The 45,561-nt window shown below is 55.4% G+C and carries 39 protein-coding genes; 20 read left to right on the top strand and 19 right to left on the bottom strand.

From position 1 onward, the window contains the following. Positions 1–129: 129 nt before the first annotated feature. Together LQZ21_RS09150 and LQZ21_RS09155 are read right to left on the bottom strand one after the other, a co-directional pair. Complete coding sequence (locus LQZ21_RS09150) at positions 130–1,065, bottom strand: M23 family metallopeptidase (protein ID WP_411044023.1); 936 nt, start codon at positions 1,063–1,065, stop codon at positions 130–132. Between the two features lie 200 nt (positions 1,066–1,265). Further along, entirely contained in the window at positions 1,266–1,436 is a 171-nt protein-coding gene (locus LQZ21_RS09155) for a DUF362 domain-containing protein (protein WP_411044024.1), read from the bottom strand. Positions 1,437–1,719: 283 nt separating this feature from the next. Between LQZ21_RS09155 and LQZ21_RS09160 the strand changes: the two genes are divergently transcribed. From LQZ21_RS09160 to LQZ21_RS09200, 9 genes are all read left to right on the top strand, one after another. Continuing rightward, positions 1,720–2,085 carry a hypothetical protein gene (locus tag LQZ21_RS09160; protein WP_411044025.1) on the top strand — a complete coding sequence of 122 codons (366 nt, stop codon included), beginning with the start codon at positions 1,720–1,722 and terminating at the stop codon, positions 2,083–2,085. A 350-nt stretch (positions 2,086–2,435) separates the two neighbouring features. After that, a complete protein-coding gene (locus LQZ21_RS09165; RefSeq protein WP_411044026.1) occupies positions 2,436–3,131 on the top strand; it encodes a hypothetical protein in 696 nt (231 codons plus the stop codon). A 4-nt stretch (positions 3,132–3,135) separates the two neighbouring features. Next, positions 3,136–4,674, top strand: coding sequence for a beta-N-acetylhexosaminidase (locus LQZ21_RS09170; protein ID WP_411044027.1), 1,539 nt, complete (start codon positions 3,136–3,138; stop codon positions 4,672–4,674). 23 nt (positions 4,675–4,697) lie between these two features. Then, positions 4,698–5,318, top strand: coding sequence for a GNAT family N-acetyltransferase (locus LQZ21_RS09175; RefSeq protein WP_411044028.1), 621 nt, complete (start codon positions 4,698–4,700; stop codon positions 5,316–5,318). Then, positions 5,308–5,823, top strand: coding sequence for a nitroreductase family protein (locus LQZ21_RS09180; RefSeq protein WP_411044029.1), 516 nt, complete (start codon positions 5,308–5,310; stop codon positions 5,821–5,823). Before LQZ21_RS09175 ends, LQZ21_RS09180 begins: the two co-directional genes overlap by 11 nt. Before the next feature lie 37 nt (positions 5,824–5,860). After that, positions 5,861–7,780, top strand: coding sequence for a DNA topoisomerase IV subunit A (locus LQZ21_RS09185; protein ID WP_411044030.1), 1,920 nt, complete (start codon positions 5,861–5,863; stop codon positions 7,778–7,780). Between the two features lie 10 nt (positions 7,781–7,790). Beyond that, positions 7,791–9,419, top strand: a complete 1,629-nt coding sequence (locus tag LQZ21_RS09190) for a coiled-coil domain-containing protein (RefSeq protein WP_411044031.1) — start codon at positions 7,791–7,793, stop codon at positions 9,417–9,419. Positions 9,420–9,585: 166 nt separating this feature from the next. Continuing rightward, positions 9,586–10,236 carry a hypothetical protein gene (locus LQZ21_RS09195; protein WP_411044032.1) on the top strand — a complete coding sequence of 217 codons (651 nt, stop codon included), beginning with the start codon at positions 9,586–9,588 and terminating at the stop codon, positions 10,234–10,236. 295 nt (positions 10,237–10,531) lie between these two features. Continuing rightward, positions 10,532–11,167, top strand: a complete 636-nt coding sequence (locus LQZ21_RS09200) for a hypothetical protein (protein ID WP_411044033.1) — start codon at positions 10,532–10,534, stop codon at positions 11,165–11,167. A 40-nt stretch (positions 11,168–11,207) separates the two neighbouring features. Here LQZ21_RS09200 and LQZ21_RS09205 read toward each other — a convergent pair whose 3' ends face one another. The 8 genes from LQZ21_RS09205 to groL all read right to left on the bottom strand — a co-directional run bounded on the left by LQZ21_RS09205 (position 11,208) and on the right by groL (position 20,960). Continuing rightward, complete coding sequence (locus tag LQZ21_RS09205; protein WP_411044034.1) at positions 11,208–12,866, bottom strand: adenylate/guanylate cyclase domain-containing protein; 1,659 nt, start codon at positions 12,864–12,866, stop codon at positions 11,208–11,210. A gap of 267 nt (positions 12,867–13,133) precedes the next feature. After that, on the bottom strand, positions 13,134–14,495 hold the full coding sequence (gene aspS, locus LQZ21_RS09210; RefSeq protein WP_411044035.1) for an aspartate--tRNA(Asn) ligase: 1,362 nt from the start codon (positions 14,493–14,495) through the stop codon (positions 13,134–13,136). Positions 14,496–14,514: 19 nt separating this feature from the next. Beyond that, complete coding sequence (gene gatB / locus LQZ21_RS09215; protein ID WP_411044036.1) at positions 14,515–15,996, bottom strand: Asp-tRNA(Asn)/Glu-tRNA(Gln) amidotransferase subunit GatB; 1,482 nt, start codon at positions 15,994–15,996, stop codon at positions 14,515–14,517. Between the two features lie 2 nt (positions 15,997–15,998). Next, positions 15,999–17,507 (bottom strand): amidase family protein, encoded by a 1,509-nt coding sequence (locus tag LQZ21_RS09220; protein WP_411044037.1) that lies wholly within the window; start codon positions 17,505–17,507, stop codon positions 15,999–16,001. A gap of 103 nt (positions 17,508–17,610) precedes the next feature. Next, positions 17,611–17,940, bottom strand: a complete 330-nt coding sequence (locus LQZ21_RS09225; protein WP_411044038.1) for an aspartyl/glutamyl-tRNA amidotransferase subunit C — start codon at positions 17,938–17,940, stop codon at positions 17,611–17,613. Between the two features lie 130 nt (positions 17,941–18,070). Beyond that, entirely contained in the window at positions 18,071–18,409 is a 339-nt protein-coding gene (locus tag LQZ21_RS09230) for a branched-chain amino acid transporter permease (RefSeq protein WP_411044039.1), read from the bottom strand. A gap of 2 nt (positions 18,410–18,411) precedes the next feature. Next, positions 18,412–19,194, bottom strand: a complete 783-nt coding sequence (locus tag LQZ21_RS09235) for an AzlC family ABC transporter permease (protein WP_411044040.1) — start codon at positions 19,192–19,194, stop codon at positions 18,412–18,414. A 122-nt stretch (positions 19,195–19,316) separates the two neighbouring features. Continuing rightward, positions 19,317–20,960 carry a chaperonin GroEL gene (groL, locus tag LQZ21_RS09240; protein ID WP_411044041.1) on the bottom strand — a complete coding sequence of 548 codons (1,644 nt, stop codon included), beginning with the start codon at positions 20,958–20,960 and terminating at the stop codon, positions 19,317–19,319. A gap of 413 nt (positions 20,961–21,373) precedes the next feature. Here groL and LQZ21_RS09245 point away from each other — a divergent pair, with 413 nt between their 5' ends. Together LQZ21_RS09245 and LQZ21_RS09250 are read left to right on the top strand one after the other, a co-directional pair. Next, positions 21,374–22,372: a Gfo/Idh/MocA family protein gene (locus tag LQZ21_RS09245; RefSeq protein WP_411044042.1), complete on the top strand. Its 999-nt coding sequence runs from the start codon at positions 21,374–21,376 to the stop codon at positions 22,370–22,372. A gap of 32 nt (positions 22,373–22,404) precedes the next feature. After that, positions 22,405–22,983, top strand: coding sequence for a ribonuclease H family protein (locus LQZ21_RS09250; protein WP_411044043.1), 579 nt, complete (start codon positions 22,405–22,407; stop codon positions 22,981–22,983). A gap of 26 nt (positions 22,984–23,009) precedes the next feature. Here LQZ21_RS09250 and LQZ21_RS09255 read toward each other — a convergent pair whose 3' ends face one another. Beyond that, a complete protein-coding gene (locus tag LQZ21_RS09255) occupies positions 23,010–23,243 on the bottom strand; it encodes a YdbC family protein (protein ID WP_411044044.1) in 234 nt (77 codons plus the stop codon). 337 nt (positions 23,244–23,580) lie between these two features. Between LQZ21_RS09255 and LQZ21_RS09260 the strand changes: the two genes are divergently transcribed. Continuing rightward, positions 23,581–24,708, top strand: a complete 1,128-nt coding sequence (locus LQZ21_RS09260; protein WP_411044045.1) for a hypothetical protein — start codon at positions 23,581–23,583, stop codon at positions 24,706–24,708. Further along, complete coding sequence (locus LQZ21_RS09265; protein WP_411044046.1) at positions 24,705–25,613, top strand: LysM peptidoglycan-binding domain-containing protein; 909 nt, start codon at positions 24,705–24,707, stop codon at positions 25,611–25,613. Before LQZ21_RS09260 ends, LQZ21_RS09265 begins: the two co-directional genes overlap by 4 nt. A 69-nt stretch (positions 25,614–25,682) precedes the next feature. Here the strand turns inward: LQZ21_RS09265 and LQZ21_RS09270 are convergent, their stop codons facing one another. The 6 genes from LQZ21_RS09270 to LQZ21_RS09295 all read right to left on the bottom strand — a co-directional run bounded on the left by LQZ21_RS09270 (position 25,683) and on the right by LQZ21_RS09295 (position 31,957). Further along, the gene (locus LQZ21_RS09270; RefSeq protein ID WP_411044047.1) at positions 25,683–27,056 is read right to left on the bottom strand and encodes a glycine--tRNA ligase; all 1,374 of its coding nucleotides are present in this window, start codon (positions 27,054–27,056) and stop codon (positions 25,683–25,685) included. 112 nt (positions 27,057–27,168) lie between these two features. Then, positions 27,169–28,098 carry a DMT family transporter gene (locus tag LQZ21_RS09275; protein ID WP_411044048.1) on the bottom strand — a complete coding sequence of 310 codons (930 nt, stop codon included), beginning with the start codon at positions 28,096–28,098 and terminating at the stop codon, positions 27,169–27,171. Beyond that, a complete protein-coding gene (locus LQZ21_RS09280; RefSeq protein WP_411044049.1) occupies positions 28,095–29,075 on the bottom strand; it encodes a P1 family peptidase in 981 nt (326 codons plus the stop codon). The genes LQZ21_RS09275 and LQZ21_RS09280 overlap by 4 nt, the downstream gene beginning before the upstream one ends. A 2-nt stretch (positions 29,076–29,077) precedes the next feature. Next, complete coding sequence (locus LQZ21_RS09285) at positions 29,078–29,620, bottom strand: flavoprotein (protein ID WP_411044050.1); 543 nt, start codon at positions 29,618–29,620, stop codon at positions 29,078–29,080. Beyond that, positions 29,617–30,387 (bottom strand): phosphopantothenoylcysteine decarboxylase domain-containing protein, encoded by a 771-nt coding sequence (locus tag LQZ21_RS09290; protein ID WP_411044051.1) that lies wholly within the window; start codon positions 30,385–30,387, stop codon positions 29,617–29,619. Before LQZ21_RS09290 ends, LQZ21_RS09285 begins: the two co-directional genes overlap by 4 nt. 334 nt (positions 30,388–30,721) lie before the next feature. Then, a complete protein-coding gene (locus LQZ21_RS09295) occupies positions 30,722–31,957 on the bottom strand; it encodes an ROK family transcriptional regulator (protein ID WP_411044052.1) in 1,236 nt (411 codons plus the stop codon). 239 nt (positions 31,958–32,196) lie between these two features. On the opposite strand from LQZ21_RS09295, the gene LQZ21_RS09300 reads away from it, so the two are divergent. From LQZ21_RS09300 to LQZ21_RS09330, 7 genes are all read left to right on the top strand, one after another. Continuing rightward, entirely contained in the window at positions 32,197–34,491 is a 2,295-nt protein-coding gene (locus tag LQZ21_RS09300; protein WP_411044053.1) for a family 78 glycoside hydrolase catalytic domain, read from the top strand. Then, the gene (locus LQZ21_RS09305; protein ID WP_411044054.1) at positions 34,484–35,704 is read left to right on the top strand and encodes an MBL fold metallo-hydrolase; all 1,221 of its coding nucleotides are present in this window, start codon (positions 34,484–34,486) and stop codon (positions 35,702–35,704) included. The genes LQZ21_RS09300 and LQZ21_RS09305 overlap by 8 nt, the downstream gene beginning before the upstream one ends. A gap of 356 nt (positions 35,705–36,060) precedes the next feature. Continuing rightward, entirely contained in the window at positions 36,061–37,365 is a 1,305-nt protein-coding gene (locus LQZ21_RS09310; protein ID WP_411044055.1) for an ABC transporter substrate-binding protein, read from the top strand. A 111-nt stretch (positions 37,366–37,476) separates the two neighbouring features. After that, on the top strand, positions 37,477–38,322 hold the full coding sequence (locus LQZ21_RS09315; RefSeq protein ID WP_411044056.1) for a carbohydrate ABC transporter permease: 846 nt from the start codon (positions 37,477–37,479) through the stop codon (positions 38,320–38,322). Positions 38,323–38,383: 61 nt separating this feature from the next. After that, a complete protein-coding gene (locus LQZ21_RS09320) occupies positions 38,384–39,247 on the top strand; it encodes a carbohydrate ABC transporter permease (protein ID WP_411044057.1) in 864 nt (287 codons plus the stop codon). 60 nt (positions 39,248–39,307) lie between these two features. Further along, entirely contained in the window at positions 39,308–40,150 is an 843-nt protein-coding gene (locus LQZ21_RS09325) for a hypothetical protein (protein WP_411044058.1), read from the top strand. A 56-nt stretch (positions 40,151–40,206) separates the two neighbouring features. Then, on the top strand, positions 40,207–41,325 hold the full coding sequence (locus tag LQZ21_RS09330; RefSeq protein ID WP_411044059.1) for an amidohydrolase family protein: 1,119 nt from the start codon (positions 40,207–40,209) through the stop codon (positions 41,323–41,325). An 82-nt stretch (positions 41,326–41,407) separates the two neighbouring features. Here the strand turns inward: LQZ21_RS09330 and LQZ21_RS09335 are convergent, their stop codons facing one another. Further along, the gene (locus tag LQZ21_RS09335; RefSeq protein ID WP_411044060.1) at positions 41,408–43,330 is read right to left on the bottom strand and encodes a hypothetical protein; all 1,923 of its coding nucleotides are present in this window, start codon (positions 43,328–43,330) and stop codon (positions 41,408–41,410) included. A gap of 288 nt (positions 43,331–43,618) precedes the next feature. Next, a complete protein-coding gene (locus LQZ21_RS09340) occupies positions 43,619–45,427 on the bottom strand; it encodes a hypothetical protein (protein ID WP_411044061.1) in 1,809 nt (602 codons plus the stop codon). Positions 45,428–45,561: the final 134 nt, after the last annotated feature.

The following is a 45,561-nucleotide window of genomic DNA, read 5'->3' on the forward strand; positions in this document are numbered from 1 at the left end:
CAAGAATAAAATGCGATGCATTTTATTCTAATTGCTTACGCAATAACGAAATAACTTGCCCTTTTGGGCAAGTTATTTTTGAACAGTTCCTTATGCGCCTTCGTGGTCGAATTCCTCTTCATTCTTCCTTCAGCGTGAATTATTCCGGAAAAGCAGCTTCCCCGGGTCCTGGGCCCGTCCGTTTTGCCGTAACTCAAAATGCAGGTGGGGGCCGGTGGATTGTCCGGTACTTCCCACCTTGCCTATCAGATCGCCGGTACGGACCGGGCTTCGCAGGGTGGTGTGGATCGCCGAAAGGTGACCGTACAGGCTGACCCAGTTCTCCCCGTGCCGGATCACAATGTATTTTCCATAAATAGGGTCTTCCCCCAGGTCCGTTACCACCCCGTCCCGGGCGGCGAATACGTCGGTCCCTGCGGGGGCCGCCAGGTCCAGACCTTCGTGGATCTTCACCGTCCCGGTAACGGGGTTTCTCCTCAGGCCGAAGGGGCTGGTAATCCTATAGGTACGCAGGGGAAAGCTGAAGTTAAAGTTGAGGAAGAAAACCCGTTCCGTGGGGGAAAAATCCGCGCCGGGAATAAAGAGAAATCCCGCCTTTTTTCCCCCATGGCTTATGGTGATAGGGACCCCGGTATTTTCTTCCCGGGCCGACGAAAGGAGCCGCTCCAGGTCCGATTCGGGGCTTTCGGGGATAAAGATCCCCGGTACCGAGGGGAGCAGCAGGGTCCCGGTCAAAGCCCCGGGATGGGCCATACGGTTCAGGGTGGTCAAGGCCGCATAGGGGATATTACACCGGGCGGCGAGGCTGAAAATATCGTCGGTTTCGTTAGGGGTATAGGCATAAACCGTCAACCCTTCGGCCAGACTGGACGCGCTCTCCCCGGTCCGAGCCCGGTTAGCCACCCGGCGCCGGCCATTTTCCACATCCGCCATATACTGGTTAAAGGCCAAATCCCGGACATCCAGCCGGGTTATGACGGGAAAATTCGATTCGACATTTTCCGCCCCCAGGAGGAACGACCCCGCGAGAAAGACCCAGACCCAAAGGATCCCATTTTTTTTCATTCCTGTTACCCGTCCGCAGCATTATAGTAACAGGAATAGGCCTAAGAGAGAAGGCGGTGGTTCTCTCTCAGTTTTTTACGTTTTTCCGGCCCCCACGGCATACCTTCTCCCTCCCTTCACGAAGTATTTCATTCGAAGGATCTTTTGCCTGAGCCGGTTTCAAAACGTAGGTTAAAACCCCGCCTTTCGGCGGGGCAGGGTCATTCCGCCGCGATAGCTTCTACCGGGCAAACCGAGGAACAAGAGCCGCAGTCCTGACATTTATCAGGGTCAATCCAGCGGGCGTTTTCCTTTTCACTAATCGCATCCACCGGACATTCACTGTCGCAGGACCCACAATTAATACACGCATCTCCAACCTTATAGGCCATACAATACCTCTCTATATTTTATGGTAATAATAAGATACTATATGGAGCGATATTTTTCAACTCCAGGCTCCAGAGAAAAATTGTCCCGAACTATATCGACTTTTCCGGCAATATTCGGAGAGAAGATGCCGATAAAAAAATAAGAGCCGGGGGCCGCCCTAAAAACTCAAAAGGGCTTGGGGTTCGGTTCCGGCAGGCCGGTTTCCTACCCGCTGGCTTTGCATCCGGCCCCGTTGTTTAAAAATAGATCGGATTTCTCCGGAAATCCTGAAAGGGGTTCATCATGAATATTTTTGTGTTGCTTTTACCCGCGGCTGTTTTTTTGCTGATCCTTTATTTTGCCCTCTCAAAAAAATCCGATCCCCTGGTAAAAAAGGCGGCCCTGATTACCCTCATCCTCCTTACCCTGTCGGTGATTATCAGCCTGGTCCTCATATTCAGCAAGCCCGCCGAAGAGACCATAAGCATAGCGGTCGAATCCACCCCCGGTACTCCGGTCAAGGCCAATAATACCAACCTACCGGCCTTGATAATCTTTATCCTCCTGTTTTTGCTTTTCCTGGGGGTTATTATCTTTATCCTCCTGCGGGAGCGCCGGGAACTGCCCCCCCTCTCCACCCCGGAGCAGCCGCATATTCTTGGCCGCTAGTATCTTGTAAACACTAATATGCTTGATACATGGGCGAAAGAGAATTCGACCACGAAGGCGAATAAGGCGAATAAGAAAGAAATGAAGAGGGAAGAATAACCCATTCTTCGCTTTTCATTCTTAATTCTCCTTTTCTCCTTCTTCGCCTTCTGCGCCTTTGTGGTGAATTTTTTTAAATTCTGTATATGTATGGCCGTTTAGTGTTTACAAAATACTAGCGTAATGAACCGGCAAAATCCTCCCTACTGGGGGAAGACCGACGGTATCCCGTAAAAGGTACATCCGTGCCCGGATACCGCCTTAATTGTTATTTTTGCCGGTATGAAGTATATTCAACATGGAGGTATATCATGGGAGATATGTCAACATCGCCGAGGGAACCGGTCCGGGGTTTGACTTTTGAGGACGTTTGGGCCCTGTTTCAGGAAACGGACCGCAAATTTCAGGAAACGGACCGCAAATTTCAGGAAAACGAACGGTTGATGCATGAACGGTCCGCAGAAATCGAGCGGTTGATGCATGAACGGTCTGCGGAAACCGACCGGAGGATGGATGAACGGTTTGCGAAAACCGAACGCTTGATTCAAACGCTGACCGAAAAGACCGATAGGCAGTTGGGGGAATTGGGGAACCGTTTTGGCGAGCTGGCAGAGCATCTGGTAACCCCCAACATAACGGAAAAATTCAGGGCCCTCAATTATACCTTTACCAAGGCGGCAGCCGATGTCAAATTTACCGATCCCCAGGGGAAAACCCTCACGGAAGTGGATGTATGGCTGGAAAACGGGGAGTTTGCCCTGGCGGTGGAGGTCAAGTCATACCTGCGCATCCAGGATGTAAAGGATCATATTAAACGGATGGAAATACTCAGAAAATATGCGGATGAACGGCGGGATACCCGGAAATTGCTGGGGGCGGTGGCCGGGGCGATAGTGAAAACCCCGGTACGGAACTATGCCCTGGAGAAGGGGTTTTACGTAATACAACAATCGGGGGATACGGTAAAGATCGAAGCCCCCGAAGGTTTTACCCCCCGGATATGGTGAGCCCATGGTTATGAACGGAGCGCCCCCTATGCGGATAGATCTGATCCCCCGGCCGGTTCACCTGGAATACGGGGAGGGTTTTTTTCAAAGTACCGGCCTCCCCGGCATAGGGGGGGACCGGGTTTTTCAGGGGGAAATGGCCCTGGCCGCGGAGCAGATCCACCGGGACTTAGGGCTTCCCCTCGGAGAGGAGCCGGTAAAAGTGGTGTGCCGGGAGGTTCCCGCCCTGCGGGAGGGCGAACCCGGGCAAGAAGCCTACCGTCTGACCGTTACCCCCGGTGGGATCACCCTGGAAGCCTCCACCGGGGCGGGGATATACCACGGGCTGCAAACCCTCAGGCAGCTTATCCTTTCAGGGTACGAACCCAATACCCTGACCATCCCCGCCCTCACCATAAACGATTACCCCCGCTTTCCCTGGCGGGGCTGTATGCTGGACGTATCCCGCCATTTTTATACTCCCGCCTTTATCAAAAAGCTCCTGGATGTCCTTTCCCTCCACCATATCAATGTTTTTCATTGGCATTTAACCGATGATCAGGGCTGGCGTTTTCCCATACCGGCATATCCGGCGCTTATCGAAATCGGCTCCAAATGTCGAAATACCCGGAATTCCCATGCCCCGGAGCTAAAGCAGTTCTACACCCCCGGGGAAATCCGGGATCTGGTTGCCTATGCCGGGGCCCGGCATATCACGGTGGTCCCCGAAGTGGACCTTCCGGGGCATACCAGGGCGGCGCTGGCCGCCTACCCCGAGATGGGCTGTACCGGCGGGCCCTATTCCGTGGATGACCGTCACGGGATATTTTCCGATGTACTCTGCGCAGGGAATGATCGGATCTTCGACCTGGTGGAGGCGGTTTTCGATACTTTGGCGGATTTTTTTCCCGCCCCCTATGTGCATATCGGGGGGGATGAGGTTCCGGTTTCCCGGTGGGAAGCCTGTCCAAAATGCCGCCGCCGCCTGGGGGAACTGGGGTTTGAACGGCCCCGGCAGCTCCAGGGGTGGCTCACCGTCCGGTTTGCCCAGATGCTTAAAAGCCGCGGTAAGATCCCCCTGGGCTGGGACGAGGTTTTGGAGGATACGGAAACCTTGGGGCTTCCCCCGGAACTGGTGGTCATGTCCTGGCGGGGCCAGGAAGGGGGCATCAAGGCCAGCGCCGCGGGGCACCGGGTGGTGATGTCCCCCAGTAGTGACGGTTGTTATCTTGACTACCGGAACTACGACCTTCCGGAAGAACCCGGGGCAGGTTCCCGGATAATCCGGGTATACGATGCATACATGAACGATCCCATTACGCCGGAGATGACCCGGGACCAGGCGGCCCTGGTTTTGGGAGGCCAGGGGAACCTCTGGTCCGAATTGCTCTACGCCGACCGGTGGGCCGAATACATGCTTTTCCCCCGGATATGCGCCCTGGCGGAGGCTTTCTGGATCCCCCGGGAATTGAAGGATTTTGCTTCTTTTTCCGGGCGGCTTCCGGTTCATCAGAAACGGCTGGATATCCTCAATATTTTGTCCTATCGGGGACCCCTGCAATAGGTTCGGCAAAGGAGCAGGTGCCCATGTGGATAAGACCTTCGGTGGATTCGGATGTTCCCTATTTGTATGATATCTGCCGTAAAACCGGGGATGCCGGTAAAGACGCTTCCCCCCTGTTTCATGATCCCCATCTCTTAGGGCACTATTATGCGGCGCCCTACCATTTTTTTGACCGATCCCTGTGTTTTGTGGTCGAGGAGGATTACACCCCCCAGGGGTATCTGGTCGCCGCCGGGGACAGCGCCGCCTTTTATCAATGGTTTGCGGAGACCTGGCTGCCCCCCCTGCGGCGCCGGTATTCGCTTCCTTTGCCCCGGGGCTGGGCGCAATCGGCGCAGGAACAAAGTCTGATAGACCAGCTGCAACCATCCGCCCGGCCCAAGGCGGTCTATCCCTGGCTTTCCCGGTATCCCGCCCATCTTCACATAGACCTCCTCCCCCCAATTCAGGGGAAAGGGCAGGGGAGGGCCCTGATGGATACCCTGTTTGCCGAACTGGGGCGGAGAAAAATTCCCGGGGTTCACCTGGGGGTGGCGGCAACTAATACCGCCGCCAGGGGCTTTTATAAAAAAATCGGATTTTCGGTCTTGCAGGAAGAAGCCGGGGGGATTACCATGGGGAAGGAGTTAAATCATGGATTTTGATAAATTAACCGTCCACCGGTATTCGGTGCGAAAATTTAAGGATCTCCCCGTGGAGAAGGAAAAACTCGATATCCTCCTGGAAGCCGCCCGGATCGCCCCCACCGCGTCGAACCGGCAGCCCCAGCGTATATTTCTGGTCACCCAGCCTGAGGGGCTTGAAAAAATAGACCGGTGTACCTCCTGCCGTTTCGGCGCCCCCGGGGTATTTCTCATCTGTTATGACCGTACCCAATGCTGGGTGCGGTCCTTTGACGGCCAGGACAGCGGCCTGGTGGATGCCAGTATCGTCACCACCCAGATTATGTACCAGGCGGAGGATCTGGGGCTGGGCAGCACCTGGGTGATGTACTTCGATCCCGCGGCCGTGGTTAAGGAGTTTGCCCTTCCCCCGGCCATAGTTCCCGCGGCGATGCTGGTCTTCGGTTACCCCGCGGAGGACGCCGCCCCGGCGGACCGGCACTACCAGCGTCACCCCCTGGAAAAAATTCTTTGCCGGACCCTCTAGCGTCCCGGGTAGTTTGCTTGTATAGCGTGGAGTTGTTGTGGCGTATATAAAAAACCTGTTTGATAAAAATTTTCTGGAGTATGCGTCCTACGTTATCAAGGACCGGGCCATCCCCGATTTGGAGGACGGCCTTAAGCCGGTGCAGCGGCGGATCCTCCATTCCCTTTTTGAGATGGACGACGGCAAGTACCACAAGGTGGCCAATGTGGTGGGCCATTGCATGAAGTACCACCCCCACGGGGATGCTTCCATCGGGTCCGCCCTGGTGGTACTGGCCAACAAGGACTTCTTTATCGACCGGCAGGGGAATTTTGGGAATATTTTTACCGGGGACGAAGCCTCCGCCGCCCGGTATATCGAATGCCGGGCCACCTCCCTGGCCAAGGACATTTTTTACCACCCGAAACTGACCCCCATGGCGGATTCCTATGACGGCCGGAACCGGGAGCCGGTCCTCTTTCCTGCCAAGATACCGGTGGTCCTGATCATGGGCGCCGAGGGGATCGCCGTGGGGATGTCCACCAAGATCCTGTCCCACAATATCATCGAGGTCCTGGAGGCGGAGAAGGCCTGCCTTTCGGGAAAAAAATTCCATCTCCACCCGGATTTTCCCACCGGCGGCCTGGTGGATGTGTCGGATTACCGGGACGGAAACGGCCGGGTTCTGGTCAGGGCCCGGCTGGATACCTCGGATCCCAAACGGATCCTCATCCGGGAGCTTCCCTTCGGAAGCACCACCGAAAGCCTCATCAACAGTGTGGAGACCGCGGCCAAGGCGGGGCGGATCAAAATCCAGTCCATCAACGATTTTACCACCGATACGGTCGAAATTGAGATCAAGCTTGCCCGGGGGGTCTATTCGGAGGAAACCGTGGATGCCCTCTTTGCCTTTACCGAATGTGAGCAGTCTATTTCGGTGAACCTCCTGGTGATCCACGACGGCCTTCCCGAGGTGATGACCATCACCGATGTCATCAAACACCACGCCGGGCAGCTGGTGAAGATCCTCACCAAGGAACTGGAACTTGAGAAACGGGAGCTGTTGGATAAACTGCACCAGCGTACCCTGGAGCGGATCTTCATTGAAGAGCGGATATACAAGGCCATCGAAAAGATGAAAACCGCCGAAGGGGTCCAGAAGGCGGTTATGGAGGGCTTTACGCCCTTCCTCAAGGAGGTGGGAAGCCGGGGGGTAAGCCCCGAGGACGTGGACCACCTGTTGAAAATTCCTATCCGGCGTATATCCCTGTACGATATCAACAAGGCCAAGGCCGAGGCCCTGGAGATTCAGGCCCGGATCAAGGAGATCAACGGCCACCTAAAAAGCATCACCGCCTATGCCCTGGGCTTTTTGGACGGCATCATCGCCAAGATCAAGGCCAATGACGAGCTGGGAAAGGGGGCGCGGAAGACCAAGGTCGGCCTCTTTGATAAGGTGGATGTCAAGGAAGTAGTTCGCAGGGACGTGGAACTTAAATACGACCGGAACACCGGCTACCTGGGAACCGCCGTGGCCGGGGAGATCCTGGCGGAGGTATCCCCCTTTGATCGGATCCTCGTGCTCCGGGCGAATGGGACCTATACGGTGATGGACCTGCCGGAAAAGGCCTTTGTGGGGGCCCAGGCCTGGTGGATAGGAGTGGCCGACAAGGAAGTTCTGGGAGCCCTGGTTTTTACCGTTATTTACCAAGAGGCGGAGACCGGGTACCCCTGTATCAAGCGCTGTATCATTGAAGGGTGGATTATGAACAAGGAGTATTCCCTGGTTCCCGAAGGGGCTGCGGTACTCCATGTCGATACCCGGCCTAAATTTTCATTTACCCTTTATTATGTGCCCAAAACCCGGCTTAAGATTACCAGGGAAAATTTTAAGGCCCAGGATTACCTCGTCAAGGGACTCAAAGCGGGGGGAGTACGGCTGGCAACGAAAGAAGTGGATCGGATAGAGACCAAGTAGGGAGAGGACCATGGACGCCGATATTGTATTTGATACCAGTTCCGGTTTTTCCGAATCAGAGCAGCGGGAAATCCTGGAGAATATCGAGGCGATAACCCGGAAGGACCTGATTACCCCGGCAGCGGACAAACAGCGGCTTACGGCAAAAAAGCGGGGAGGAAATTTTCCCCTCCTCGTGAACCTGGGGGGGGCGATACTATTGATCGGGGGGGTCCTGCTCCTGTCGTTCTTCTACCGCCAGGATGAATCGGAACTTCGGGGGGGGAACGCCTCCCTGGCCATGACGGATCGGAAGCTTATCCAGGAGATCCGGCGGGCAAATGAGGCCCGGATCCATGAGAAGGAACGGGAAATTACCGATATCCTGGCCAAACTCTCCGGAGTTGACGGGGACCTTCAAGCCCTGCAATCTTCCATGGAAACCAAGATAGAAGAACGGGAAGCGGAACTCCGGCAGCAGATGAACCGGGCCCTTGACGAAGAACTGGATCGCCTGATCAATCAGGATTTATCCGAAGCGGCCATCGCGGAACAGATGCGGGTCTTTGATGAACGGCAGATAACCCGGATTAACGAGGAACTGGACGCCTACCGGCAGGAACTGGACACGGAACGGCACGCCGCGGAGCTTAACCTGCAAAAGGCCCAGGAAGAATACCGGCATAGTCTGGCCGTCCTGCAGTCGGAGCGGGCCGGGATCCTGGAAGCCTCCCGGATTAGCGAAGCAAATCTACGGGCCCAGCTGGAAGCAAAAAGCGGCGAAATAACCCAACAATACGAGCAAAGCCGGGCGGACCTGAACGCCGCCCAGGAGGAACTGCGGCAGCTCACCGACGAACAGGAACGGGCCTTCCTGGTGGAACGGCAGATGAGTGGGTTTTACACCCTGGTCCGGGACCATATCCGCGGGGGGGCCCCGGAAAAGGCCGCGGAAACCTTGGACCTCATGCGGGAATTTCTTGAAACTCCCGCGTTTCAGCCCATCCGGGCCATTCAATCGCAAAAAGAAGGCCATTTGGCCGCCATAAACACCCTGTCCGCCGCCGTGGAAGGGCTCCTGGCGGCGGGCCCGCCCTCCCCCGGTGCCCCGACCGAGGGGGAAATCACTGCCCTGCGGGAAGAAAACGCCGCCCTTACCCAGACCCTCGCCGATCAGACCCAGGAAATCGCCGCCTACCGGTCCCAGGGCACGGATCTCGTCAGGTCCATTCGGCAATTCGAGGAGACCATCTCCTCCCTGCGGGCCCAGAGCGCCGCCCAGGCCCAAACCATCAGCGCCCAGGAACGGGACCTCGGCGCCTTACGAAGCGAGAACACCGCCCAGGCCCAAACCATCAGTACCCAGGAACGGGACCTGGGCGCCTTGCGAAACGAAAACACCGCCCAGGCCCAGCGCATCAGCGCCCAGGAACGGGACCTCAGCAATTTGCGGGCCCAAAATACCACCTACGGCCAGACCATCAGCGCCCAGGAACGGGAGCTTACCACCTTACGGAACCAGACCACCGCCCAGGCCCAAACCATCGTCGATCAGACCCAGCAGATAAACACCCTCCGCTCCACCAACACCTCCCTGTTCCAGGCCATGGAAAACCTCCAGCAGGCCCTGGACAGCGCCCGGGAATTACAGAACCAGTAGCGCCGAATTCTCTTTTATACCGGTATGCCTGGAATTTTGGCGAAAAAGAAAACGCACGATTTTCCGTGACAAGGAGTATAAAATCTGCTATAATGTGCCGATAATAATTTTATGAAACTTCCAACGTTTATCGGTAGACTTTGTTGCCAAAGTAAAGGAGCGTAAAATGGTAAGCGGCAGAAAAGCCAGGGGAATCCTGGCATTGGCCCTGGTCTTCGGGGTTACGGCATTAGGTTTTTCCTTCGATGTCAAATCCTTCCCGTCTCCGATTAAGAAGGGCAGCATCCTTATCAGCGGTGGATTTGGGCTGGGGATTTATATTCTTCCGTTGTCAGATATTGATGACAGCACCAGCAGCAGCGTACTATTGGGCGGAACCCTGGCGGTGGACTATGCCTTACCGATTAATTTCGCCCTTACCGTGGGCGGTGAAATCGGATATTCCGGTTCTAAGCTGGACGCTTGGGACAGCGACGTGGATATTTCTTTGGGGGAAATACCCATTATCGTCCGGGCCGCGTGGCATCCGAATTGGGAGGTTAAAAACCTCGACACCTATCTCCTGGTAAAGGTGGGATACGGTATCGGTTTATGGACCGGTGACGATATTCCTGATGGTGTTAAAATCCCCCATGGAATTATCGCCGGTTTCAATATCGGCGTCCGTTATTTCTTTGTCCCGGCCTTCGGCGCGTTCGTGGAAACAGGGTATGAATATCACATGCTTAGATTTAAGGAAGAGGATTCGAGTATAACATATACCTATACCTCTATCGGCTCTAAATTTGTTACCCTGGGCGTAACCTTTAGGTTATAGGCGCTATACTGCCGCGCTTAAAAAAGCGATCCGGGTAAGTTGAAACGCTTCAGACCGGGTTATTTCTCTTCGTTATCTATATGCCTGGAATTTCGGCAAAAAACCCAAAAAACGCACGATTTCCCGTGACAAAGGAGTATAACATCTGCTATAATAGCGTCCATTATGGATAAGCGTCATAAAATCTAAAATTCATATGGCCCCATAGGGTGGGGCAAAAAAAGTATGAACCTGATGATTTTATGAAATTCCAGCGTTTATCCTTAGACTTTGTTGCCAGAGTAAAGGAGCAAAAATGGCAAACAGCAGAAAAGCCAGGGCAATCCTCGTATTGGCCCTGGTATTGGGAGTTACGGCGTTAGGTTTTTCCTTTGATATCAAATCCTTCCCGTCTCCTATTCAGAAAGGCAGCATTCTTATCAGCGGCGGATTTGGGCTTGGTCTTTTTTATCCGGCGATAGCTGGCGCGGAAAATAGCGCCCTGGTGGGCGGATCCGTGGCGGTGGACTATGCCCTGCCGATTAATTTCGCCCTCACCGTGGGCGGTGAAATCGGATATTCCGGTTCCAAGCTAAAATCCTGGGGCAATAATTCGGATGCTTCTCTGGGGGAAATACCCATTATCGCCCGGGTCGCGTGGCACCCGAACTGGGAGGTTAACAACCTCGACACCTATGTCCTGGTGAAATTTGGATACGGCATCGGTTTCTGGGGCGGCGATGATTTGGATGGGCTTTCAAATCCCCATGGCGTTATCTTTGGTACTAATCTAGGCTTCCGTTACTTCTTTCTCCCGGCCTTTGGCGCTTTTTTGGAGACGGGGTATGAATACCATTTTCTTAGATTTAAGACAGATTTTGGTGGATGGACGACAACCTGGTCCGCTTTCGGCGCTAAATTTCTTACCCTGGGCGTAACCCTTAGATTATAAGCCGGCGCAATGCCGCGCTAAAAAAGCGGTCCCAACCGCTTTATTTTGTTTTCATCACCTCTACGCCGTCCCACCCTTCCGGGGGTGGGGTAAGGGCGTAATTTTTGCACCGGAACAGGAGGACCTTCGCGATAAAGTCCTCGGGCAGCAAGGCCAGGACCTCCTGGAATTTGGCGGCCGCTTCCCCAAAGGAACGGCGGTAGTAGGCTTCCATACCCCCGTTATGTAGGGCCCAGGCCCGTTCCTCATTGCCCGCCAGGGACCGTTTGACGGTGTATATCTTAACCCCCCGGGTTTTCCCCTTCACCGCCACCGTGTCAAGCAGCCGGGTGGGGAGGGTCCCCTTTATTTCCCCATAGATGGTTTCAGAGATCAGGATCTCCTGATGGTAGGGTTTGGTAAGGCCCTCCATACGGGACGCGAGGTTTACCATGTCGCCGATAACAGTGTAATCCATCTTCCGTTCACTGCCGATATTGCCCACCGTCACCGTGCCGTAATTGATCCCGATCCCGATGCGAAATTCGGGTTTCCCCAGGCTCCGCTGGGCTTCATTGAAGCCCTGCAGGGCGTCGATCATATCCAGCCCCGAAAGGACCGACTGGAGGGCATCGTCATCGTGTTTAACCGGGGCGCCCCAGAAGGCCATGATGGCATCCCCGATGTATTTATCCACGATCCCGTTCCGGTTCATGATGATATCCACCTGGCCGGAAAAATACCGGTTCAGGGAATTGACCAGATCATCCGGGGGCATCCCCTCGGAAATGGTGGTAAAACTCCTGATGTCGGAAAAGAGGATCGCGAGAACCCGGTTATCCCCCACCAACATGGACTCCGGGGCGGCAAAGAATTTATCGATCAGGTCCTTGGGGACGTACTTCTGAAAGATCTGGCGGATCCGTTGTTCCTTTTTCCGGGCCAGCACCGCGTCAAAGGCGTAACGTTTGATCTGGGAATAGGCCTTTTCCAGTTCGGCGATCATCAGGTTAAAGGTATGGGCCAACTGCCCGGTTTCATCCCGGTATTCAACTTCCACCCGGGCGGACAGATCCGTGGAGCTGATGATGCGATCCATGGTTTTGACCACCTTTCCCAGGGGGGTGGTGAGGAGTTTGGCAAGAAGCAGGAGCATCAATACCGCCGCCGCCGAGGCCGCCCCAATCATGATCAGGGTCTGGAAGGTGATGGAATCCACGTCGCGGTAAAAGGCGGTGGTTTCTTCGGTTAAAAGGACCCACCATTGGAAGGGGGTAAAATAAAACGCCCGGATAACCCGTTCGGTTCCCCCGATGGCGGCGTTAAAGAGATCGTCCTCGGCATCCTCCAGCAGTCCGAGCAGGGCGGCCCGTTCATCCGCTGAAATAGCTGCTTCCGAGGTCGCCATGACCACCGTCCCTTCCCCGTCCAGGGCGAAGATAAGCTCCGTATCGCTAAGGATAATGCTTTGGGCATAGACCTCCACCGCGTTTTCCGCGGCCTGGACCATATCGGGCCGGCCCGAATAGTTATTTTCCACCAGCAGGGCCCATTGGTTTTCGGCGTATTTCTGTAATTCGTTGGCCTTAAAGCTAAAAAACTGCTGGGTTATCCGGGTTATCCCCTTGGCCGCGGCAAAATACGAGGCGGTCCCCGCCAGAACCAGGGTAACGATGATCAGGGGCAGCACCACCAGGATAATTTTAGAGCGGATACTCATAATGAATACTATACTCCCTTGGGGGGAAATAGCAAGTCTTTTGAATAATGCGGGCGGCGATAGGCGATGGGAGCTAAAAGTAAGGAATTAGGGGGGGAGCACGGTTGCGGGGGTGGGGGAATAAATTTGCCTGGTAACAAGCTTTTTTGACGCGGCTCCCCCTCGCTCCAGCCTTGCTCCGGGCCGAAGTCCCTCCGCAAGTCTTCCGCTACCCCCACTCCTTTTTTTGGGGGGTGGAGCCGTAATTTGTTGCAGGAGAAGGGACGGTTAGGGGCTGATCCGTTTGCGGTCCCGGGGGAAGAGGCTTGCCTCTTTGACATTGGCGAGGCCCAGGATCTTCTGGGTAAGCCGTTCACAGCCTATGGCAAAACCGCCATGGGGGGGGCAGCCGTATTTAAAGACCTGGTACCCCGCAATGTCCGCCTCTTTAAGGCCGAATTTGGGCAGCACCTCCAGGAGGGCATAGTAATCGTGCTGCCGCCGGCCCCCGGTGGTGATCTCCAGACCCCGGAACAGGGCGTCAAAGCTCATGGTGGAAGCGGCCCCCTCTCCGGTTTCTTCCGGCCGGGGCTGCCGGGGGTAGGTGTAAAAAGGCCGGTACCGCCGGGGGAATTCATTCACAAAAACCAGTTTCACCCCCTGTTCCCGGCCGGCCCATTCGCAGAGGAGCCGCTCCGCCTCGGGGTTGAGGTCGAAGATCCGCCCGCCCTCCCGGTTTTTGGCCCCATTGGCTATCTTCAGGGCCTCTTCGTAGGATATGATCGGGGCCTTCTGCACCGCGGAGGCCTCGGGGACCGTGGCCTTCCACAGCTCCAGTTCCGGGGCGTTTTTTCGGGCCACCTCGGCAAAAATATGGGAGAGAAGCCCCTTCTCCAGGTCGATAAGGTCCTTTTCGGATTCGATAAACCCCATCTCCACGTCCAGGGAGACATACTCGTTGAGGTGCCGGGGGGTATCGTGCTTTTCCGCCCGGTATGCCGGGGCCACTTCAAAGACCCGTTCCAGCCCCGAGGCCACCATGATCTGCTTGTAGATCTGGGGGGACTGGGCCAAACAGACCTTTTTGTCGAAATATTCCACCTCAAAGAGTTCGGCCCCCCCCTCGGTGCCTCCCCCCACGAGTTTGCTGGTTTTAATCTCCGTAAAATCCCGGTCCCGCAGGTACGCGGAAAAAGCCTCGATGATCGTGGCCTGGACCTTAAAGATCGAGCGGATCCGGGGGTTCCGCAGGGACAGGGTCCGGTTGTCCAGGATAGCCTCCAGCCCCACCTTCGTGATGTCCCCGTTCACCTGGAAGGGCAGATCCCCCTCGGCCTTACTGATAATCTCCAGGGACCGGACCTGAAGTTCCACCCCGCCGATGGCTTTTTCGTTTTTGGCCGGGATCCCCCGAACCCTGATCACCGATTCCGGGGTAAGGGCGGATCCTGCCGCTTCCGGGGACTTTTCCGCCGGGCCCCCTTCCCCGGAGCTTTCCGCCCCGGAAAGTACCAACTGGAGCAGCCCCGACCGGTCCCGGAGGATCACGAAGGTGATCCCCCCCAGCTCCCGGATCCGATGCACCCAGCCGGAAACTTCCACCTCGTCGGTTCCCGTAAGATGCGCTATATCCTTTGCGAGTACCCGCATATTTCCTCCCCTCCGGCGCCTAGGCCGTTTTTGCGATCAGGGCCTCTACCTGGGAGCGGACGATCCCGGGGTCGGCCCGGCCGCCGGTGGCCGCCAGCACCTTGCCCACCAGGTAGGCGGTGAGGGTGTTGGCCCGCTTGATATTTCCCTCGGTATGGGCGGAACGGACCTCCCCAAAAACCGCTGTTTCCGCGGCATACACGGAATCGACCGTCCGGGCAATTTTTTCCGGGTCCGCTATCCGGGCCCAGCCCCGCTCCCGGATGATGGTCTCCGGGTCCTTGTCCTCGGTCAGAACCACCTCCACCGCCTCCCGGGCGTTTTTAAGGGAAACCTCCCCCTGGGCGCTCAGGGCCACCAGGGCCGCGAGCCGTTGGGGGCCCAGGGTAAAGGAGGAGAGGTCCCTGGGGGAGAGCCCCTCCCGGCCCAGGATGTGTTTAATGTCCGTGAGGAGCCAGTTGCAGATCCGCCCCGCCGCGTCCCGGCTTTCCATACCCCGGCGGACCGCCTCGGCCAGGGCAGCCTCAAAATAGTCGGCCTGGGCCTTTTCCTCGCAGATCAGGTCCGCCTGCTCTGGTGAAAGGCCAAAGTCGGTCTCAAAACGTCGCATCCGGGGGATGGGCAGTTCCACCAGGGCCTCGTCCACCGATGCCAAAAAAGACTCGTCAGGCTCAAAGACGGGCAGGTCCGGTTCGGGAAAGTAGCGGTAGTCCTGGGCGTTTTCTTTGGTCCGCATAGGCTCGGTCTGGTCCCGGTTTTCATTCCAAAGCCGGGTCTCCTGGATCACCGCTTTGCCCTGGTCCAGCCGTTCCCCCTGGCGGACAATTTCATAGTTGAGGGCCAGCCGGACAAACCGGGAGGAGTTGAGGTTTTTGATCTCCACCTTCCGGCCCAGGCCCTTGCCGGGCAGGTTGATCGACACGTTGGCGTCCGCCCGGAGGGATCCCTCTTCCATATTGCCGTCGCAGACCCCCAGGTAACGGACCATGCGCCGGAACTGCTGGATGAAAAGCTCCGCTTCCTCCCCGGTTTCCATATCCGGCTCGGTAACGATCTCCAGGAGGGAAACTCCGGCCCGGTTATAGTCCAAAAGGGAAACCGTACCGGTATGGATCATCTTCCCCGCGTCTTCCTCCAGGTGGCATTCCTTGATCCGCACCCGCTTGTTTATCCCCCGGCCTTCCAGGTTGAAGAACCCCTCCTGGCCCAGGGGGGAGGCGAACTGGGATATCTGGTAATTTTTGGGCATATCGGGGTAAAAGTACTGCTTCCGCTCAAACCAGGTCCGGGGGGGAATCCGGCAGTTCAAGGCCCGGGCCACCATACCCCCCATACGCATGGCCTCTATGTTGAGGGAGGGGAGTACCCCGGGGTAGCCCATACAGACCGGGCAGACATTGGTATTGGGCTCGTCCCCAAAGGCGGAACGGCAGCCGCAGAAGACCTTGGTTTTGGTTAAAAGATGGATGTGGACTTCAAGTCCGATAAACGACTGGTACATGGTTAGCTCCAAAAAGGACGGTACCCCGCAGGATGGGGGATAGGGTATTTGGCCTCATAGGCTTCGGCGATATCCAGCAGGGTGGCCTCGGAAAAGGCCCGGCCCAGCAGCTGGACCCCCACGGGAAGGCCCCCCACCAGTTCCGCGGGGAAGGACAGGGCGGGGAGTCCCGCCAGGTTGGCGCAGCAGGTGTAGAGATCCGCGGCCTTTTGGGCAAAGGGGGAGAGCCCCGTCTCCCCCCGGCCAAAAGCCCGGGTGGGGAACACCGGAAGGAGGATCCCGTCGCAGGGGGGAGGGGGACCGTTGTAATCCATCCCCCCCAGGAGTTCCTCAAAATTCCGGCGTATCCCCGAGCGGATCCGCTGGGCCCGAAGGTAGTAGCGATCCTGGAATCCGGAGCGGAGTACAAAGGTTCCCAGGAGGATCCGTAGTTTCACCTCCGGTCCGAACCCCGCTTCCCGGGTTTTATCGATGAGGTCGTCGGGATTTTCCGCCCAGTCCGGGCGTTTACCGTAACGAACCCCGTCAAACCGGGCCAGATTGGCGCTGGCCTCGGCGGTAGCGATGGTATAGTAGGCGGGGACCCCGTATTTTAGGCTGGGGATCTCCACATCCACCAGGGTATAGCCCATATCGGCCAGCCGATCCTGGGCGGCCCGGAATGCCTGGGCCACCTCGTCTTCCAGTACCGCCGCCTGGGCCGCGGTCTGCAGGGCGTCCACCCCGGAGGCTTCCTGGGCCGCGGCGGCGATTGCCCGGGCCACCGCTTCCGGGGAGAGGACCCCGATCACCCGGCCCTTGGACCGGGCCGCGCCGTAAAGGGGGGGAGACCCCGGAGGGGGCTCCCGGGTGGTTTCGTCCCGGGGATCCTTCCCCCGAATGGCCGCGAAAACCCTCCGGCACCGGGAGACGGTATCCGCCAAAACCCCGATGGTCTCCAGGCTTGAGGCGTAGGCCACGAGGCCGTACCGGGACACCGCCCCATAGGTGGGCTTGAGCCCCACTGTTCCGCAGAAGGAGGCGGGCTGCCGTACCGATCCCCCGGTATCGCTGCCCAGGGCAAAGGGCACGATCCCCGCGGCCACCGCCGAGGCGGACCCTCCGGAAGACCCCCCCGCGACCCGGCTTTGGTCCCAGGGATTGTTGGTCCGCTTGATCCCCGAAGAATCGGTGGAGGATCCCATCCCGAATTCATCCATGTTGGTTTTACCGATCACCACTGCCCCCGCGGCCTCCAAACGCCGCACCGCCGTGGCCGTATAGGGGGACCGGAGCTTTTCCAGGAGTTTGGATCCGCAGCTTAAGGAAAAACCCTTCACCGCGATATTGTCCTTCACCGCACAGGGCAGCCCCCGGAGGGGGGCGGTTTCCGGAGGTATGGGGGGCAGATCCGGGGAAAGGTCCCCTGCTTCCGGCCCTTCGGGCTCGTCTTTAAATTCAATAAAAGCGCCGATCCGCGTTTCCCATTCTTTACAATATGATAAAAACCCGTCGGGTAATGTTATGGCCATGCGTATTGTTTCCTCCTCGTATAGTACCGTAACCGGAGACAAAAATAAAGGGACAACGCCGGTTCAAAATCCACCTGTTTTGAAATTGGCTCAGGTTCCTTCCCTACAGGACGTTGGGGACCACAATGAACCGGCCGTCCCGTTCACCCGCATTATTGAGCAGGTTTTCGTTAAGGCTGTTGGAATGGCAAGGGGAATTATTTGCGTTTTTTTGCACGGTATCGGACCGAAAGTGGCCGGATCCGGCGGTCCACTGAGGTTCATTAAGGGAGGAAATGGAGACGGAAAAGGCCCCGGTATCCTCATCGGCCGCCTGCATGGCGGCAAAAAACCCAAGCATCTGCTCAAAAGCGGGAAACGCCCCGGTTAATTCCGTTTCATCCGGATTCAGATGGGCAAGCCGGGCGGTTTCTTGTAAATCTTCGATTTTCATGGAGGGATTTTCTCACAAGGGGCCGGCCTCTGTCAAGTATATTTATTCATTTAGGAGAGTATCATTGTATAATTATTCCAAAGCCATATCCTGTTTTTTAGCCGTTACCCGGTACGGGCCGCCGCCCGCCTTACCAGATCCGTTCCAGGATCATATAGAGGGCGGTTCCCGCAAAGATGCTGATCAGGGAATTCCGCTTCCATATATGGACCAGAGCGGTTATCGCCGACGCGATCAATACCGGGATGCTCCGGAGGGGGTCTTCTTTTACGGGACCGGCTATCGCGTTAAAGGCCAACACGGTCATGGCCGCCGGGGGGGCCGCCTGTTCCGCCAGGGCGAGGAGGGTTCCCACAAAGCCCCCTTTCCGGTCCCCCTCCCCCCGGCTTCGAAAAAACAGGAAGGGGACGGCCCGGCAGAACAGGATCACCCCTCCCATGGCAAAGGTGTAGGCCAGGGCCCGGGACACGGTTAACAGGGGGATTCCTCCCTAACACCCCGGTCAAAGATCTGCACCAGGACCAGGGAAAGCGCCATGGCGGAGAGGAGGGATAGCCGGGAGGGGAGGAGCAGGGTTCCCAGGATCGCCGTCAGGCCGGAAATGATAAAGGGCAGGGGCCGCCGTAAGCGGAGGATCTGTTCAATCATCAGCACGATAAAAAGGGCGGTCAGGGAAAAACCTATCCCCTCCAGGTTGAAGGGGATCAGGGTCCCGGCAATGGCCCCGATCAGGGTGCCCATGATCCAGTAGAGCTGATCCAGCAGGGCAATATAAAACATCAGCCGGTTTCGTTCAGGAAAGTCCGCGCCAAGGGCCTCCGGGGCGGGCAGGGAGGAGAGGAGGGCGAAGGTTTCGTCGCTCAGGGCAAAGATGAGGTAATACTTATAGGGCCCCGCCTGCTTGATCCGTTTGAACAGGGAGAGACCGTAGGCGATGTGCCGGGCATTTACCACCAGCTGGACCAGGCAGGCCTCCCCCAGGGAGGCCCCGGCGGCAAAAAGCCCTACCGCAATATACTGACCCGCCCCGGCAAACATGACCACACTGCTCACCAGGGCAAGCCACCAGGGATACCCCGCGTCCACCACCAGGAGGCCATAGGCGATACCTATGGCCGTATACCCCAACAGCACGGGGACCGAGTATTTAAGCGCCAAGATACATATCCGGGGACGGCTCAGGGGATGCTCCATAGATTTAGGTGATTTTAATCCCCGGGGCGGGGTTTTGTCCAGATACCGTATTTTATGCACACCTAAAGGCTCCGGTTCCAAAAATCTTGCGTTTTGAGACCGGCTTACCAATAAAACAAAGCCGCCGGTGAACCTCTCGGTCCGCCGGCGGCCGTATCTTACTGGATGTTACCAGGAACGGTTTAGTAGTCCATTCCTCCCATACCGCCCATTCCGCCGCCGGGCATGGGGGGCGTCTCCTTTTTCTCGGGGATGTCGGTGATGGCGCATTCGGTGGTGAGGAGGAGGCTCGCGATGGATGCGGCGTTTTGCAGGGCCGAGCGGGTCACCTTGGCGGGATCGATGATACCTGCCTTGACCATGTCCACCCATTCCAGCTTGGCGGCGTCAAAGCCCACCCCTTTCTTTTCGGACTTGGCCTTATCGGCGATTACCGCTCCGTCCAGGCCCGCATTTTCGGCGATTTGGCGGATCGGTTCCTCCAGGGCCCGCTTGACGATCTTGAAGCCCACCTTTTCATCGTCGGTAAGCCCCTCGGTATTCGCCTTGTCCAGGGCGATGGCGGCCTGAATCAGGGCCAGTTCGCCCCCGCTTACGATCCCCTCTTCAATGGCCGCCCGGGTGGCGGAAAGGGCATCCTCTACCCGGTGTTTTTTCTCCTTCAGTTCCACCTCGGTGGCGGCGCCGACATTGATCACCGCTACCCCGCCGGCGAGTTTGGCCAGCCGTTCCTGGAGTTTTTCCCGGTCATAATCCGAGGTCGTATCCTCAATCTGGGCCTTGATCTGGGCGATCCGGTCCTGGATCTCCTTCTGTTTCCCCGCCCCGTTGATGATGGTGGTGTTGTCCTTGTCGATCTTAATGGTTTTTGCCTTACCGAGCTGGGATATTTCGGTGTTTTCCAGCTTGAGCCCCAATTCTTCGGAGATAACTTCCCCGCCGGTGAGGATGGCGATATCCTCCAGCATGGCCTTGCGGCGATCCCCAAAACCAGGGGCCTTAACCGCGCAGGTACGGAGGGTTCCCCGGAGGCTGTTCACCACCAGGGTGGAGAGGGCCTCCCCGTCCACATCTTCGGCGATGATGAGCAGGGGCTTGCCGCTCTGGGCGACCTTTTCCAGGAGGGGCAGCATATCCTTCATGGAGGAGATTTTTTTATCGTGGATCAGGATATAGACATCCTCGTAGACACTGGTCATGGTGTCCCGGTCGGTAACAAAATAGGCCGAGATATATCCCCGGTCAAACTGCATCCCCTCCACAAATTCGATGGTGGTATCCATGGTTTTGGATTCTTCCACGGTGATAACCCCGTCTTTCCCCACCTTTTCCATGGCATCGGCAATGGTATTACCGATTTCACTGTCATTGTTGGCGGAAACCGAGGCCACATGGGAGATCTCTTCCTTGTCCTTGATTTCCTTTGAATTCTTCTTGATTTCCTCTACGGCGATCTCCACCGCCTTATCAATGCCCCGTTTCAGCTCAATGGGGGTCATCCCGGCGGCTACCGACTTAAGCCCTTCCTTAATCAGGGAATAGGCCAAAACCGTGGCGGTGGTGGTACCGTCCCCGGCTACGTCATTGGTTTTTGTGGCCACTTCTTTAAGGAGTTGAGCCCCCATGTTTTCGTAGGGGTCGGCCAGTTCAACTTCTTTTGCGACGGATACGCCGTCTTTGGTCACGGTGGGGGCCCCGAATTTCTTGTCCAGAAGGACATTTCGCCCTTTAGGCCCCAAGGTCACCTTAACGGCCTTGGAAATCTGCTCCACCCCCGCAAGCAATTTGCGGCGGGCTTCCTCGTTGAACAACAACTGTTTAGCCATAATTCTTTTTCTCCTCTTTTATTACCGGGCTTTTTGGATAGCCACAGGGCTTCGCGCCTGTATGCGATAGAACCGGTATAATATGAAATGGATTTCGCCTCATACAAAGGGTGAGGACTTGCTTATAAAATACTAAATTATAGCCATTCCGGCAATACCAAAAGATCATAATTAGGAGTTTTTACTCAGAAAACCACCGGAACCCATAGGAATTTTTATTGGCCGCCGGAAGGACGTCCGAATTTCCCTTTTATTCCTCCCTGTTCGGGTCTGTTCGGATGGTTCATGGTCATTTTGAACTGAGCATTACCGGGCCGTAATGGATTTGACTTTATCGGGAATTATCAGCATTATACCATAAGGGCGGTTCCAAAGTCGTACCGGACCTATTTGCCTAATTAAGGAGTGAGGATATGGAAAAATTACGGATGGGGGTGCTTGGTTGTTCAACCCATTATGCGTTACGGATTGGGATTCCCCTTAAATCGTCCCTGTTGGTTGAACCCTATGCGGTCGCTTCCCGGGATGCCGGGAAGGCCCAAAAATATGCCGAATCTTTGAATTTTACCGTGGCCTATGACTCCTACGATAAATTGCTGGCGGATCCCCAGGTGGATTTTGTCTATTGCCCCCTGCCGAATCACCTCCACAAGGAATACATCAAAAAAGCCGCCGATGCGGGAAAGCCCATCCTCTGTGAAAAACCCCTGGGGCTCAACGCCCGGGAGGCGGTGGAGGCGGCGGAGTACTGTCAAAAGAAGGGGATCCTCCTGATGGAGGCCTTTATGTACCGCTTCCATCCCCAGTGGATCCGGGCGGCCGAAATTATTAAGGCCGGGGAGTTGGGAAAAATCATGCTGACCCAGGGGATCTTTACCTATAATAATACCAATCCCGCCAATATCCGTAATATCGCCGCCTATGGCGGGGGCGGTATATTGGATATCGGCTGTTATACGGTTTCAACCGCCCGGCTCATCCACGGGACGGAACCCCAGGGGGTAATCTGTAAGCTCCTTCGGGATCCCGTTTCCCAGGTGGACATCCAGGCAAGCGCCCTGCTTGACTTTGGGGATGGGCGGACGTCTTCCTTCACCATAGGCACCCAAATTTTCCCCTATCAAAAGGTTTTTGCCCTGGGAACCGGCGGCTCCCTTACGGTGGAACTGCCCTTTAATATGTATGGGGATTGTCCCGGCCAATTATCGGTTTCCACCGGTGTCGGAAACCGGCTGGTGGAGACCGAAATAGCCGATCAGTACCTGCTGGAATTTGACGCCTTTGCGGAAGCCCTCATCAACAATACCGGGGCTCCGATCCCCCTGTCCGATGCCATCGCCAATATGGCAGTTTTGGATGCCCTTTTTGCTTCCGCCGCCTCGGAAAAATGGGAGCCGGTACAAAAACAGTAACCGGGCAAACCGTTATTTTTTAAGGAAGCGTAATGGGCATAAAAATCTATACCGATGGGGGCTGTTCCGGGAATCCCGGTCCGGGCGGCTGGGCCTATATCATTGTCCGGGATAACTCCCCTGACCATAGAACCGGCGGCGGCCCTCCGATAAAGCCCTCCTGGGACACCAAGGACGGTGAAGATGAGCTTATCGCCGAAAATTATGGGGGAGAACTGGATACCACCAACAACCGTATGGAACTAACCGCGGTGATAGCCGCCCTGAAAGCGTTATCAAAGCTGGAACGCCCTGCCGAGGCGATTACAGTGTTCACCGATTCCCAATATGTCCAAAAGGGCATGAGTGTTTGGATAAAAGCCTGGAAGCGGAACAGTTGGCGTACCAGTGACCGGAAACCGGTAAAGAACCGGGACCTATGGGAGGATCTGGACGAAATGGTGTTAAATTTCCTTATTGACTGGCAATGGATTAAGGGACATGCGGGAAATGAATATAATGAGCGCTGTGACCGGATGACCCAGCAGGCCATCAGCTTCCTGCAGGGGAGGGGAGCCGGCGGGAATATCGGCGGTCAACGGTATTTCTCTTTCTGGCGCCCGGCCTTTTAGTCGACCTTCCGGAGGGATGGCAGCCGCTAATCGTTCCCGTCGTTCAGGGCACTGGATAGGTACTCCGCCAGTTTTATCGCTTCTTCCCGGGTCAGGGTGATGCCCTTGCCCATTTTTTCATGTCCCGGAGCCCAATCCCGAAGGTCGAATTTGGGGGTCCGGCCGTTCCAGGAGACCAGGTTCAGCTCTTTTTTCCATCCTCCCCTTTCTTCGGAAAGGATACCGTAGCTTTTTATAATGTCGTAGGTGATATCCGGCATGGTTACCTCTTAAAATCGCAGGTTTGGCTTGGGATTGACTTATACGGGCCTGTTTTAAAGCTCGGTTTTTTTTGAAAGGGGCTTTAGAAAAAACAGCCCCCCATTAAGCCGGCCCGCTTTTCCCTTAAAGGTAAGGATGTTATTTTTAACTTGCTCATTGTGAAAAGGGATAGTATACTAATTATAGAAAGAAATATATTACCAACAAAACCTGATTGGTTTTGGAATGATCTATGGAAAAGTGGTCAAAAGCCTGCTTTTTTCTTTAAAATTAAGGAAAGGTTCCAAAAAACTGATGTTCGGGGAATATTTCCATCTATGAGGAGGTATAAAAAGTATGAAAAATGTATATAAAATGGCCCTTTTGGCGGGAATTCTGATGATTTTTTCCCTTGTTTCCTGTAAATCAACCCCGGCTCCGGAGGAACCTCCCCCGGCAGCTCCCACCCTTCCCACTCCTCCCCCGGCCGCCCCTCAGCCGGATCCCGAGAAGGGACCGCCGGATCAGGCGGCCATAGACGCCCTGGCCGAGGCCAAGGCCCGCCTGGAAGCATCCAGGACCATGGCGATAGATACGGACAGTCCCCGGTATTTTCCCGAAGATTGGGAAGCGGTGGAAAAACAATACCGTTCCCTGGATGATCCGGCGCCGGCTACCCTGGGGGAGTTCCGGGCCGCTGTCGAGGCCTACCGGGCGGTGGCGGACGTCTATGACGACCTTACCCGGCAGTCCCTGCCCCTCTATGCCGAGGATCGGGCCCGGGAGATCCAGAAGGCCCGGCAGGGAGCCCTGGATGCCGGAGCCGTGGCTATCACCCCGGATCGGCTCTTGGCGGCGGATGCTATGGTGAATAAAGCCGTATCCCAGTACAATAGCGGCGCTTATTATCCGGCGGCGGCTTCGGCGTTTACCGCCATAGATATGTATACGGCCCTGAAAACCGGGCTGGAGGCGTATGTCACCCGGCAGCAGATTGTGGAGCATGATTTTATAAAATATGATCCGGTTAATTTTGAATTTGCCGATACGATTGGTCTCGACGCCATCTCCAATTACGATACGGGTCTTATAAAAGATGCCCAGGATAAGGCGGAACAGGCGGCGCTCTGGTATGCCATGATTCTGGACACGGGATGGGAAACCTTTGCTTCCGACCATGGAGCCGCCGCGGCCGAGGTACAACAGGCCGCCTACAACCTTAAGGCCCATGTGGCCCTGAAGAAGGACTATGACGCCGCCGCCGAAACCCTCAAGCAGGGGGATGCCCTATTCTCGGGCCGGCGCTTTGCCGACGCGGTGAACTTTTATATCCGGGCGAAATCCCAATTCGAGGTGGTTCGGGATGCCGCCCGGGAAAAACGCCGTCTGGCCGAAGAAGCCATACGGGAAGCGGAGGAGTCCATAATCAGAAGTGATGAAAAAGCACGGGATGCCGAGATTATTTTGGAAGGAGATACCCTATGAACCGAGGAATACCTTGTTTAATAGCCTTGATGATATGGGGCGCCCAGGGGGCGGCTGCCCTGATAGATCTGCCGGAATTGCCGGCTTTCGTCCCCATAGCGGTACTTGCCGCTTCAGCCTCTTCGGATGCCGTTTCGACCCTGCCCGGTAATGTCCGTAATAACCGGTATTTTCTTGAAAGCAAACGGCTTACCGCCTTGGCCGAGGAAGCCTTTGAGTACGGCGATTATGACGCCTCCGCCCAATATGCCGCCGAAGCCCTCCGGTATGCCCAGTTGTCCGACGAATATATCCTCGTCCAGCTAAAGATCCGGGAAACCGAAAACGCCATTACCGCGGCCTGGAACCGTCTGGACTGGGCCCGATCCGTGGGGGCCCCTACCCGGTATGCCGACGAGTTCAGCCGGGCCGAAAATTTCTATAGCGAGGCCCTTTCTTTCAGGAACGCCGAGGAATGGGATGCGGCCATCGAAGCGGCCCATCAGGTTATCAACGCCCTGGCCAAGGTAACCCCTCCTGCCAAAGAGACTCCGCCCCCGGTGGTAGCTCCGCCCCCTCCGGTTGCGGCCACGCCGCCACCGCCTCCTCCACCCCCACCGCCGCCTCCCCCGGCTGCGGCCCCGCCGCCGCCGGCAGTCCCGGATGTTACGGCCCTGCCTTCCCAGTATACGGTCAGGCCCTGGGCCCTTTCAAAGGACTGTTTGTGGAACATCGCAGGCCGGCCCTGGGCCTACGGGGATCCCACCAAGTGGCGGCTGATCTACGACGCGAACCGGCTCAAGCTGCCCGAACCCAATAACCCCAACCTGATTCATCCCGGCATGGTGCTGGATATCCCCAGCATCCAGGGTGAAACCCGGCAGGGTATGTGGGACGCCGCCCGTAGTTATACGCCCCTCCGGTAAGGATTTGGTTCATTTTTAGACGAAGCGCCCGCAGTTTTTTGCGGGCGCCTTCTTTAATCGGGGAATTGCCTATTTGCTCCGCTGATAGCCCTTTATCTCGTCACGCAGCCGGGCGGCCAGTTCCGTCCGGTGGACCCTGACCTGTTCCATGGAGTCCCGGAAACGGAGGGTGACGGTCTGGTTGTCCTTGGATTCGTAGTCCACGGTGATACAGAAGGGGGTTCCCGCCTCGTCCTGGCGGCGGTAACGGCGGCCTATGGCCCCTCCCTGGTCGTAGTCGGTGGCAAAATCCTCCCGCAGTTCGTTCCGTATGTCCTGGGCAAGCTCGGCAAGGCCGTCCTTCTTCATCAGGGGCAAAACCGCCACGGTAATCGGCGCGATAGCGGGGTGGAAACGCAGCACCGTCCGCCAATCGTCATCGCTGCCCTTGTCGGCCACCTTTTCCTCGTCATAGGCGTCGCAGAGGAGCATGAGGAGGGTCCTGGTGAGCCCTGCGGAGGTTTCGATGATAAACGGAATATACCGCTCGTTGTTATTATCCTGGTCGATGTATTGCAGGTCCTTCCCTGAAAATTCCGCGTGCCGCGAGAGGTCATAGTTGGAGCGATTATGGATCCCCTCCAGCTCCTTCCAGCCCATGGGAAAGAGGTACTCAATGTCGTAGGCGTCCTTGGCGTAATGGGCCAGCTCATCCGGGCCGTGCTGGTGCCAGCGGAGCTGATCCATCTTAACCCCGAGTTTTTCGTAATAAGCCCAGCGCCGTTTTTTCCACTCGGTAAACCACTCCACATCGGTACCGGGTTTGACAAAGTACTGCATCTCCATCTGCTCAAATTCGCAGGTCCGGAAAATAAAGTTTTTGGTTACAATCTCGTTCCGAAAGGCCTTGCCGATCTGGGCGATCCCAAAGGGGATCTTCATGCGGTTACTTTGAATGATGTTTTTATAATTCACATAGATCCCCTGGGCGGTTTCCGGACGAAGATAGATGATATTGGCCTCTTCCTCCACCGCGCCGATATGGGTTTTGAACATGAGGTTGAATTTCCGGGTATCGGTTAATTCCCCCCCGCATTCGGGGCATTTTTTTTCCGCCAGGTTCTCCGGGGGGATCTGGTCCGCCCGGAACCGGGACTTGCATTTTTTACAGTCCACCAGGGGATCGGTAAAGTTCTCCACATGCCCCGAGGCTTCCCACACCCGGGGGTGCATCAAGATAGCCGCGTCCAGACCCACGATATCGTCGTGAAGCTGGGTCATCTCCTTCCACCAATTCCGGGCGATCCGGTTCTTTAGCTCTATACCCAGGGGGCCGTAATCCCACGCGCCGTTTTGCCCCCCGTAAATTTCGGAGGATTGAAACACAAAACCCCGCCGCTTGGCAAGGGAGGTGATCTTCTCCATGGTTGCCTTTCCCTGATACTCGGTCTGTTCTTCGGCCATCAAAAATTCCTCCTCAAGGGATCGCTGGTCCAAACTCCCTTAGCTTGGAGCCGCCCCAAATTTAGAGAATAGTATACAGGATATGGGGATGAATGGCGAGGGGGATCGGACCTCATTCCTTCATGGCAAGGTATACTCCGGCAAGTACCAGCGCCGCCCCGGCCCATTGCACCGGGCTGAGCCGTTCCCCCAGGATAAAGAAGCCCGCGACGACCGTAACCACGGGAACTAAATTGAGGAAAAGCGCCGAGATCGAAATCCCCAGGACCGCCAGGGATTGGGCGTAGAAGCGGTAGGCCAGGGCCGAACAGCAAAGGCCCAAAAAGCCCACATGGAGGATGACCTCCGGATTCGGCCGGCCCCAGTGGGGAAACTCAAGGGCCGCGAAGGGAATAAAGGCGAGAAAACCAAAAAAGGTCTGCCAGTATACGATATAAATCCGGGATCGGCGGCTGAAGAGGGGCGGCGTAAGGAAACAGTAGGCGACCCAGCTGAGGGCGGCGCCGATCATACAGAGATACCCCAGGATATTTCCTCCGGCGCTCACACCGGTTCCCGTTCCCGGGGGAAGGCTTTCGGCTCCTCGGGCGGTAAGGCCCACCCCGATCATGGAGATAAGGGCCCCCACCCAGCGCCGGGGCGGGATACACGCCGCCGGGGCTTCCTCCCGCCTTTTTCCGAACCTGGGGAGTTTGCCGCCCAGCCACTGGGCCCCCAGGGTGAGCGCCGGAATGGACGCCACAATGATCGACGCTTCCGAGGCGCTTATCAGGCCCAGGCCGGTATTTTCAAAGGAAAAATAGAGGGTCACCCCGGTAAGCCCCGCCCCGATAAGCAGGGGCAGGTCCTGGAGCTGAAGTTTTTCCTCCGGGACGGCACGGTTTTTTATAAAAAATAGAAATACCAGCGCCAGGGCAAAACGAAGCGCCCCCAGGGACATGGGGGGGAAAACCGCACCGGCGATCTTGGTAGAAACGAAAGAGACCCCCCAGAACACCACACAGGCGATAAGGGCAGAAACCGCTTTTGTCCATTCGGTCATGGCCGGCAATCCCCCATGGCCGGGTAGCCCCCCAGGGAACGGGCGCTTTTAACCGCGTCGATGATCGCCCCTTCCATGGCCCATGCAGCAAGGATCCCCACTGCGTCCGGGGAACTTGCCGCCTCCTCGGAACAGAGGGCAAAAACCGTGTCCCCATCATAGATCGAGTGGGCGGGCCGTATTGTCCGGGCAATGCCGTTTTGTCCCTGCCGTGCCAGGAGGGTAGCGCCGGCTTTGTCCAGTTTGGCGTTGGTGATGATGCAACCCAGGACCGTATTGGTCCCTTCCAGGGGGGTCCCGCTGAAAAAATCCCGGGGCCGCTGGTATTCCTCCAGGATGAGCCCTTCGGTCCCGATCAGGGTCCTGCCGTCGTCCCCCCGGACCCCGGCGATGATCCCGCCCTTTTCCAGAACATCCCCCACACAGTTCACCGCGGCCACCGCCCCCACCAGCAGGTCCCCCCGGCGCCAGGCGGCGGCGCCTATCCCCCCCTTCATGGCATAGGCCGGCCCCCGGAATTTGCCTACCGTCGCCCCGGTCCCGGCGCCGAAATTGCCGCTTTGAAAGGGCTCCCCCCGGAAGGCGTTTTCGCAGGCGCAAAAGCCCATGGCCGCTCCGGGGCGGACCCGGTGATCCCCGCAGCCCAGGTCAAAGAGGATCGCCGCGCAGAGGTTGGGCACCCGGGTAAGGCCCGCGTCCCGGCCTATATTTTTGGCTTCCAGGAACTCCATCACCCCCGCCGCGGCATCCAGCCCAAAGGAGCTGCCCCCGGCCAGAAGTATAGCGTGGACCAGCTTCCGGTTTGCCAGGGGGGAGAGGGCGTCGGTGTCCCGGGTCCCCGGGGACCCGCCCCGGACATCAACGCCGCAAACCCCGCCTTCTTCCCGGAGGATCACCGTACAGCCCGTGGCGGCCGTCAAGTCCTGGGCCTGGCCGATACGAAAGCCCGGAATATCGTCGATGCTGATTTTTTCCATGCCTAGGTTCCCGCCAAAAGTTCCGTGACCCGGTCTACGATGAGCCGGGTATCCGCCAGGGCCCCCTTACCGAGGTCGCCGCAGGCCAACAGGGCTTCCCGAGGTTCGATAAAAAGGTACCCGTATCCGCTAAGCTTGGCCATGTTGTCCCGGACCAGGGGGTTTTCGTACATCGCCGTATTCATGGCCGGGCAGATTAGCACCGGCTTATCCCGGACCGCCATTATTACCGTGGAGAGCATATCATCGGCTATCCCCGAGGCGATCTTGCCGATGATGTTGGCGCTGGCCGGAGCTATCAGCACCAAATCGGCATTTTTTGCCAGGGAAATATGGCGGACATCCTCGTAGAAGATCTCCTCAAACATATCGGTATACGCCTTGTTTTTGGTCAAGGTCTGCAAAGTAAGGGGGGTGATGAATCGCTGCGCCGCCGCGGTCAAAATCACCTGGACCGAATACCCCTTTTTGGTGAGGAGATTGGCGATTTCCGCCCCCTTATAGGCGGCGATGCTGCCGGTAATTCCCAAAAGTACCTTTTTCATTTGCCCCATTGCTCCCGTATCTTTGCTATCACCCGGGAGACGATACCCCGGGCTATACTCTGTTTATCCCCATAGGGGCTTATCCGCCTGTCCCGGTCAATGAGATAGGCGGCGTGGCAATCCCCGTGGATATCCCGGTCATCGTTGGCCAGGACAAAATCGCAGTGGTTTTTTTCCAGCAGGGCATAGGCGGTGTTGATCAGGGCCTCATGGGGCACGTCATGGAGGAGTTTAAACCCCACCAGGACCGCCTTGGGGGCAAGGCCGCGGAACAGGGAGATAACCTTCACCGTAGGTTCCAGGATGAGGATGAGCTTTTGTTCCCCGGAATCGATCTTTCCCCCCCGGTCCAGGACCGGGGCCTGTTGAATCCCCCGGAGTATCCCCTCCCGGTCCGGCAGCCCCCCGGCGGAATTTTCCCGGGCGGCCAGCAGGGACTCCGCCATAAGCCGGGGGGTGGTCAGGGCCGATACCCGGTAATCGCTCACCGCCATGGTGTGGATTATCCCGTCTATCCGGCGGCCTGCAAGGACCCGCCGCACTTCAGCCTCCAGCGTCGCCGTATCCCCAATGGGGAGGATCTCCGCCCGGGGGGTCTGGGGCCGGGCCGCGGTTTTCCCACAGATATACCAGATCCCGGCGGTTTCCTCCCGCCCGGCCAATTCATCCGCGATAAGGCTCCCCAGCCTTCCCGTGGCCGAATTGGTGATACTCCGCACCGAATCAATCTGCTCGACGGTTCCCCCCGCGGTGACCAAAAAATTCATGGAATAACCATAGCATTATACTCAAAAAAATTTAACTACGAACCCCTCGGACAGGAGGATATAATTAACCACGAACTACACGAACCTCACGAACAAGAAGAAGTTTCGAACAAAAAGTTCGTGTTTTTCGTGTGGTTCGTGATTGGAAGGCGGGGTCCATACCCCGGAGCTTGCTCCGGAAAATTTACCATCCCTGAAAATGTCATAAGCCGATTTCCGGATCGGGGTATGGTCCCCGCCAGTACAATAAATTTCCTCTCCAACGAAGATACCCAGGAGCTTGCTCCTGGGTTCTTCATTGAATTCTCTTTTTTTCCTGTATCGGGCTAAGTCTTCACAGGCGGGGGCCAAACCGGGTTTCCTGGGGATTTATCCTGCCGCAGATCTCCTCGAACAACCGGTTCCGGGCGATACCGAGGACGCCGTATAATCCCGCGGGCTTCTTGAGGAATGTCCCGGTTACTTCCGCGGAAAAACGGTATTTTTCAAACACCTCCCGTATCCGGGGAATCAAAAAATCGCGGAACACCATATACTCCCCGCCAATGATAACCGTCCGCAGGGAAAGAAAACTGGCGAGGGACAGGGCCATGCAGGCGATTTCCCCGGCGATTTCCCCCAGAATTTCCAGCACCGGCGGATCGCCCCGCTCATAGGCCGATACCACCTCCTTAAAGGTGATCTTTTCCGGTGGGATGGGGGACAGGCAGGAATCCGCCCCGTTGGAAAGGGCGGTCCGGATGCCTTCCAGCAGCCCGGCGGTACAGATGCACTCCTCCACGGTCTTTCCCGCTTTCAAACGCCGGGGGTCCACATATTCGCTCAAATTTCCGGCGAAATAATCGTTTCCTTCATATAACTTACCATTTAATATAATCCCCGCCCCGATTCCCTCGCCGCAGCAAAGGTAGAGCAGATTATCAATGCCCTGTCCGGTGCCGTACAAAAATTCCCCCACCACTCCGGTATTGGCGTCGTTTTTGATAAAGACCGGCAGCGAAAATTTTTGCTGCAGGTATTCGACGATATTGTTCTTTAAGGTTTTGTCGAATATGGCCCGGTTGTCTTCCGCGTCGTATACATCGTTTTTATCGCTGTAAATGCCGGGGGATGAAATGCCGATGCAGTAAAACTGCTGGGGGGTAAGGTTATGGGCGCTTAACATCAGGCGTATGGCGTTTTCCACCAGGCTGATCCGCGTCTCCGGCGAGGACTCCGGGGACACGGTGATGCTGAGGTCATCGAGGATCTCCCCCCCAAGGTTGCCGATGGCAAAGACCGGGTCCTTATAATTCAAATCAATCGCGAAAATATATAAAAATTCCCGGTTGCCTTCCACGGGTATGGGTTTCCTGCCGCTTTTAATCTTAACCGGCGCCTTTTCCCTGATGATCCCCCAATCCAGAAGCCGGCTCAGGTTATCCGAAACCGCGGGTTTGGACATGGAGAGCATCCGCGCCAGCCTGGTCCTTGAAACCGGGCCATGCCGCCAGATAGCGTCAAGGACCAGCCGCTGATTGGTCTTGCGGACCAGGGATTGATCCGCCGATATTTTAATATGCCGTTCCATACGAACACTGTAGCACCAATAACCTCCTCTGGCAAGGGCATATTATTAGAGTTCCTTACAAAAAAAATCGGCCCATTTCAGGGAAAAAGTTTAAGTTTAATCGAAAAAACGGTTTTTCCCCTGATTAAATAGCTAAAAAACACTAAGATCCCTTGATCGTAATGAAAAGAAATCTTACTATATCGGCATATAGCCGGTTTTGAAGGGGGGTAATGATATGCGAAAGAGACGGACCTTACATGGGTAATTGGATTGGAATCTGCCGGGGAGAACTTAACCGCTGGCTCCCCGATGCCGAAGACATAGACGAGGTAAACCTTCGTAATCAAGGGAAGGTGCGGGTCCAGCAGCGGTCCATCCTGCTCAGAAAGGAATTCACCATCCCGCGGGCGCTTAAAAACGGGCTGCTTCGGATCTGCGGTTTGGGGTTTTACCGGTTTTGGATTAACGGAAAGCCGGGGGATGACCGGGTTCTTGCGCCGATTAAGTCGGATTACTTTAAAAAAGTCCTCTATGATGTCTACGACCTCTCCCCCCTCCTGGGGGAGGGCCCCAATATCTGCGCGGTGGAACTGGGGAACGGCTGGTTTTGCCCCCAGGAGAAATGGTGGGGCTGGCGCATGAGCTGGTATGGCTCGCCCCGGCTGCTGTTTGACTTGGAGATTACCCTAACCGACGGAACGAAACTGGGCATCGGCGCCGATGAAACCTGGAAGTTACGGGAAGGTCCGGTACTGTTCAACTGTCTCTATGATGGTGAAACCTATGACGCCAACGAGGAACCCCTGGGCTGGACCGAAGCCGGCTATGATGACGCCCTCTGGCAGCATGCGGCCCTGGTTGAAGCCCCGACGGAAAACCTCGTCGAAAATAAAACGCCCCCCATACGGGTCACCGGGGTCCTGGAGCCGATCAATATTTTCCGGCTTGATGAGCTCCGGCAGGTTTACGATTTTGGCGAGAACTGGGCCGCCCGGCCTGAGATAACGGTCCGGGGGAAGCGGGGGCAGAAAATCCTCCTCAATTTTGCCGAATATATCCATGATGACCTGACGCTGGACCGGCGGACCAACGATGACGCGGTGGTGGAGGACACCTATATACTCCGGGGCGGCGATTGGGAAACCTGGGAGCCCGCTTTTGTCTGGCACGGCTACCGCTACCTGCTGATCACCCGTTCCCACGCCGATATTACGGTCCTTGAGGTCAAAAGCAAAAAGCTCCATTCGGATCTGACCCCCACCGGGCAATTTTACTGTTCCAACCCACGGCTCCAGGCATTGCATGAGATTATCCTGCGGACCCAGCTTTCGTGCCTTATGGGCATTCCCATTGACTGCCCCCAGCGGGACGAGCGCCTCCCCTGGCTGGGGGATGCCCATGTTACCGCGGAAACCGGTATGTATAATTTCGATATGCGGGAATTTTACCACAACTGGCTCCAGGACATCAGGCTCGGTCAGCACCGCCGTGACGGCTGGTATCAGCACATCGCCCCCTGGCCTTACTTCCAGCAGCGCATGGCATTTTTCAAAGAGACCACCGCTGATTGGTCGGCGGCCCTTCCGATCATCGCGGACCAGGGGTATCGTTTTTATGGCGATCCTTCATTTATAACCGATAACTACGATTCCCTGAAACGTTACCTCGATTACTGCGAAAAGACCCTGGATGGGGATTTCCTCTTTGCAAGTTTTGGTGACTGGAAATCTCCGGATATAGAAAAAGACGGCGAGGTCCCTCCCTATGTGGGGGCGCTTTTCTTCCATAAAAATCTGCTCATCGCCGCCTCTTTTGCCGAATTTCTGGGGAAGGCCGATGACGCCCGCCATTACACGGAAACCGCGGCGGCGTTAAAAAAGCGGCTCCTCGAAAAATACTACGATACCGCCGCCGGAATTTTCGGCGACGGCACCCAATTTTCCCTGGCCATGGCGATCCTCTCCGGTGTCATCCCGGATATCCCCCAGGCCATCGACGCCTTGGTCCGGGCCATCGACGCTGCCGGGGGCCATCTGCGGGGCGGTATCTTCGGCGCCAAGATGATCCCCGAGGTATTGCACCGCTGCGGCCGTCCGGATGTGGCCTACCGCCTGTTGACCGCCGAAGGGTATCCGGGTTTTTTCGATTTAATTTCCCGGGGCCGGACCACCTTACCCGAGCTTTGGGACGGAGGGGGCAGCGGCAATCACGGTATGTTTGGCGGTGTTGACGTAATCCTCTATCGGATGATAGGGGGGCTTAGTATAGACCATAGCCGGAAGATCCCCCTCCGGGTCCAGCCCTGGTTCCCCCCGGGAATGGAAGAGGCCCGCTGCTCCCTGGATACCTCCGGCGGCAGGATATCCTGCGGCTGGAGGCGTCAGGGGGCGGAGGTAGCCCTTGTTCTGGAAATACCCCCGGGAACGGAGGCGGAATTTATCCCCCCGGCCGGGGAAGAAACCGCCCCGGCCATACTATCGGGTGGGGTATACCGGTATCGCTTTAAGGATGGGCCGGTTTCAAAAAAAACCGCCGGAGGAACGAATGGATAACCTCGCTGAAATCGGAAAACCCTATGCCGGCTGGAAAGCCGGGGAGCTTGACATTCACCATATCTATACCGGCCGGGGGGAATCATCCTTTCTCATCTTTCCCGACGGAACTTCCATGTTGATTGATGCGGGGGACTATGATCCTCCGACACCGGAGCCCTTCAATTTTAAGGATCTCAAGATGTGCGATCCCCTGCCTGATCCCTCCCGGCGGGCAGGGGAGTGGATCGCCCGCTATGTCCGGCGGGTTAATCCGGCCAAGGATGCAGTGGATTACCTCGTGGTCTCCCATTTCCATAGCGATCATGTGGGTGACGCCGCCGGCAATGCCCGCCGTACCCACGGGCGGGACCCTGACTATGTTTTGAGCGGCATCCCCGAGGCAGGGGAATACCTCCGGTTCAAGATCGCGGTGGATCGGGGCTGGCCTGACTATAATTATCCCAAGGAATTTGGGGACATTGACCACTGTGCCGACAATTACCGGGCCTTTCTGGCATGGAAAATGAGATCCGAAGGGCTCAAGCCGGAACCCATTGCGGTAGGCGGCGAAACCCAATTTGTGTTACGGAAAGATCCGGCGCCCTATGCCGGGTTATTTGAGGTGCGTACCCTGGCGGCCAACGGCAGGATATGGACCGGGCAGGGGGAAAAAACCATCGATTACTATGAACTTAACGCCCGTAATAAAACCGATGACCTTAACGAAAATATAAACAGCATTGGTCTGCGGATATCCTACGGTCCCTTCCGGTACTATACCGCGGGGGATTTTAACGAAACCCTGCTGGATTCCCGGGGAAAGGCGGTCAACCTTGAGGGGAAAATAGCCGAGGCCTGCGGACCGGTCCAGGTATGTAAGGCGAACCATCATGCCTATTTGGATACCATGTCCGAAGAATTCGTGGGGATTATCCGGGCCCGGGCATACATCATCCCGGTTTGGGATTATCTCCACATCCAGCCCAGTACCATGACGAATATGGCCTCCCGCCGCCTTTACCCCGGGGAACGGACGATTTTTCCCACCGCGTTCCCCGATGTCGTCCGGGAAGCCTATAAAGATGAACCCTGGATGTCCTCGATTTGTAAAGATACCGGTCATGTGGTGGTAAAAGTTTTTGACCACGGCCGCCAGTTTAGGGTCTATATCCTATCGGCCCAGGATGAATCCGCAGCAGTAGTAAGTTTTTTCCCCTACCGCACCGGCTAGACCTTGTAAACCCTATCTACATAATTTAAGAAATTCACCACCAAGGCGAAGAAGGGGATGTTGATTTTCGCTTTCTCTCTTCTGTTCGGGTGGTTCGTGTCTGTTCGTGGTTAAATCGCTTCGAATATAGCAGATTACTTAGTTAGGACGCATTACGAATTATCCTCCGTCTTGGCATAAAAGACCGGGTAAATTTAGAGAAATCTCTGAAAAAAATAAGAATGACAGAAAAATCACCAAAAAAATAATGAAAAGTACCCTTACTATATTGACATATATCCGGGATGATGATATAATAACCGTGAGTTAATTAAACTTATATTCCAAATAAAACGGATTATGGTGAGGAGGAGAGGATGAAATCAAGGATTAAGCAGTGGGGGGCCTTATTTTTGGCCATGGTAGTACTGTTCACCCTGGCCGGATGTAATAAGGCAAAAACGGACGCGGCGGCCGGCGGCGATACCCAAACCCTGGAGGCGGCCCTGTTTTTAGGGGGATATGCGGGATTCTGGGAGTATTATATTCCCAAATTTGAGGCGGAAAATCCCGGCGTAACGGTTAAATACGAACTGAGCAATACCATTGACGAGGTACTGCGGCCCCGGATGATGACCGATGACGTACCCGATTTTGTGGCAACAAACCTGACGACCGTCTTTGATCCCCGGATTCTGGCCCGGGACGGTCTGGTTTTGGATATGAGCTCCTTCCTTACCGAGACCAGGATTAACGGCACCTCCCTGGAGGACCACCTTATTGAGGGGATGCTTGACCTGGGTACGATTAACGGTAAAAAATATCTGCTTCCCCAGAACCTCTCCATGAATGGCCTGTTCTACAACAAAAAACTGATCCGCGAACTGGGGGTCAGTCTGCCTGAAACCTATGACGACTTCCTGGCCATCGGCGAAAAACTCGCCGCCGCCAAGATGGACGGGGTGTATCTTTTTACCTATTCGGGGATCGATGTCAGTTATGTTACCGACTGTATGTTCAAACCGAGTTGGGGCCCTATCTGGGGTGATATCATCGCCAATAAGAGCGGGATATGGCAGTCTCCCGAGGTAATCAATATTTTTCAGTATTTTAGAACCCTGGGGGAACGGCGGTATATCAATCCCTCAAACCTGGGGATCGATTATCTCCAGACCCAGGGCGATTTTTTAACCGGCAAGGCCCTCTTCCATGCCAATGGGGACTGGCTTGAAAATGAAATGGCCGATACCCAACAGGTTAATTTTGAATGGGGCTTTATCCCTTCCCTGTCGCTGAAAAAGGGAGATCTCCGGTATTTAAGTGTCAGCAATGAGGTTATGTTCATTACTGCCAAAGCGAAAAACCCGGAACTGGCGAAAAAGTTTCTCACCGGAATTTATACCGATGAAAACGTCAAGGCCGTGGCGGAGATTACCGGGGCGGTCATCCCGGTCAAAAACGCCCTTGATTTAGTTGCCAATGAGATCAATATTTCTTATCAAGAGATGCTTTTGGGGCAGAAGGAGACCGGGGCGGTCTCAAAAATTCTGTCCGCTCCCCCGGAACTGGCGCCGGTATTCAATGAGGTGGGCATCCAACTGAATAATGTGATCAGCGGCAGCGCCACCGCCGAACAGGCCGCAGCGGCAGTGGCGGCAGTGGCAGCGGGGATCAGTTTTTAAAGAACCGGTTTGAAACCAATCCCCAAACCCATCCGGTTTGGGGAAAGTCCGGCCCCTTTTTTATGGGAGAATCTGATGCGGAAATTCCGGCGCGCATTGTTTATATTTTTTATGACTATTCCCGTATTTATCGGATACGCATATTTCGGCATCCTGCCGTATATCAAGGGTTTTTACTATAGTTTTTTTAAATGGACCGGCTATACCCAGGTTATGAACTTTGTGGGGCTTGAAAATTTTAAGCGCCTGGCGGGGGATACAAACTTTTTCAATGCCCTCTATAATAACGCCGCCATTTTTTTGATTTCTACCCTGGTTACCTTTGTGTTGGCCCTCTTTTTCGCGGTGGTCATTACCCGATCGCGGTTCACGGAAAGCCTTTTGTACCGGATTACCTATTTTTTCCCCTATGTAATGCCCACCGCGGCCATCGCCATTCTCTGGCGTTTTATTTTTAACCCCTCGGTGGGGATCCTCAACGGACTGCTTACGCTGCTGAAATTAGACTTCTGGACCCATGCCTGGCTTGGGGAAAAGGCTACGGTCTTGGGAGCGGTAACCGCCCCCATTATCTGGGGTTCTTTGGGGTTTTTTATGGTCCTTTTTATATCGGGAATTCAGGGTATCCCTGCCACCCTCTACGAGGCCGCCCAGATCGACGGGGCCGGGGAATTCCAGCAGTTCACCCGGATCACCTTTCCCCTGCTGTGGGAAATCATGCGGACCATGATTGTCTTTTTTATCAGCGGTTCCATCGCTTGTTTTGCCCTGGTCCGGGTAATGGCGGGCCTTACCAACCCCGCTGCCGAAGTCCTGGGAACCTATATGTACAAACACGCCTTCCAGTACACCGATTTCGGTTATGGTACCGCCGTCGGGGTATTTATTTTTATACTTACCTTGGCTTTGGCCTTGATCATGCGAAGGCTTACCCGGAAAGAGCTCGTTGAATACTGAGTCGGTTTCAATTATGATCCTGATTGGATCGGAATTTTGAAACCTACATAAGGAATTTTGAATGTATGGTAAAAGATCGCCCTTTCGTGTAAGTCCGGCCCGCTTGGCCGCCCCCATACTGCTCCGTATTCCCCTGCTCATCTATTTTCTCATGGTTGCTTTTCCCCTGGTTTGGATGGTGTACTCTTCCTTAAAAACCAGCGTGGAATTCCGGGCCAATCCGGTTGCCCTTCCCCAAGGATTTTATTACCTGAACTATCAAACCGCCTGGGAAAACGGCAATATCGGCAGATATTTCCTCAATACCATTTTTGTGGACACCATTACTCTGGGGCTTCTGATGTTTTTTACCGCCACCACCTCCTATGTCTTGGCCCGCTTCCGTTTTTGGGGAGGCCGGTTCCTGGAAACGATCTATATGGGTTCCCTCCTGCTGCCGGGGATTGTGGCGCTGATCCCCATTTTTTTGCAGATCCGTTCTTTGGGGCTTATCAATACCTATCTGGGGCTTATTATCATGCTGGTAGTTAGTTCCCTGCCCTTTTCAATTTTTTTGATGCTGGGTTTTTTTCGAACCATCCCCCGGGACTTTGAAGAAGCGGCCTACATTGACGGTTGTTCCTATTTCAGAGCCTTTGCTCAGATCATGCTACCCATGGCAAAAATCGGGCTGGTAACCGTGTTGATCTTTAACTTTATCAATGTGTGGAGTGATTATTCCCTGTCCCTGGTATTGATTTCCGATTCCGCCAAGCGGACCATACAGTTGGGGCTTGCCTTCCTGGTTGAGGTGCCCAAGGTCAGAACCGATATGGGGGCGCTTTTTGCGGGCCTTACCATGGTAACCATACCGATTATGGCAATATATATCATTTTCCAGAATAAAATCGTAGAAAGCCTCACCGCAGGCGGTCTTAAAATATAGTTTAAGCCGTTCCCAAAACCAACGGGTTTGGGGAAGGGTTCTTTTTTCAAGGAGAAAATTATGAGCTTTCCCAGAACAACAGTCGGCGGCATATCCCTTCCAAGGATAGTGATCGGTTCAAACTGGCTCCTCGGCTACAGTCATACGGGCCATGCGGCGGATCTGTTTATCAAGGATATCCATTCCGCGGTGGAGGCTAATATCGCGGTCATCGGCGCCTTTCTGGATCACGGCATCGACGCCATAATGGGCCCCTTTTCGTCAAGCCCCGAGGCAAAGGACTTGTTATTCCGGGTCCGGGACAAATTGGGGAAAAAGTTGATCCTCATCGATACCCCGGTTATCAACGTGGATGATACCGAACAGGCCCGGCGGGAGGCCCGGGAGGTCATAAAAACCAGCGCCGAAATCGGCTCCAGTTTCTGCTTAATTCATCATTACAGCTGCGAACAACTGGTCAACAAAAACAAGAAGATCATCGACCGTATCCCCCAGTACCTGGAGATGATTCGGGAATTCGGCATGAAGCCGGGCCTGAGCGCCCACATGCCGGAGATCGTGGAGTTCTGCGATCTCAATGAATACGATGTGGAGACCTATATCCAGATATTCAACTGCCTTGGGTTTTTGATGCAGGTTGAGGTAGAGTCGGTGATCCGGATCATCCACGATGCGAAAAAACCGGTGATGACCATAAAACCCATGGCTGCGGGCCGGATCACCCCCTATGTGGGGCTTACCTTTAACTGGAATGTCCTGCGGGAAAAGGACCTGATTACCCTGGGCTGCCTGAGCCGCTATGAAGTGGAGGAGGATGTGGAAATCTCCCTGGCGGCCCTGGAAAAGCGGCTGCCCGAGCTGGAAGGCCGCAGCAGTCCCGCAAAACAGAGCATTATTCGCTAACAATATGAGCCGGTTCCAAAACCCACGCTTTGAACCGCCGCATGATAAAGGGGAGTATGGAAAACACGATAGCGCTATTTGACTTCCATTGTCATATAATGGAGTCCTACACCTTGTATGGGGATGCCCTTTTTCGGGAACCGGGACTTGAAAACGCCCATCAACTGACCGCCTATTTGGAAAACGGTATGGCGGAAAAACTCGCCGTACCGGCCATAACCCTGTATACCGTCCCGGATCTGCCCTGCAACCCCCTGGCCTTGTACGCCAAGCTCCGGGCCCCCGGCCGTATATACGCCCTGGCCGGGCTCAGACGCGGCCTTACCCGGGAGGATAACGCCGGTATGGCGGCCCAGGCCCGGGATCTGATTGCCGCCGGCTTTGACGGCTTTAAGCTGATCTGTAAGCCGAATGTACGCCGCTCCTTCCGCTTTGCCATCAATGATCCCCTCTTTGATGAATTTTACGCCGAGGCCGAAAAGCGCTCCTGGCCCATCCTGTTTCATGTGGGGGATCCCCCCTCTTTTTGGCAGAAGGACACAGTCCCCCCCTGGGCGGTCCGTAACGGCTGGTATTACGGTGACGACGCCGATATTCCCTCCTACCGGACCCTCTATGAAGAAACCTTTGATGTCCTCAGGCGTTATCCAACATTACCGGTCACCTTTGCCCATTTCTTTTTTATGGCCGATAAATTGGACCAGGTGCCCGCCCTATTGGAGTCATACCCCCGGGTATGTTTTGATGTAACCCCGGGTACTGAAATGTACGCCGCCTTTTCGGAACAGCGGGATCAGGCCCGGGAACTGTTTGCGGCCTATGGGGACCGTTTTCTCTTTGGAACCGATAATACCGGCTGCCGGGGCCCGGCGCGGAAGGATAATCTGCGGACAAGCCGGGAAAACATAGCCCTGATGCGGCGTTTTTTTGAAACCGATGATACCTTTGACGGTTTCGACTACCGCCTCCATGGCCTGGCCCTGGATAAAGAGATCCTTTATAAATTATACCAACAAAACTTTCTCCGCATATTGGGCAAAGAACCCGCGCCGGTACAGCGCCCCCAGGCGGCAGCCCTCTGCGAAGCATACCGGAACCTTATTGCCGGCGGTGAACCCTTCGCGGAGAGCACGATCCGCCTTCTGGACGAACTGCGCCATATGTTTGAAAACTAACGACCGCTCTCCCGACAGGGTATCCGCGGCATCAAAAAAAACGCCCGAATCGGTATTCACCGCTTCGGGCAGCTCCGGTTCTTCAGATCTGGGGTGGTACGGGGACAACGTAGTAACCCACTAGTGTAATGGTGTTACCGGTATTTTCGTCACATTTCATCAAGATGTGGGTGTTCCAGGTGTTATAGAAAAAGTCATCATCACCTAATCCGGTAAAGGTATACCCTGGCTTGGCGGTCAAGACAACTTTGATTATAAGGCTGTTAGGAGGAACCGGGGCATACTCCGGAGGCCAATCGGGACTATCATATGGAGACCAGCTCGCGGTTCCGGTATATTGAGGCGCAGTATCAGAAATACTGGAAGGTAGGGTCCCATTAAAAGGGATCTGTAAATATGGGGTCAGGTTCATGTCGGTTACCGTCTCAGTACCCCATTCCCAATCTACGGTTGCATCACCGGTACGGCGGTGTTTGATCACTTCAGGAGCGCTTACCTCCCCGTCCTTGGAGACTATCACATACACGTCGTAACCAGTTTCCCAATAGCCCGCAGGCACCTTTATGTCTCTGCCATGAGTCTCACCATCAGGGCCGGGGGCCTCGTAGGAAATCCGCCAAATATAATCCCTCTGCTCCGGGGGATCCCCCGGGCTACCATCAGCCTTCACCTGCACCACCGCATACCATATATCCGCGTATCCATCATTCCAACCCCCGGCCGTAAACTCGATTGTCGGCTCTGTCTTACTTGATAGGTTAGAAGATTCTGCGAACTTCCCGTCATCAACCCACAGATTATTGGTCGGGTGAGGCTGATCCGGTGGTAGTGGTTCTCCTGGTTGTTGTGGAGGCCATACCCCAAACTCTACCGCCCCGTTCCCGTTGTAGCCGGGATTACCAAACTGGGAAAAGTTCGTCTGCTTGTCCTGGCGATCATCATTCAGCCCGTTCCGGATGATCCATACCGGACCCCCGGTACTCAGGTCAAAATACGTCGACGTCAGATCGCTCCAGTCGGCGTCGGCCAGGCCAAAGGGCACATATTCCAGATTGAAGTTTATCGCCCATCCCGCTTTTGCGGCCGGATTGGTAGCCAGAAACTCCAGATCATTAAGGTCGACTTTGGGACTACTGATGGAGTCGAAATAATCGAGGATGGAAAAGCTAAAAGTTTCCGCCGTAGACCCGTTGTTCAACGTCACTTCGCTGCCGGCGAGACCGGAGAGAATGATCCGCTTTTCCTTGATCTTCAAGTCCCCGGTAGTGATGCCGACTATCTCTTGCGCCGGTATCAGGGCCCTTTCAAACCCGTCCGTCCCTGCCACTGCCCGCTGTACCGTCCATTTTACGTGCCAGCTCCCCGGGACTAGGTAGGCCGCATCGGGATCCCCATCAACTATTTTCGGTTCGACAGTTAGACTTCCGCCGTTATTGCCGATAAACTTGGTGTCCACGGTAATCGGATACATCGTGATAGTTACCTCCGTATCCCCCGTGATATTCACCGTCTTCTCCGCTAACCCGGCGCACAGAAGGGTAGGCTTAGTCTCGGTATACGTATAGTTATTCCCATTGTTCGGGCCCCGTTCCCAATACCCCATCAGCAGGAGGAAGGCATATTCCTTACCCCGGACCAGGTTATCAAGGGTCAGGGTGAACTCATTGTTCTCGCCGCTTGTTTTGCGGTCCTCGGCAAAGCCCTTAATTTCTTTACTTTGTTCATCCACCACGACGAGCTGGACAAAATTCCGGATTCCGTCGGCTCCCGTCATATATATCCGGTTCGCATCCGGGCCCGCCACGCTCCGGGCCGTCTCGCTCTGCCCCAGGGTGAAGGTCACCGTAAAGGGACGGTCAAGATCAATACCCGGCCCGGAATAGGTCCCCGGACCGATATCGCCGGCTCCCCCCCCTGAGGGGAACGATGGGTTAGAACACCCTGTGATCAAAAGAGTTGCCAGGATTCCGAATATAACCAGGACTGCCGGTTTCGTGATTTTCATAAATAGTTCCTTTTTTAAGACTAATGCCGGAATGGGATTCCGGAGCAATATTAATCCACTATAGTATAATATATAAAAAAAGTATAAAAAAAACAAGTATTTTTTTAAAAAAAAGCAGTATTTTTCAGCATATATACCAAAATTCTCCCCTTTGTTCGTGAGGTTCGGGTGGTTCGTGGTTAATCCTATGCTTCCTGCGGCATCAAAAAAAACTGCCCGAATCGGTTGTTCACCGCTTCGGGCAGCTCCGGCTCTTCAGCTGGGGTTAGTTTACGGAAATAGCAAACGCTAGTTTAGGGGGAACGTAATACTTACCCTAAGTTGCTGCCCCGTATTATCATCTATGACCACCGTACTCCCCATATGGGTAACAAGCGTTATCTCCTCCTCCGGCGGAAAGCCATACCCGGTCGTGGCGGTCAAAAGAACTTGGGCTTTATACGTGTTACCGACCGTAAAAGTATTACCGGCAAACACATTCGAATTTTCATACCAGTATTCTAACACGCCGCTATATGGCCAACTGGGATCAGTATCGAAGACAGTATCCGGAACATACCCGGTTTCCGGCGGCGTAATACCCGTCAGATTTACCGGCTCTATCGCCCATGCTCCAGTTATGGTTACATTATTGCTGCTATCATGGTAGATCACAAAAGGAGGACTCACCTGCCCGTCCTTGGAGATTATCACATACACCCAGTAATCTCGCTGCCACCAGTCGGGGTTCACTATTAACTGTCCCGGATGATCAGAAGCAACCTCTACTTCCCCATCCAGAAGGTTATAATCCCTCTGGTCCGGCGGGATATTCTCCGCTACTACCGCATACCACGCCACCGCATTTCCATCATAACCCCTGGTGCCATACACGATTGACGGCTGGTACTCTCCATCGTCAGGCTCGTCGTCCTTTCCGAAGAACCCCCTATAAACCTCCAGAGTATTGCCCGCCGGAGGCTGAGTCGGTGGTTGTTGTGGAGGCCATACCCCAAACTCTACCGCCCCCTTCCCGTTGGCAACGCTGCCGGACTCGCCAAAAGTCTTAAAATTCGTCTGCGTATCCTGGCGCTTATCATTCAGCCCGTTCCGGATGATCCATACCGGATAACCACTACTGCTCAGGGTATTATAGTTCGACCCCAGACCGCTCCATTTGTCGGCGTCGGCCAGGCCAAAGGGTACATATTCCAGATTGAAGTTTACCGCCCCCCCTTTTTTTGCGATCTCAGACTCCGCATCAATCAGGCCGATGAAATGGCTAAAACTTTCCACCGTAGTCCCGCCGCCGCTCGACACCACGCTTTCGACGTCGGCGATGGAGAGAATGATCCGCTTTTCCTTGATCTTCAAGTCCCCGGCAGCGGTGTCGATTATCTTTTGCGCCGGTATCAGGGCCTTTTCAAACCCATTCGTCCCCTCCACTGCCCGCTGCACCGTCCATTTTACGTGCCAGCTCCCCGGGACTAGGTAGGCCGCATCGGGATCCCCATCAACTATTTTCGGTTCGGCAGTCAGATTCTTGTCGCCATCGGAGCCGCTAAACTTGGTGTCCACGGTAATCGGATACATCGTGATAGTTACCACCGTATCCCCCGTGATATTCACTTCCTGCTTTCTTAACCCGGCGCACAGAAGGGTAGGCGCCTCATCCTCGGAATATACATAACTCCCATTATGTTCCCAATGCCCCATCAGCAGGAGGAAGGCATATTCCTTACCCCGGGCCAGGTTATCAAGGGTCAGGGTGAACTCGTTATTGTTACCGCTTGTTTTGCGGTCCTCGGCAAAGCCCTTAATTTCTTTACTTGCTGTATCCACCACGACGAGCTGGACAAAATTCCGGATTCCCGTAGCTCCCGTCATATATATCCGGTTCGCGTCCGGGCCCGCCACGCTCCGGGCCGTATCGCTCTGCCCCAGGGTGAAGGTCACTGTAAAGGGACGGTCAAGATCAATACCCGGACCGGAATAGGTCTCCGGACCGGCATCCCCTGCTCCTCCCCCTAAGGGGAACGATGGGTTAGAACACCCTACGGCCAGAAGAGCCGCCAGGATTCCGAATATAACCAGGACTGCCGGTTTCGTGATTTTCATAACCACTTCCTTTTTTAAGACTAATACCGGAATTGGATTCCGAAGCAATATTAATCCACTATAGTATAATATAAAAAAAAAGTATAAAAAAAGCAAGTATTTTTTAAAAAAAATGCAGTATTTTTCAGCATATA

This window comes from Treponema sp. TIM-1, assembly GCF_046533115.1.
GTDB lineage: Bacteria > Spirochaetota > Spirochaetia > Treponematales > Breznakiellaceae > JAIRMO01.

Bases quoted from the DNA above. Each gene is read 5' to 3' on its own strand.
- LQZ21_RS09150 (WP_411044023.1), bottom strand. From the start codon at position 1,065: ATGAAAAAAAATGGGATCCTTTGGGTCTGGGTCTTTCTCGCGGGGTCG.
- LQZ21_RS09155 (WP_411044024.1), bottom strand. From the start codon at position 1,436: ATGGCCTATAAGGTTGGAGATGCGTGTATTAATTGTGGGTCCTGCGAC.
- LQZ21_RS09160 (WP_411044025.1), top strand. From the start codon at position 1,720: ATGAATATTTTTGTGTTGCTTTTACCCGCGGCTGTTTTTTTGCTGATC.
- LQZ21_RS09165 (WP_411044026.1), top strand. From the start codon at position 2,436: ATGGGAGATATGTCAACATCGCCGAGGGAACCGGTCCGGGGTTTGACT.
- LQZ21_RS09170 (WP_411044027.1), top strand. From the start codon at position 3,136: ATGGTTATGAACGGAGCGCCCCCTATGCGGATAGATCTGATCCCCCGG.
- LQZ21_RS09175 (WP_411044028.1), top strand. From the start codon at position 4,698: ATGTGGATAAGACCTTCGGTGGATTCGGATGTTCCCTATTTGTATGAT.
- LQZ21_RS09180 (WP_411044029.1), top strand. From the start codon at position 5,308: ATGGATTTTGATAAATTAACCGTCCACCGGTATTCGGTGCGAAAATTT.
- LQZ21_RS09190 (WP_411044031.1), top strand. From the start codon at position 7,791: ATGGACGCCGATATTGTATTTGATACCAGTTCCGGTTTTTCCGAATCA.
- LQZ21_RS09195 (WP_411044032.1), top strand. From the start codon at position 9,586: ATGGTAAGCGGCAGAAAAGCCAGGGGAATCCTGGCATTGGCCCTGGTC.
- LQZ21_RS09200 (WP_411044033.1), top strand. From the start codon at position 10,532: ATGGCAAACAGCAGAAAAGCCAGGGCAATCCTCGTATTGGCCCTGGTA.
- LQZ21_RS09205 (WP_411044034.1), bottom strand. From the start codon at position 12,866: ATGAGTATCCGCTCTAAAATTATCCTGGTGGTGCTGCCCCTGATCATC.
- aspS (WP_411044035.1), bottom strand. From the start codon at position 14,495: ATGCGGGTACTCGCAAAGGATATAGCGCATCTTACGGGAACCGACGAG.
- gatB (WP_411044036.1), bottom strand. From the start codon at position 15,996: ATGTACCAGTCGTTTATCGGACTTGAAGTCCACATCCATCTTTTAACC.
- LQZ21_RS09220 (WP_411044037.1), bottom strand. From the start codon at position 17,507: ATGGCCATAACATTACCCGACGGGTTTTTATCATATTGTAAAGAATGG.
- LQZ21_RS09225 (WP_411044038.1), bottom strand. From the start codon at position 17,940: ATGAAAATCGAAGATTTACAAGAAACCGCCCGGCTTGCCCATCTGAAT.
- groL (WP_411044041.1), bottom strand. From the start codon at position 20,960: ATGGCTAAACAGTTGTTGTTCAACGAGGAAGCCCGCCGCAAATTGCTT.
- LQZ21_RS09245 (WP_411044042.1), top strand. From the start codon at position 21,374: ATGGAAAAATTACGGATGGGGGTGCTTGGTTGTTCAACCCATTATGCG.
- LQZ21_RS09250 (WP_411044043.1), top strand. From the start codon at position 22,405: ATGGGCATAAAAATCTATACCGATGGGGGCTGTTCCGGGAATCCCGGT.
- LQZ21_RS09255 (WP_411044044.1), bottom strand. From the start codon at position 23,243: ATGCCGGATATCACCTACGACATTATAAAAAGCTACGGTATCCTTTCC.
- LQZ21_RS09260 (WP_411044045.1), top strand. From the start codon at position 23,581: ATGAAAAATGTATATAAAATGGCCCTTTTGGCGGGAATTCTGATGATT.
- LQZ21_RS09265 (WP_411044046.1), top strand. From the start codon at position 24,705: ATGAACCGAGGAATACCTTGTTTAATAGCCTTGATGATATGGGGCGCC.
- LQZ21_RS09270 (WP_411044047.1), bottom strand. From the start codon at position 27,056: ATGGCCGAAGAACAGACCGAGTATCAGGGAAAGGCAACCATGGAGAAG.
- LQZ21_RS09275 (WP_411044048.1), bottom strand. From the start codon at position 28,098: ATGACCGAATGGACAAAAGCGGTTTCTGCCCTTATCGCCTGTGTGGTG.
- LQZ21_RS09280 (WP_411044049.1), bottom strand. From the start codon at position 29,075: ATGGAAAAAATCAGCATCGACGATATTCCGGGCTTTCGTATCGGCCAG.
- LQZ21_RS09285 (WP_411044050.1), bottom strand. From the start codon at position 29,620: ATGAAAAAGGTACTTTTGGGAATTACCGGCAGCATCGCCGCCTATAAG.
- LQZ21_RS09290 (WP_411044051.1), bottom strand. From the start codon at position 30,387: ATGAATTTTTTGGTCACCGCGGGGGGAACCGTCGAGCAGATTGATTCG.
- LQZ21_RS09295 (WP_411044052.1), bottom strand. From the start codon at position 31,957: ATGGAACGGCATATTAAAATATCGGCGGATCAATCCCTGGTCCGCAAG.
- LQZ21_RS09300 (WP_411044053.1), top strand. From the start codon at position 32,197: ATGGGTAATTGGATTGGAATCTGCCGGGGAGAACTTAACCGCTGGCTC.
- LQZ21_RS09305 (WP_411044054.1), top strand. From the start codon at position 34,484: ATGGATAACCTCGCTGAAATCGGAAAACCCTATGCCGGCTGGAAAGCC.
- LQZ21_RS09310 (WP_411044055.1), top strand. From the start codon at position 36,061: ATGAAATCAAGGATTAAGCAGTGGGGGGCCTTATTTTTGGCCATGGTA.
- LQZ21_RS09315 (WP_411044056.1), top strand. From the start codon at position 37,477: ATGACTATTCCCGTATTTATCGGATACGCATATTTCGGCATCCTGCCG.
- LQZ21_RS09320 (WP_411044057.1), top strand. From the start codon at position 38,384: ATGTATGGTAAAAGATCGCCCTTTCGTGTAAGTCCGGCCCGCTTGGCC.
- LQZ21_RS09325 (WP_411044058.1), top strand. From the start codon at position 39,308: ATGAGCTTTCCCAGAACAACAGTCGGCGGCATATCCCTTCCAAGGATA.
- LQZ21_RS09330 (WP_411044059.1), top strand. From the start codon at position 40,207: ATGGAAAACACGATAGCGCTATTTGACTTCCATTGTCATATAATGGAG.
- LQZ21_RS09335 (WP_411044060.1), bottom strand. From the start codon at position 43,330: ATGAAAATCACGAAACCGGCAGTCCTGGTTATATTCGGAATCCTGGCA.
- LQZ21_RS09340 (WP_411044061.1), bottom strand. From the start codon at position 45,427: ATGAAAATCACGAAACCGGCAGTCCTGGTTATATTCGGAATCCTGGCG.